A 55464-nucleotide genomic window follows, 5' to 3' on the forward strand; every position below is an offset into this window, starting at 1 on the left:
GACCCAGGCCGAGTGCGTGGGCCTCCAGCTCGACCACACCTCGCCCGCGCTGTCGGCCGTACCCGGCCTGCACCTGGTCGAGATCGTGGACGAGTACGGCCGCGCCGTCGCCGAGGGCGAGGAGGGCGAGCTGGTCGTCACCCGGCTGCACGCCGACGAGACGCCGCTGCTGCGCCTCAAGCTCGGCGACCGGATGATCCGCCGCCCCGCCCTCGACGGCCCCGGGCTGCGCACCGAGCGGTTCGAGTTCGCCGGACGCACCGCCGACGTGCTGCACCTCAACGACAGCCAGTACTCGGCGACGATGGCGTACGCGGCCCTGCGCACGCGGCTGCGCTCCGTGACCGGCATCGACCTGGACCTGATCGCGCACGAGGTCCAGTTCCACAACCACCGTGAGGACCGCACCCTCACCCTGCTGGCCGCGGTGGACGACGTCGAGGGCACGACCGCGACCGTCGAGCGGGCCCTGGGCCAGAGCGGGACGCGGCGGCTGTTCGTCCAGGCGTTGCCCGCCTCCCTGTCGCTCTTCAACGACCGGGAGGCCAACGCGGCCTCCATCGAGCAGATCGGCTACGGATTCCAACTGGAGTTCGTCGCGCCCTCGTCGCCGAGGATCGAGCGGACCACCGTCGGCAAGACGCCCCTGGTCAGAGACCGGGGCTGAGCGCCTGACCGTCCAGGCGCCCGAATGACACCCGACACGGGAGGACAGATGAAAGAGAAGGTCAACATCATTGTGATGGTCGACGCCGTCGGGGCGTTGTCCGACCGGACCCTGCACAACGGCAATCTCTCGCTGATCGACGACAGCACGGCCGGGAGCCGCCACCAGGGGACCCCCGACCTCGTCACGGCGGTGGTTCCCGGGCAGGTCGTCCACTGGACGCCCATCCACGTGGACGTGCAGACCCCGGTCGAGATCCAGTCCATCGAGTTCCTGTCCGGCGCCGCCGTACCGCCCCCCGCGGAGACGGCACCCGAACCGGCCTCTGACTGGACGGCCGACGAGGCCGCCCCCGGCGGGACGGCCGGGGAGCCCGCGGCGTCGTACCCGGTCGCCTCGTACCCGGTGGAGGTGCCCGTCCCCGCCGTGGACGCCACGGCCTCCAACGGATTCAAGAACGGCGACCTGCTGGTGTGGGAGGGCGTCGTGCCCTACGACATGGTGCCCGGCGTTCCCTACCGGTACCGGCTCTCCCTCAAGCTCCACGAAGGACCCAACAGCGTGCTGTACGTCGACTCGCCCGCGCTGCTGCGCGTGTGAATCCTGTTCCGCGAAAGGCGGTCTCATGGCCCAGCAACACGGCATCATCGTGCTCTTCGATGTCGAGAACGCGCTCAGGACGCGCTCGCTCGACGGGAACACGTACTGGTTCGACAACATGAAGTTCCTCGGCTCGACGGGGGTGGGAACCGAGCACCTGGAGACGATCGTGCCCGGCACCTACTTCCTCGACGGGTCGCAGGCCACCGAGCAGGTGCTGAACTGGCTGCCCGCGGCCCTGGGGTCCATCCCCCCGACGGTGCCGCGCAACTACCTGGCCGAGCAGGGGCGCGCCGAGGAGCGGCGCACCCTTGACGAACTGGCCGCCCTCAACACCGAGGGCGGCGTGAACGAGGCCGACGTCAAGCGGCTGCAGGAGCAGGTCGGCACGTACGCCGAGGACCCGGGCGGGCGCGGGTTCACCGCGGCCAAGGTGCTGGACGTCACCGGCAAGGCCACCAGCAGCTCCGACGCCTACAACTACCCCGCCCCGGTGATCACCGACATCACCGGTCAGGCCGTCGCCGAGAAGATCATCTACCCGGCCCAGTACGGCTCGCCCGACATGGTCTACGACGGCTGGTACTGGGCCGCGACCGTGGACACAAGCAGGCCCGGGGTCTACCCGTACACCCTGCACGTCCAGCTACACGAGCTGGTCAAGCGCAACGGCGAGCTGGTCTGGGAGTCCGTCGACCTGACCTGCGAGTCGAGCCTGAAGATCATCACGGATCCGAAGCGCAACGGGTTCACCGGCGCCGGGCTGGGTGTTCTTCCCCTCCCACCCGTCCCCGCCCCCGCCGGCTGATCCGGCCGGAACGTCTTCGAAACGGAGGAGCCGCATGCCCCCGAGAGCCAGACAGCCCCAGCGCCGGCCCGCCCGGCCCGTGACGATCACCGCGGTGGTCGATCCCGTGGCCGCGCTCGCGTCGGAGAACCTGGACGACAACCTCTACCTCTACGACACCAACAGGGCCGCCGGGTCCACCGGTTTCGGCACCCCCGGGCTGCGCAGCCTGGTCCGCAAGGGCGACACCCTGCTGTGGAACGTGCTCCCGCTGGAGTGTGAGACCTACGTGTCCCTCACCGGCATCGAGATCGACCCGCAGATCGCCGAGCCCGTGCGGAAGGTCTACCCCGGAACCGACATCGCGTTCTGGACCGCCGAGGTCAAGCAGGACATCACCGAACCGGTCCCCTACCGGCTCTCGTTCCTGCTCGGCACCGTCAGCACGCCGTTCACCCCCACCGCCAGGCCCACCCTGGCCGGTCCCGCCCCAGAGGGAAGGTAGGCCGATGACCCAGGAATACGCGGCCACGGACTTCGCCGAGCGCGGCCAGCTCAACTCCGTCCAGCTCAACGTGGTGACCCTCGTCGACATGGAGAAGGCCGCCGCGACGAAGTCCCTGGACGGCTGTCTCTACATGATGGACAACAGCGTCGGCGGTGTCGGCCAGGGCGGTGACCACCTGGAGACCATCTGCAAGCAGGGCCAGGTGATCAACTGGATCATCCGTCCGATCGACATGCACCGCCGTGCCGACGGCACCTGGCCCCCGATGCCGAAGATCAACAACCTGGTCTTCCTCGACGTCGAGAAGGGTGACGAGGACGACGTCGCCGAGCGCCGGATCATGACCGAGCTGAAGGTCTACGGCGGTCCCGACCGGATGCGTGACGAGTACACCGCCGTCTACTACTACTGGGCGGGCGCGGTGCTGAGCGACGCCAAGCCGGGCGTCTACCGCTACCGGTTCGTCCTGGAGCTGGAGAAGGAGCACGGCACCGACAAGCTGTACCTGAACTCGGTCCGCTACCCCGCCCTGCGGGTCCTGCCGGTCTGACGATCACCCTCCGTGCCGGTCACGGCCGGCACGGAGGGGTTTACGGGTGCCACGTGGCGTCGTGGTTCGGCGGCGCCACGCGAGGAACTACCACGTACCGTGATAGTTCGCCGGTGAACGCGAGAACACCACGACGTCCGCCCCCGGCCCGGTCAGGCGCTGCCAGCCGAGCCGTTCGTAGAACCTGATCGCGTCGGCCGCCTGCGGAGAGGTCAGCAGCCAGCAGGGGTCGGCACCACCACACAGGAGGTCGAGGACGCTCGCCCCGAGGCCCCGCCCTCGCGCGTGGGGGCTCACCGCCAGTTCGTCCACCTCCAGCGCGCCGACCAGCCGTGTCTCCACGGCCTCACCCAGTTCGGCGCGGACGAGGTCGTAGGCGCGGCCCGTGGGGAACGGGCTCGGGGTGTGCCAGGCCGTACCGAAACCGACGGGGTCGCCGTTGTCGTCGGCCAGCACCGCCGTGAAGCCCGGGCGGCGCGCGTCCGTCGTCAGGCGTTCGGCGAAGGCGTCGGCGGCGTGCTCGTCCTCGTGCCACGGCGGGCCGCCGAACGCGGCCCGGTAGATCTTCACCAGGTCCGGGACGCGGGCCAGGATCTCCTGACCGGTGAGACGTTCGAGGTTCACACGGGCTCCCATCAGCCTGCCCTGACTGGCTGACGGATGGTATCGCGCAGGCGGGCGACGGGCACGAGCGTGAGCAGCCCGGCCACGCCCAAAGCGCCGAAGGCGAGGGTGAAGTCCCCGGTGGCGTCGCGCAGCGCGCCCACCAGCTGCAGGCGCTCTCACGCGCCGGAATCGTCCACTCCACCATGGGCCAGTCCGGTGGCTACCTCCTCACCAGGCCCGCCGGGGAGATCAGCGCCCTGGAGGTGGTGCGGGCCGTCGACGGGGACGAGCCCGCGGCCAGGTCTCCATCGCTGACCTGGCCGCCGGCATCGACGCCGACAGCGACGGCACCGCCATGACGGCCGTGCGCCGCTGGCTGGCCACCACCGGAGACTAGGGCGTGAGCAGGTCGGAGACGGGACGGCGGGGAGTGGGCGGGGACGGGGTGCCGTAGCCGAGGCGGATGATCATCTGCAGGTGTCTGGTCCTTCCCGCCCTGTCCTGTCCCCGCATGTCCCGCAGGTCCAGCGGCTGGTTGAGGAACGAGGCCGACACCCCGTGCAGGGCCGCGGTCAGCAGGACCCGCTGCAACGCCTGCCCGGCCCTCAGCCAGCCGTACGGCCCGTCGGTCCGGGTGCCGAGCAGCGCGAGCCGGGGGCGTTCCTCCCAGCGGGCGGCCCCTCCGCTGGAGACCTCCGAACCCCTGAAGTCGCGGGCGAGGGTCCGGCCTCCGGTGGGGCCGAAGGCCTCGAAGGGGATGCCGTCCTGGCGCGGTGTGGCCGTCGTCCAGCGGTCGAGCTCCGCGCGGTAGTCCGACCCGGCCCGCAGGCGCCGTTCCGACGTGCCGACCCACCACAGCAGCGGGTCGTCCTCCACGGGCTCCAGGATCGACAGGTCCGCGCCCTCCCAGCGTGCCGCCCTGACCAGTTCCTCCAGGATCGGGTGCGGGACGAGGCATCCGGAGAACGGCCTGCGGTTGGTGCGCCGTACGGCGATCGCCTCGTACAGCGCGCGCTCGGCGGGCGAGGGCGGGACGGACGGGACGGGCCGCACGACGGCCAGCGGCGCGACGGGCTCCTCCGAGTGGGGCAGCAGCCAGGTGACCGGGTCGTATCCGGCGACGCGCAGGGCGAGGCGCAGGTTCAGCAGGGCGGCGCCACAGCTGATGTGCAGGGAACGGCCCCGGGGGTCGGCCACCGTCAGACGCCGTTCCAGGTCCGGATACAGCACGACAAGGCCGTCGTCCCCGATGCCGAACCGCCAGGGCTGGGTGTTGTGCACCGACGGCGCGGCGCCCGCGGCGGTGAGGAGCGACCGCGTCCCCGGCCGTTCGTCGAGCACGCCGATCATGAATTTCCCCCTGTTCGAAGCCGGTCAGAACCGGACGAGCATGGACCGCATATGGACGATCTCGGCGGTCCTGGCCTTGGTGATCGAGGCGGCCAGTGCCTTGGCCCGTGGCGAGAGCCCGTCCCGCTGCTCGATCCCGGCCAGGGCGATCTCATCGCTGTGGTGGCGGATCATCAGATTGAGGAACATCCGGTCGAAGTCCGCGTCGGACGCCCTGCTCAGCGCCTCCAGGTCGGCGGGGTCCATCACGTACGGTCCCCGGTCGGCGCCGGGCCCGACGTCGTCGGCCCCTCGGCAGTTCTTGTCTCCGTTTCCCGGGCTCATGCACGGGTCGGGGGCCGGGACCTGGTCTCCCCACTCCTTCAGCCAGGCGGTCAGCCGGGCGATCTCGGCGGTCTGGGTCCGCTCGATCCGTTCGGCCGTCGCCCTGACCTCGGGGTTCCTCGCGCGTTTCCTGGCCATCTCGGCCATGATCAACGTCTGTCTGTGGTGCTGGATCATCCGCTGGGCGAAGATCACGTCCTGGGCGTTGTGTTCCCCGTTCGGAACGTCGGTGACCACGACGGCGGGCGCGCCCGCCGGTGGCCCCGCGGTGAGGGCGAGACCGGGGGCGCAGGCCGTCAGGACGGCTCCCGCGCCCAGGGAGGCGGCCGTGAGGGCCGCCCGAGTTCTTCGTGTACCCATGGCATCCCCCTGCAAGGGTTCGCTCGCGACCAGGGAGGCAATTAGTCTATTTTGTCCGATTTTCCCTTCTGTGCTCCAGCCCACGCCACGCCGAGGTCACCTCCCCGGGAAGGGCGTCACGACCACCGGGCAGGCGGCGTGGTGCAGCAGCGAGTGGCTCACCGAGCCCAGCAGCAGCGCCGTCAGGTCGCCGCGTCCGCGTGATCCGACCACCAGCAGGTCGGCCTCCGTCGAGGCCTCCCGCAGCACCTCCACCGGATGTCCGTACTCCAGCCGCTCGGTGACCTTGACGTCCGGGTGGCGCTCGCCCCAGCCCGCCAGGGCCTCGGCCAGCGCGCGCCGCTCCTGCTGGGCCGTCTCCTCGGCGTCGGCGAGCGCGAACGGCCCGCAGCCGACGATGGGCCGGTTCCAGGCGTGTACGGCGTGCAGCTCGGCGCCCCTGATCTCGGCCTCGGCGAAGGCGAAGGCGACGGCGTCCACCCCTGCCGGGGAGCCGTCGACGCCGACGACCACCCGCCCGCGCGGCTCGGCGGGCCTGCGCCGTACGACGGCGACGGGGCAGGGCGCGTGCCCGGCGACCCCCAGCGCGACCGACCCCAGCAGCATGCCCTCGAACCCGCCCAGGCCGTGACTGCCGACGACCAGCAGCTCCGCGTGGGCCGCGGCCTCGATCAGGGCCTGCCTGGGGTCGCCGCCGGGCAGCAGCTCGGAGACCACCTCGACGTCGCCACCCTCCTCGCGGATCCGGTCGAGCGCGCCGTCCAGCGTCGTCTCGGCGCCCTCGCGCATCCACCGGCCGATCTCGGCGTGCGGGGTGTCCCTGGTCATCTCCAGCGGCCAGGCGGGCATGACGTGCACGACCCTCAGGCCGGTACGGCGAAGCCCGGCCTCCCGTACGGCCCAGCTCACGGCCTCAAGCGAGGACCGGGACCCGTCGACTCCCACCAGGATCATGTTTCGCTTCCTCTCGTGTCCGTTGACGGGACTTCAGGCGCGGACGACCGCGACCGGGCAGTGGGCGTGGTGCAGGACTCCCCTGCTGACCGACCCCAGCAGCGCCGAGGCGACGGCCCCCCTGCCGTGCGAGCCGACGACGACCAGGTCCGCCACGGCGGAGGCGTCCACGAGGGCGTCCACGGGGTGGGCGCTCTGGACATCCTCAAGCACGGTGACCTCGGGGAACTTCTCCTGCCAGGCGCCAACCCTGTCCCTGACGACCCGGAACTGGGCGCGGCGGATCTCGTCCATGTCGTAGACGATCTCCGGCGCGAAGGCGTGCACCGGCAGTTGCCAGGCGTGTACGGCGCGCAGCGTGCCGCCGCGCAGCGCGGCCTGCTCGAAGGCGTAGGCCAGCGCGGGCTCGCAGTGCGGGTCGTCGTCGACGCCGACGACGACCTCGCGGCGCGTCTGCCCGCTTTCGGGGCGCACGACGACCACCGGGCCGTGGGCGTGCACCGCCACCCGGGTGCTCACCGACCCCAGCAGTGCCCCGGTGAAACCGCCGAGTCCCCTGCTGCCGAGCACGACCTCAACCGCGGTCGCGGCCCGCTCGCTCAGGGTTCTGACGGGTTCCCCCTCGATCAGCTCGGTGCCCACCTCGATCGAGGGCTGACGCGACCGCGCCACCCGCTCGGCCTCGTCGAGGACCTTCCTGCCGTTCAGGACGAGGGGCCCCGGCCACTCGGGGGCGGAGAAGCGGGGAATGTCGTAGGGGCCGCGCTCCACGACGTGCACGATCCGCAGCGGCGCGTGCCTGCGGAGGGCGTCGTCTGCGGCCCACTCGACCGCGACGTTCGCCCCCGCCGAGCCGTCGACCGCGACGACGACGTCACGGGTACCCGAGGCTGGGAAGTCTGTCATCTCGCCCTCCTCGCGTGCGGATCCTTCCTCACCTCCAAGTCTCGCGGGCGGGGACGGGGGTCCCCAGAGGCGGCGGACCCGTCCGTTCCGGGACTTTGGACCCGGCCTGGACATGACACGACGAACGTCCCGGCGGGGTCGGGACCCTCAGCCCTGCCGGACCGTGGGGTGCCGGCCGTACCGTGCGGGAAGGGGGAGGCCATGGGAGCGGCGAAGGGTGCGGCGGTGGACCTTGGGCGGATCTCCGCGGTGGTTCTCGACACCGACGGGGTCATCACCGACACGGCCAGGGTGCACGCCGCCGCGTGGAAACAGGTGTTCGACCCCTTCCTGAGCGAGCGCCGGGAGGAACCGTTCGACATCGGCAGGGACTACCCGAGGCACGTGGACGGCAAGTCCCGGGAGGACGGCGTCGCGGACTTCCTGCGCTCACGCGGCATCCCCGCCGATCCGGAGACGGTCGCCGCGCTGGCCGCCCGCAAAGACGCGTGCTTCCTGGCCGAGATCGACGCGCACGGGGTGACGCCCTTCGCCTCGACCGTCGCGTTCGTCGGTGAGCTGCGGCGCCGGGGCGTGCGCGTCGCCGCCGTCTCGGCGAGCCGCAACTGCGCGCGGGTGCTGCGCGCGGCGGGGGTCGGCGGCCTGTTCGACGTCCGGGTCGACGGCGTCGAGGCCGCCAGGCTCGGCCTGCCGGGCAAACCCGACCCCGCGCTGTTCCTGCGCGCCGCCGAACTGCTCGGGGCCGCGCCGGAGCGGACGGCGGTCGTCGAGGACTCCCTCGCGGGCGTCCTGGCGGGCAGGCGGGGCGGGTTCGGCCTCGTCGTCGGCCTCGACCGCAACGACCTGCGGGAGGAACTGCGCGCGGCGGGGGCCGACGTCGTCGTCGGCGACCTGGCGGAACTACGACTCGACGGGAGAGACGGTGGATCCCTGGCTGCTGGTCTATGACGGCTGCGACCTGGCCCAGGAGGGGCTGCGGGAGGCGCTGACGACGCTCGGCAACGGCTGTTTCGCCACCCGGGGCGCCGCCCCCGAGGCACGCGCCGACGGGGTTCACTACCCCGGGACCTACGTGGCCGGGTGCTACGACCGGCTCGTCTCACGGGTCGCGGGCCGTACGGTGGACAACGAGGACCTGGTGAACGCGCCCAACTGGCTGCCGCTGACCTTCCGCGCCCGCACCGGGGACTGGTTCGCCCCCGATACCGCTGAGATCCTCACCGCCCGCCGTACGCTCGACATGCGTCAGGGGACGCTGACCCGCCTGCTGCGGGTGCGCGACCGGCTGGGGCACGTCACCCGGGTCGAGCAGCGGCGGCTGGTCTCGATGGACGAGCCGCACCTTGCGGCGCTGCGCACGACGCTCGTCGCGGAGAACTGGAGCGGGACGCTCCGGGTGCGCTCCGCCCTGGACGGCGACGTCGTCAACGCGGGGGTGGCCCGCTACCGGGGGCTGGCCGGGCGGCACCTGGTGCCGGTCCGCTCCCACGCGACGGGCGGGGTGACCGGGCTGCTGGCCCGCACCGCCTCCTCCCGCGTGGAGATCGCCCTGGCCGCCCGCACCACCCTGGCGGGGCCGCACAGCAGCGAGTTCCGGGCCGGGCGGGGGTGGGCGCGTCACGATCTGGGCGTGGACGTGGCCGAGGGCCGGGAGGTCACGGTCGACAAGATCGTGGCCCTGTACACCTCGCGGGACCGGGCCATCGCCTCGTGCGAGGAGGCCGCCAGGACGGCCGTCACCCGGGCGGACTCCTTCGAGGAGCTGCTGGGGCGGCACACGCGGGCCTGGGCGCGGCTGTGGGAGCGGGCGCACGTGACGGCCGAGGACTCCGACGTCCAGCAGGTCCTCAACCTCTACGTCTTCCACCTGCTGCAGACCGTCTCCCCGCACGTGGCCGGGCTCGACGCCGGGCTGCCCGCCCGTGGCCTGCACGGCGAGGCCTACCGGGGGCACGTGTTCTGGGACGAGGTGTTCGCCTTCCCGTTCCTGGCGCCGCGTTTCCCAGAGATCACCGAGGCGCTGCTGCGCTACCGGTGGCGGCGGCTGCCCGAGGCGCGCTGGGCCGCCCGCCAGGCCGGGTACGCGGGCGCCATGTTCCCCTGGCAGAGCGCCTCCGACGGCCGGGAGGAGACCCAGACCCTGCACCTGAACCCCCGATCCGGGCGCTGGCTGCCCGACAACTCCCACCTGCAGCGCCATGTCGGCCTTGCGGTGGCCTGCAACGTCTGGCGGCACCACGAGGCCACCGGGGACGGCGCGTTCCTGGCCGGTCCCGGGGGTGAGCTGCTGGTGGAGATCGCCCGCTTCTTCGCTTCGCTGGCCGTACGGGAGGGCGACAGGTACGCGATTCGCGGCGTGATGGGGCCGGACGAGTATCACGACGGTTACCCGGGCCGCGCCGAGCCGGGGCTGGACAACAACGCCTACACCAACGTCATGACCGCCTGGCTGATGCGCCGGGTCCTCGAACTGGACCCCGCGGACCTGGGTGAGGAGGAGAGGCGCCGCTTCTCGGACCTGGCGCGCCGGATGCGGGTGGACTTCCACGACGGGGTGATCAGCCAGTTCGAGGGCTACGGCGACCTTCTGGAACTGGACTGGGACGCCTATAGAGCCAAATATGGCGATATACGGCGACTTGATCGCATCCTGGAGGCCGAGGGCGACACCCCGAACCGGTACAAGGCGTCCAAGCAGGCCGACGTGCTGATGCTGTTCCACCTGCTGGGCGCCGACGGGCTCGCCGAGATCCTCACCGGCCTGGGATACGCCTGGGACCGGGCCGCGGCGACCCGCACCGTGGACTACTACCTGGCCCGCACCTGCCACGGCTCCACGCTGAGCGCGATCGTGCACGCCGGGGTCCTGGCAAGGCTGCGGCCCGGCGCCTCCCAGCCGTTCCTGATCGAGGCGCTCAACAGTGACGTGCGCGACCTGCAGGGCGGCACGACGGCCGAGGGCGTCCACCTGGGCGCCATGGCCGGGGTCGCCGTCCTGTTCGAAGGCGCACACCCCCGAAACGCCGTCAGGGCAGCGGACCGGTGTGGCTGAACCTGGCCGCCCTGCGCTGCACCCGGTGCCGATGCCCGCGACGCCGTACGGCACGGCCTCCCGCCTCGGGGAAGGCGTAGAAGGCCTTCTTGGCCAGCTCGACCAGCACCAGGTAGGCGACCGTCATCGCGGCCAGGGCCAGGAAGAAGGCGGGCGGCGGCGCGGTGAAACCCAGCGCGGGCGCCAGCGGTGAGAACGGCAGCGCGACCCCGATCGCGACCACGCCCAGGGCCGAGGCCAGCAGCGGCAGGCTGGGACGGCTGCGCAGGAAGGGGACCCGCCGGGTGCGGATCACGAAGATGATCAGCGTCTGGGTGGCGAGGGACTCCACGAACCAGCCCGAACGGAACAGTTCGGGACCGGCGTGGAAGACGCCGAGCATCACCGCGAAGGTGAGGAAGTCGAACAGGGAGCTGATCGGCCCGAAGAACAGCATGAACCTGCGGATGAACGCGATGTCCCAGTGCGAGGGGGCGCGTAGCTGCTCGGGATCGACCCGGTCGGTGGGGATGCTGAGCTGCCCGGCGTCGTAGAGCAGGTTGTTGAGCAGGATCTGGCCGGGCAGCATCGGCAGGAAGCTCAGCACCGCCGAGGCCGCCGCCGCGCTGAACATGTTGCCGAAGTTGCTGGATGTGCCCATCAGCACGTACTTGATGGTGTTGGCGAAGATGCGCCGCCCCTCGGCGACCCCGTCGGCCAGCACGCCGAGGTCTTTCTCCAGCAGGACGACGTCGGCGGCGTCCTTGGCCACGTCGGTCGCGGTGTCCACCGAGACGCCCACGTCGGCGGCGTGCAGCGCCAGCGCGTCGTTGACCCCGTCGCCGAGGAACCCGACGGCCCTGCCGCGCCCGCGCAGCAGCCGGACGATCCTGGCCTTCTGCTCCGGCGAGACGCGGGCGAAGATCGTCGCCTTCTCCGCGGCCTCGGTGAGCGCCTCGTCGTCGAGGGCGGCGACCTGTTCACCGGTCAGGGTGCCCCCGGAGGTCAGGCCGAGGTCGGCGCAGACCTTCTCGGCGACCACGGGGTTGTCGCCGGTGGCGATCTTCACGGTGATGCCCAGCTCGGCCAGCCGCCGCAGCGACCGCGCGGCGGCCTGTTTGGGCCGGTCGAGGAAGACCAGGAACCCCTCAAGCGTCAGGTCGCGCTCGTCGGCGGGCCCCGGCTCCGTCAGGTTCGCGCCGACCCGTCGGGTGGCGACGGCAACGACCCTGCCGCCCTCGGCGAACCGGGCCCGCAGGGTCTCGGCGGCCCCCTGCGGCGGGGCCGGGCAGCGGTCGAGGACGGCCTCCGGGGCGCCCTTGGTGACCAGCAGCCCGTCCCCGTCGGGGGTGCGGACGACCGCGGTGGTCATCCTGCGCTCGTGGTCGAACGGCAGCAGCCCGAGCCGCGTGTACTCCCCTGCCTGCTCCGCCCGCGGACCGGCGGCCCGCCACAGGGCGGCGTCCATCGGGTTGCCCCCGGCCCCCTCGGGCGTCTCCGTGGCCAGCAGCCCGAGCAGCAGCACCCGGTCACTGTCGTCCCCGGCAGGGCCGAGGGCGGTCAGGAAGTCGATCCTGCCCTCGGTGAGGGTGCCGGTCTTGTCGGTGACCAGGATGTCCATGTCGCCCAGGTCCTCGATGCAGACCAGACGTTTGACCAGCACCTTGAGCCCGGCCAGCCTGCGCGAGCCCGCCGCGAGGCTGGTGCTCACCACCGCGGGCAGCAGTTGCGGGGTGATCCCCACGGCGATGGCCAGGGAGAACAGCAGCGACTCGATCAGCGGGCGGCGCAGCAGCAGGTTCGTCACCAGGATCAGCGAGGTCAGCGCGATCGCGACCTGGAGCAGCAGCACCGAGAAGCGGCGCAGCCCCGCCTGGAAGTCGGTCTCCGGCTGCCGTTCGCCAAGCCCGAGCGCGATGCGGCCGAACTCCGCCCGCCCCCCGGTGGCGACCACGACCCCGCCGCCCCGGCCCGCCCGCACGACCGTGCCCATCAGCGCGCAGCACTCCAGCCCGGCGAGAGCCGTACCGGACGGGACCGGGCCGGTTGACTTGCCCACCGGGAGGGACTCGCCGGTCAGCACGCTCTCGTCGCACTCGAGGTCGTTGACGTCCAGCAGCCTCAGGTCAGCGGGGACGACCCCGCCGAGGGCGAGCCGTACGACGTCGCCGGGGACCAGCGCGGTGACGTCCACCTCGGCGGGCAGGCCGTCACGCAGCACGACGGCGGTGTGGCGGACCTGGGAGTGCAATGCCTGGGCCGCGCGCTCGGCCCGGTACTCGTTGACGAAGCCCAGCCCGACGCTGGCCACCAGGATCACCCCGATGATGACGGCGTCGGCGGCGTCCCCGAGGAAGAACGCGGCAAGCGCGGTCACCGCGAGCAGGATCAGCACGGCGTTGCGCAGTTGCCTGCCCAGCACCCGCAGCGCGCGGGCGTGGTGGGCGCGCACCGCGTTCGGCCCGTGGAGGGCCAGCCGCCGTACGGCCTCGCCGCCGGACAGGCCCTCCCGCGTCACCCCCAGCCGGTCCAGCACCTCGGGGACGGACAGCGCCGCCGCCTCACCGGCTGTCAGGCCCCCCTCCCCCGCCGTCGTCACCGGCGCGACCGGCCGCCCGCCGTCACTCGTCCGCATACCCGCCAGCAGATCATCGGCTCCCCCCACGGGTCCCCGGCCAAAAGCCACCACCAACCAGGACTTTCGACCCCCACCCATCCCGTACGGCGGGCGGCAGGGACGGGTGTCCCACGGGCGAGGGCACTTCGGCTCTATGGCGTGGGGTGGTGATGGCCGAGGCTTCCGGTATGAGGCGAACCGTTCCCGACGAGTGCGACGTTCTGCTGCGCGAGGGCGGTATCGCCCACCTGAGGCCGCTGCGCCCCGGCGACGACCGGGCCCTGCACGCCCTGGTCGACAGGTCGTCGGAGCGCTCGGCCTACCTGCGGTTCTTCACCGGCGGCAGGGCCGGAGCCCACGCCTACGTGGACCACGTCACCCGGCCGGACCATCCGGGCCGCGTCCTGGTGGCCGTGGTCAACGGACGTCTGGCGGGCATCGCCGAGTACATCCCCGGGCAGGACGGCGAGGCCGAGATCGCGATCCTGATCGACGACTCCGAGCAGCACCATGGCCTGGGAACCCTGCTGGTGGAGCACCTGGCGGTCCAGGCGGCCGAGGAGGGCGTGCGGGAGCTGGTCGCCGAGGTGCTGGCGGAGAACCGGCCCATGCTGCGGGTGCTCGACGACCTCGGGCTGGCCACCAGGCGGGCCTTCGACGGCGGGACCGTGGAGATCCGGATGGACCCCCGCCCGACCCCGGCGCTGCTCGAACGGATCGAGTCCCGCGCCAGGCAGGCGACCTCCGCCTGTCTGAGCCGGTTGTTCCGTCCCGGGGCGGTCGCGGTGGTTGGCGCGGGACGCGCCCCCTCGGGGGTCGGCCATCACATCCTGCGCAACCTCGTGGAGGCCGGTTTCCCCGGCCCCGTCTACCCGGTCAACCCCAACGCGGAGACGATCCTCGGGTTGCGGGCCTACCCGAACGTGCGGGACGTGCCGGGGCCGGTCGATCTGGCCGTCGTCGCCGTCCCGGCGCAGGCCGTACCGGACGTGGCGCGTGACTGCGCGCGGCACGGGGTGCGCTGCCTCGTCGTCGTCAGCGCGGGCTTCGCCGAGGCGGGCCGGGCCGAGCAGGAGGCGGAGCTGCTGCGGATCTGCCGCGAGTCCGGCATGCGTCTGGTCGGCCCCAACTGTCTCGGCGTCGCCGACACCGGCTCCCGCCTCAACGCCAGTTTCCTGCCCCACCCGCCCGCCGCCGGCCATCTGGCGCTGATGTCGCAGTCGGGGGCGGTCGCGGTCGCCCTGATCGACCGGGCCAACGAGCTGGGGGTCGGCCTGTCCGGGTTCGCCTCGGTCGGCAACAAGGCCGACGTCAGCGGCAACGACCTGCTGGAGTACTGGGAGGACGACCCGGCCACCGACGTGATCGCCCTGTATCTGGAGTCGTTCGGCAACCCCCGCAGGTTCGGCCGGATCGCGCGGCGGGTGAGCAGGCGCAAGCCGATCATCGCGATCAAGAGCGGCAGGGGCGGCTCCGGGGAGCGGGCGGTCCGCTCCCACACCGCGGCCGCCGCGACCCCGGACGTCGCCGTCGAGGAGTTGCTGAGGGCGTCGGGGGTGATCCGGGTGGACAGCGTGCAGGACATGCTCGACACCGCGCGCCTGCTGGCGGCCCAGCCGCTGCCGGGCGGCGGGCGGGTGGCCGTCGTCGGCAATTCGGGCGGCCCTCAGGCGTTGGCCGCCGACGCCTGTGAGCGGGACGGCCTGCTCGTCCCCGAGCTGTCGCCGGTCACCAGGGGGCGGCTGCGGTCCCGGCTGCCCGCCGCGGCGGCCGTGGCCAACCCGGTCGATCTCACCGCAGGCGGCAGCGCGCGTGACCTGGTGTTCGCCGTCGAGACCGTGCTTGCCGACCCGGGCATCGACGCTGTCCTGGTGGTCTACACGCCGCCGTTCGGTTCCGGTCTGGCCAGGACCCGGCAGGCCGTCGCCGCCGCGACCGCGACGACGACGAAGACCGTGGTGGCCTGTGTCAGCGGCCATGACGGCCTGCTGGACGGGCGGGTGCCGTGCTACGCCTCCCCCGAGCAGGCCGTGCGGGCGCTGGGTCACGCGGTCCGCCACGCCGCCTGGCGGCGCGCGCCCCAGGCTCCGCCCGCCGTACCGCCGATGGCCGAGGTCGCGGCGGCGCGGGCCCTGGTCGAGCAGGAGCTGGCCCGTCGTCCCGGGGGCGGCTGGCTCGACCACGCGAGCGCCACCCGTCTGCTCGGCTGCTACGGCGTGCGCGTCCTGGGCGCCCTCGCCGTTGACGGCCCCGAGGCGGCAGCGGCGGCGGCCGGGGAGATCGGGCCGCCGGTCGCGCTGAAGGCCACCGGCCCCGGCCTGGTGCACAAGAGCGACGTGGGCGGGGTCCGCCTCGGCCTGGCCACGCCGCGGGAGGTCCGCCGCGCCTACCTGGAGATGGCCGGGATGGTCGGCCCGGCGATGACGGGGGCGCTCGTCCAGCCGATGGCGGAACCGGGCGTTGAGATGATCGTCGGTGGGGTCGCGCACGAGTCGTTCGGTCCGCTGCTCATGGTCGGCATGGGCGGGGTGGCCGCCGAACTGATGGCCGACCACTCCTTCCGGGTGCCGCCGCTGGGCGAGGACGACCCCGCAGCGATGCTCGCCGAGCTGCGGTGCGCCCCGCTGCTTTCCGGCTACCGGGGGCGTCCTGCGGTCGACGTCGCCGAACTGCGCGGGCAGATCGCCGGGGTCGGGCAACTGCTCGACGACCTTCCCCAGGTGGCCGAGCTGGACCTGAACCCGGTGATGGCCACCGCCTCGGGTGCGGTCGCGCTCGACGTGCGGGTACGGCTCGCCCCCGCCGCCGGGCCGCCCTCCCCCTTCCGCAGGAGGCTGCGCTGATTCAGGGGCGGACCACGGCGACCGGGCAGCGGGCGTGGTGGAGCACGTCCCTGCTGACCGACCCCAGCACCATCGAGCCGACCGCGCCGAGCCCCCGGGAGCCGACGACCAGCAGGGCCGCCCTGCCGGAGACGTCGGTGAGGGCCGAGACCGGATGGCCGTAGGTCACCTCCTCGACGACCTCGACCCCGGGGTACAGGTCCCGCCACGGGGCCAGCCGTTCGGCGACCACCCGTTGCTGCTCGTGCTGTATCCCGGTGACGTCGTGGACGCTCTCCGGCATGACGGTGTGCAGCGGCACGTGCCAGGCGCACACGGCCCGCAGGACGACGCCGCGCAGCCGGGCCTGCTCGAAGGCGAAGCCCAGCGCGGCCTCCCCGTCCGGGGAGCCGTCGACGCCGACCACGATCTCCTCGCCGGGGCCGTCCTGCCCCGCCTTGACGACCACGACGGCGCCGCGGACGTGCCCGGCCAGGCGCAGGACCGCGGAACCGAGCAGCGCCTCGGCGAAACCGCCCGTCCCCCGGCTGCCGATGACGATCTCCGACGTCGAGGAGGCCCGTTCACGCAGGATCTCCGAGGGCGTCCCCCCGGTCAGTTCGGTGCTCACGTCGATGCCCGGCCTGCGTTCGGTCGCGGCCTTGGCCGCCTCGGCGAGGATCCGGTCACCGGCCTCGGCCATGGCGTCCTGCCAGCCGGGCGGAGGGAAGGCCGATATGCCGTACGGCCAGCGTTCGACGACGTGCACGATCAACAGGGGCACCGTCCTGCGGGCCGCGTCGTCGGCGGCCCATCTCACCGCGGCCGTCGCGGAGGGCGAGCCGTCGGTGGCGGTGACGACAGGTTCGGACATAGGTTCGGGCATGGTCTTCCCCCTCTCCCCCTTCCATCGGACCGTGCCAGGACTACCCTCCCCAGAGGCCATCGTCCCAACCCGTCAGGGACGTTCGTCTTCCCTGGTCCGTGGCCGTTCCCTGACCCTGGCCATGCGGATCCTGCGCCAGGCGGTGGTCCAGTTGACCAGGTCGTCCTCCTCGCCGCCGCAGCCGTGGACGAAGGCCGTGACGACCTTGAGCGAGGGCATGCGGGCGGGCCGGTTGACGTCGAGCGCCTCGCACAGGGTGCTGGCCCCCACGGCCCTGCCCGCGTTGATGGCGATCTCCCGGTAGGAGGGTTCACCGGCCCAGACGTGGAAGTCGCGCATCAGGGCGAGAAGCTCCTCCTTGGTCTCGGCCCTCAGCGGGTCGGGTTTGAGGTCGTAGCCGATCACGTCCTGGCGCAGGTGGTGCGGTTGAGGGGGCGGGGCCGTACCGGACGGCTCAGGGGGTGCCTCCGCGGGGTCGTGCCGCCCGCGAAGCTGGAGTTCCTTCAGCCGTTCCCAGGAGTAGCGCACGTCGAAGCGGAGGAAGGAGACGGTCTCGCAGGCGTCCAGGACGCTTTCGAGCGTCTCCTTGCGGGGGACCAGGCGTCCGCGCACCATGGCCTCCAGGCTGGAGGCGCGGATGTGCGCCTGGTTGGCGACCTGGCTCAGCGGCAGGCCGCTGGCCTGTACCGCCCGTCCGAGCAGGTCCGCCAGCAGGGTCCGTTCCATGGCCAGGCTGTCCTCGGCGGTGATCCGCGGGACGTCCGGGGAGGGGGCGGTCACCGGGTCCTCGCGCGCCGTGCCGGGGCGCCGGTGAGCTGGAGGACGGCGCCGGTCATCGTGGCGACGGCCAGGGTGACCTGTTCCGCGGGCATGCCGAGCAGGTGGGCCACGATCACGAAGATCAGCAGGATGAGGAGGAGGACAAGCCGCCACACGGAGGGGTCAATGGTGCGGGGAATGCGGAAGCAGGGCGGCGCGGACATGCGCGGCACCACCTTTCACGGGCTCTTGTGCCTGACCGGGCGGAGAAACCGCGTGGCCCCAAGGGTTGCAGCCCTTTTCGTACGGCCTCGCGTGCGAATCATGATGCCCTATGGTGTGGCCGTGACCTGCCCGTTCCGCGTTTTGGACAAAATCAACAAAAGCCTCTTTTGTTGATTTTTCCGTCATTTTATGGGTCGGAATGGTCCGTGGTTGTTTGGCTTTCGTCGGAGATGTTCGGCGCCGTCCGGTCCTGTTCGGAGATGTTCGGCCGCCCGGGAGCATCCTTCGGGTGCTAGCACAATCGTGCTTGGCTCCCGCCTGACCGGGCTGAGCCCCGGGGGTTCGCCGTTGCAGCGGCGACCCCCGCCCTTCAGCGTCACAGGTGCGCCGAGGAGGCGCTCATCACGTCGTCGCGGTCGTAGGCGAGGTCGGCCTCGACCTCGACGACGCCCTCGATCCTGCGGCCCGCCTCGACCAGCGCGGCGATCTGTGAGCGCCGGGCCAGGCGTCCCTCGACGCGGATCACCGAGCCCTCGACCGTGATCGTCAGCCCCCCGGTGTTGAGCCCCAGGTCGGCGACGGCGTCGGCCATCTCGGTCAGGATGTCGGCGGCCGGTCTGGTGAAGACCTTCAGCAGGTCGGCCTGGTGCACGGTCCCGGCGATCTTGCCGCTGGCGACGTCGATCACCGGGAGCTGCTTGATCCGGTTGGCGTGCATCAGGCGGGCGGCCTCCCGCACCGAGGTCTGGCGGGTGACGGTCACCGCGGGCCTGCTCATGAGCTGCCCGGCGGTCGTCCCCCCTGGTTTGCCGCCCTGGGCGCCGATCTCCTTCAGCAGCAGGTCGGCCTCGGAGACCACCCCCACGGGGCGGCCCTCGGCGTCGATCACCGCGACGGCCCCCACCTTGAAGCGGCGCATCGTCGCCACCAACTCGGCGAACGTCGCCTCCGGGCGGACCGCGATGGCCACCAGCCCCATGACGTCCTTCACCCGCACCGTCATGATCCCTCTCCCCTCCCTGCCGTGCTGGACTCCCGGGTACGCGACCGCTCCGGCTTCAGGACCGGGACGACCGCGACGGGGCTCGCGCCGTGCCGCAGAACCGCCTTGGTGACCCCGCCGAGCCTGCCGTCCCCGCGTGCCCCGCCGACCACGACCAGGCTCGCCCGCCGGGACAGGTCGATCAGCGCGTCCCGCGCGGCGACGGTGACGAACGTCGTCTCGACCCGCACCGCCGGATACCTGTCGCGCCAGGGCCGCAGCCGAACCCGCAGGTCCTCCTCGACCATCCGGGTGGTGATCTCCATGTCCGTCACCGGGGGCATCGCGGGCCCCCACGCCGCCACCCGGATGTGCCCGGCGTGCGCCGCGACGAGCGTCAGCCCCCGCGCGGCGGCCTCGTCGAAGGCGAAGTCGAGCACGGCGTCGGAGGTGTCGTCGGTGATGCCCAGCACCACGGCGCCACGGTGCAGCGGCACCGGCAGCGGGCCCGGCCCGCGTACGACGACCACCGGGCAGCGCGCGTTGGCCGTGACGTATCCGGCGACCGACCCGACCACGGTCCTGGCCAGCGTGCCCATGCCGCGTGAGCCGACCACGACCAGCCGCGCCCCGGCCGAGAGCTCGACCAGCCGTTCCGCGGCGGCCCCCTCGTACAGGTCGGCGGCGATCTCGGTGATCGAGCTGCAGGACCGGGCGCAGTCGGCGCCGTGGTAGAGCACGTGCTCGGCCGCCTTGCGCAGGTGCGCCCTGGCCTCCTCGTCCGCCTCGCCGTACGGCCAGCGCCAGGCGTGTGTCACCGTCAGCGGTGCTTTTCTCAGCTCGGCCTCGTCCATGGCCCACTCCAGGGCCTGCATGGAGAAGTCGGAGCCGTCGTAGCCGACGACGACGTCACGGTTTCCGACCATCGTGGTCACCTCCCCCTCCATCGTCGGCGCGGCGCCACCGGGGACGGCAGGGCGGAAAGTCCCACCGCGCCGGGACCTTCCGCCCGCTTTCTCCCCGGCCACCCGCCCGGGACGTTCGCCCCTACCCGCCGGGCCGGGACGGCGGAGAGCATCGTGGGAGGGACACGCGCGGGCGTGACACGGACGGATCACGGACGGATCAAGGTGATGACCATGACAGAGCCCGTCATCGTCGGCGTCGACGGTTCCGACGCCTCTCTGGAGGCGACCGCCTGGGCGGCGCGGGAGGCCGCGCTGCGGGGGGCGCCGCTGCGGCTGGTGCACGTGACCCTGCGCTGGGCCTACGACGTGCCGCTCGTCCCGCAGCCCGCCCACTGGGGGCCCGCCGCGCAGGCCGCCTGCCGCCAGTTGCTCGCGCGGGCCACCGAATGTGCCCGCGCCGAGGCCCCTTCGACCGAGGTCACCACCGAGGTCCTCGACGGCGCCGCCGCGGAGGCGATCACCGTCGCCGCGCGGGGCGCGCAGTTGGTCGTGGTCGGCAGTCGGGGACGCGGCGGGTTCGCCGGGCTGCTGCTCGGCTCGGTCAGCCGCGACCTCGCCGCCCGCTGCCCCCGCCCCCTGGTGGTCGTACGGCCCCGCCAGGGCGGCGGCGGGGAGGTCGTCGTGGGCGCGACCGGGGAGGCGGGCCAGGAGGACGTCCTGCGTTTCGCCTTCGAGGAGGCGCTGCTGCGCCGCCTGCCGCTGCGGGCCGTGCACGCCTGGACCCACCCGGTAGCCGGTTTCCCCGGCGACATGCAGCCGCTGGTCTACGACGTCGCGGGCATCGGCCGTGAGGAGGAGCGCCTGCTGGCCGAGGCGCTGGCGGGCTGGCGGGAGGAGTTCCCCGACGTCCCCCTCACCGAGCAGGTCGTGCACGGCCACCCGGCCCGGGTGCTGGCCGACGCCTCGGCCTCGGCGGAGCTGGTCGTCGTCGGCGCCCCGGGGCGGGCGGCGTTCCTCGGCTCGACCGTCCACTCCCTGCTCGGCCACGCCCACGGCCCGGTGGCCGTCGTCCCCCGGGCCTGACCTTCTACGTGGCCTTCAGCTCGTAGGCGATGTCGCGGGCCCAGGTCTCCACCCGTCCGGGGTCGCGGAAGTCACCGGCCGCCGTCCTGGCCATGGTCGCGGCGGGGAAACCCCGGGCGTCGGGGCGCAGGCAGCCGCCGAAGACCACGCTCTCCCTGGCGCCGATCCTGCGCCTTGCCCGTTCGGCGCCCGCGGGCGGCGTCACCTCCCGGTCGATCCGCTGCAGCGGCCCGCTGCTGAACAGCCACACGGGCCGCTCGGCCAGCTGCCGGGCGCAGCGCCTGACCAGCGCGCGTGCGTGACGGTGCCAGCGGCCGAAGTAGACCGCGCCGCCCAGCACCACCGCGTCGTAGGCGCCGACGTCCCTGACCTCCGCCGCGGACCTGATCTCCACCTCGACGCCCTGACCGGTCAGGGCACGGCCGACCCATTCGGCGATCTCCCTGGTCGAGCCGCGCGTCGAGCCGTAGGCCACCAGCACCTTCGTCATCGTGGGCCTCCCTTCCCATCACCAGCTCACCAGCGCGCCCGCACCGGCGCAGGTGCCCTTGGACCCCGGCCGCACCGACCTTGGTCCCCTTGCCCGCACGGTCGCCGGGGGCCGGGACCTTCGTCCCCCACGGCACGGCCGTTGGCCACTGACCCTCCGCCCGCCCCGGCCGCCACGCTGGAGGGGAACGGAAGCCAGCGATCCTGGAGGACCCCATGAAGGCTCTGGTGTACGAGGGCCCCGGCCGCAAGACCTGGACCGAGGTGCCCGACCCCGTGATCACCGACCCCCAGGACGTGATCATCCAGGTGGACACCGTGACGATCTGCGGCACCGACCTGCACATCCTCGGCGGGGACGTGCCCGAGGTGAAGCCCGGACGGATCCTGGGGCACGAGGCGGTCGGCACCGTCACGGAGACGGGCGGAGCCGTCACCGAACTTGCCGTCGGCGACCGCGTCCTGGCCTCGTGCATCTCCGCCTGCGGCCGGTGCCCCTACTGCAGGCGTGGCCGCTACGGCCAGTGCCTGCGGGGTGGCGGCTGGATCCTCGGCCACCTGGTCAACGGCGTGCAGGCCCAGTACGCCCGGCTGCCGTTCGCCGACCTTTCGGCGCACAGACTCCCCCAGGAGATCGGCGACGAGGCGGCCGTCATGCTCGCCGACATCCTGCCCACCTCCTACGAGGTCGGCGTGCTGGCCGGGCAGGTCAAACCGGGAGACACCGTGGTCATCGTGGGGGCGGGGCCGATCGGCCTGGCCGCGGTCCTCACCGCCCGCCTGTACTCCCCCGCCCACGTCGTCGTGATCGACCCCGCCCGCGCCCGCCTGCGGGCCGCCGAACAGTTCGGCGCCGACGTCACCCTCACCCCCGACGAGGACCCGCTGGCGAAGGTGCGCTCCCTGACCGGCGGGCTCGGCGCCGACGTGGTGATCGAGGCCGTCGGCCTGCCGGAGACCTTCGAGCTGTGCACCACCCTGGTGCGCCCCTGCGGCCACGTGGCCAACGTCGGCGTCCACGGCCGCCCCGCGACCCTCCACCTGGAGGAGCTGTGGATCCGCGACGTGACCGTCACCACCGGCCTGGTGGACACCTTCTCCACCCCCGACCTGCTCGCCATGCTGGGCCGCGGGCAGCTCGACGTCGCCCCCATGGTCACCCACCGCTTCGCCCTCGACGACATCGAGCACGCCTACGAGGTGTTCGCCGACCCGGCCCACAGCGGCGCGCTGAAGGTCGTGCTGAGCCGTACCTGACCGGTTCGAGGCTTTCCCGAGATTTGGCCATCTCATACCGGAGACGCGGCCGGAGGGGATGGCCGTCCCACACACCTCACATGTTACTCTCTGTCACGATCTGATTACCTTGCGGTGCAACGGGAGTCCATGTGAAGGTCGCCTGCGTCGGTGGTGGACCCGCCAGCCTGTACTTCTCGATCCTGATGAAGCGGGTCGACCCGTCCCACGACATCACCATCTACGAGCGCAACCCAGCCGGTTCGACCTACGGCTGGGGCGTGACCTACCTGGACGAACTGTTCACCGACCTGCACAACGTGGACCCCGAGTCGGCGCTCGCCATCGGCGAGAACTCCGTCCGCTGGGACACCGAGGTCGCCCACTTCGACGGCCACACGACTGTCGTGTCCCAGACCGGCGACAGCGGCTACGGCATCGGCAGGCAGCGGATGCTCGACATCCTCGGCGAACGCGCCGCCTCCCTCGGGGTGCGCGTCGAGTACGAACACGAGATCGCCACCGAGGAGGAGGTCGCGGACGCCGACCTCGTCGTGGCGGGCGACGGCGTCAACAGCGTGCTGCGCGAACGCCACGCCGGCCACTTCGGCACCAGGGTCGAGGTGGGACGCAACGTCTACATGTGGCTCGGCACGACCAAGGTCTTCGAGACCTTCGTCTTCACCTTCGTGCAGACCCCGCACGGCTGGATCTGGTGCTACGGCTACCGCTTCGGCCCCGGCCACAGCACCTGCGTCGTCGAGTGCTCCCCCGAGACCTGGCGGGGGCTCGGGCTCGACCAGGCCAACGAGGCCGACAGCCTGGCCATGCTGGAGAAACTGTTCGCCGACACCCTCGACGGGCACCCGCTGATCGGCCGCTCCCAGCCGAGCGGCACCGCGCACTGGCTGAACTTCCGCACCCTGACCAACAGGCGGTGGCACCGCGGCAACCTCGTCCTGATCGGCGACGCCGCGCACACCACGCACTACTCCATCGGCGCGGGCACCGCCCTGGCGCTGGGCGACTCCGCCTTCCTGGTCAGGGCGCTGCACGGCGGGATGCCGCTGCGGCCCGCCCTGGACCGCTACGAGCGCGAACGCAAGAGCGTGATCCTGGCGACCCAGCGGGTGGCCCGCCACAGCGCCCGGTGGTACGAGAACCTGCCGCGCTACATCGGCCTGCCGCCCGAGCAGGCGTTCACGCTGCTGTGCCAGCGCCAGTCCGGTCTGCTGCCACACGTCCCGCCCCGGCTGTACTACGGCGTGGGCAGACTGGCCGAACTGGTCGGCCAGACCCTCTCCCGCGTACGGCCCGCACCCGAGCCCGAGCAGGACACCGGGCACGCGCACCGCTGAGCGCCCGTCACCGGAGCCGTCCCGTACGGCACCGCCGTACAGGACGGCTCCGGTGGCGCGTCAGTCGTTCGCACCCGTGCAGGAGCGCGGCTAACATGGTCGGACGCGAGCACTCGCGAACAGCAGGAAAGACCGCAAAGAACGGATAAAGAGGGAAATGGCGGGGGACGACGACATCTCCGGGTGATACCCGGACGTGGCAGACCGCAGGCAGGAGCGCGTTAGGCGTCGCCGTGGTCCACGCCGTCGTCGACTTTTCCCTTCATCCCGCCCCCGGGGCGGCGCCGTACGCCCCACGCGCATCCGAGGTCTTTCGCATGTCCGACGCGTCGTTCATCGTCTTCTCCAACGTCTCCTTCTCCTGGCCCGACGACACTCCGCTGTTCGAGGACCTGTCCTTCACCGTGGGCGGCGGCCGTACCGGACTCGTCGCCCCCAACGGGGCCGGCAAGAGCACCCTGCTCAAACTCGCCGCGGGCGAGTACCGGCCCACCCGCGGCAGCGTGTCCGTCGAGGGCGTCCTCGGCTACCTGCCGCAGAACCTCCCCCTGACCGGCGGCCTGACCGTGGCCGAGGTCCTGGGCATCGCCCCGGTGATCAGTGCGCTGGACGCCATCGAGTCCGGCGACACCGCCGAGGAGCACTTCGCCACGGTCGGCAACGACTGGGACATCGAGGAACGCACCCGCACCCAGCTCGACCGACTCGGCCTGGGCGAGCTGTCCTTCGCCCGGCGCCTGGCCACCCTCAGCGGCGGCCAGATCGTCTCCCTGGGCCTGGCCGCGCAACTGCTGAGGCGCCCCGACGTGCTGCTGCTGGACGAGCCGACCAACAACCTCGACCTGGAGACCCGCCACCGCCTCTACGGGGTGATCGAGAACTGGAACGGCTGCCTGCTGCTGGTCAGCCACGACCGGGCGCTGCTGGACCGCATGGACCGCATCGCCGAACTGGACCGGGGCGAGATCCGCTCCTACGGCGGCGACTTCACCGCCTACGAGGAGGCCGTACGGGCCGCCCAGCAGGTCGCAGAGAAGAACGTCCGCACCGCCGAACAGGAGGTCAGGCGGGAGAAGCGGGAGATGCAGCAGGCCAGGGAACGGGCCGAGCGCCGCGCGGGCAACGCCGCCCGCAACCTGAAGAACGCCGGACTGCCGAAGATCTTCGCCGGGACGATGAAACGCAACGCCCAGGAGTCGGCGGCCCGTTCCCAGGAGACGCACGCCTCCCGGGTCGGCGACGCCAGGGCCCGCCTGGACGAGGCGGGCCGCGCCCTGCGCGAGGAGCAGAAGATCACCCTGGAGCTGCCCGGCACCGACGTCCCGGCGGGCCGTACGGTCTTCCTCGGCGAGCGGATGCAGGTCAGCTACGGCGAGCGTCCGCTGTTCGCCGGGCACGGCCTGGACCTGACGGTACGCGGCCCGGAGCGCATCGCCCTGACCGGCGCCAACGGAGGCGGCAAGTCCACCCTGCTGCGGATCGTCAACGGCGACCTGACCCCGCAGGGCGCCACGGTCAGGAGGGCCGAGGGCCGTATCGCCTACCTGTCCCAGCGGCTCGACCTGCTGGAGGCGGAGTTGACAGTGGCCGAGAACCTGGCCGCGTTCGCGCCCGCCATGCCGCAGGCCGAGCGGATGAACCTGCTGGCCCGTTTCCTGTTCCGCGGCCCCCGCGCCCACCTGCCCGTCGGGGTGCTGTCGGGGGGTGAGCGGCTGCGCGCCACCCTGGCCTGCGTCCTGTACGCCGAACCCGCGCCCCAGCTTCTGCTGCTGGACGAGCCGACCAACAACCTCGACCTGGTCAGCGTCGGCCAGCTTGAGGCGGCGCTCAACGCCTACCGGGGGGCGTTCATCGTGGTCAGCCACGACGAACGGTTCCTGACGGAGGTCGGCGTCGGCCGCTGGCTGCGCCTGTCCGGGGGGCGCCTGACCGAACAGGCGCCCCCCACCCCTCAGGGGTGAACGCTCAGGTGCTCAAGCACGGCGGGGACCTCGCCCGGGTGCAGGACGGCGAGGCGTTCGGTGGCGCGGGTCAGCGCCACGTACAGGTCGTTGAGGCCGTGCGGCGACCCGTCGAGCACCCCCTGGGGGTCGGCCAGCACCACCGAGTCGAACTCCAGCCCCTTGGCTTGGCGGGCCGTCAGCACCACGACGCGCCGCTCCAAATCGGGTTCGGCCCCCCAGGAGGCGTCGGGTACGGCGGCGCGCACGGCCTCGGCCAGGCGTGCCAGGTCCCGGCCCGGGGCGATCACCGCGACGCTTCCCGTCCCGGCCGCCGCCTCCCGCGCCGCCAGCGCGGCCACCGCGCCGGGCAGGCCGTCCTCCTCGACCCGGGCCCGCCACGGCCGGACGCCTCCGGCGCGTACGGCGCGCGCCACCTCCAGTTCGGGGTGGATCGCGGTGAGGACCCGTTCTGAGGCGGACATGACCTCGGCGGAGGTGCGGTAGTTGACGGTGAGCCGCTCAAGCCGCCAGCGCTCCCCGAAGAACGGCTCCAGCGCCTGCGACCACGACAGAGCCCCGGCCACCTGGCCGCTCTGGGCCATGTCGCCGACCACCGTGAAGGAACGGGTGGGGCAGCGCCGCAGGAGCAGACGCCAGGCCATGGGTGAGACCTCCTGGGCCTCGTCCACGATCACGTGACCGAAGGCCCACGTCCGGTCGGCCGCGGCCCGTTCGGCGACGGTGCGCAGGTCGTCGCCCTCCTGACGGTCGGCGAACTGCTCGGCGCCCAGGAAGTCGGCGGCGCTGAGAAGTTCGGCCTCGTCGAGGTTCTCCTCCTCCGCCGCCCGGGAGCCACGCGCGATGTCCAGCACCCCCTGGGCGTACTCGATGCGCCTGGCGTGCTCCCTGGCCCTCCTGGCCTGTTCGGCGCGGCGGTCCTCGCCGAGCAGTTCGGCCGCCTCGTCCAACAGCGGCACGTCCGCCGGGCTCCAGCCGCCGCCGGGCTCGCGCAGCAGCAGCTCCCGCTCGTCGGCGGTCAACCGCGGCGCGGCCTCAGCGAGGCCGCGGGGGTCGGCGAACAGTTCCTCAAGCAGCCGCTGCGGGGTCAGCGCGGGCCACAGCCACTCCAGCAGCGCCCGCACCTGCGGGTCGTACGGCAACGCCTTCAGCCAGGCCCGTTCGGCCGCCTCGAACTCGGCGTGTTCGTGCTCGCGCGGGTCGGACGGCGGCGCGTCCCCGAAGATCCCGGCCAGGTCCCTGGCCACGTCCCGCTCCAGCGCCGCCGTGTCGAGGTGACCGGCGAGGTCGGCCTCGATCTGCTCCTCAAGCCCGGCGACCACGCCCGCCATGCGGCGGGCCAGCTCCTCCACGACGATCCGGTGGAAGCGGGGACGGGCGAGGTTGTGCGGCAGCCCGTCGGCCAGGGCCCGCTCGGCCGCGCCGGTCAGCAGCTCGGGTTCCAGGGTCAGCCGCTCGCCCTCGACGACCACCTCGACGGGCCCGCCGACCTGCGCCTGACGGGCCCGTACGGCGGCGGCGACCACCTCGGCCATCGCCAGCCGCCCCTTGACCTCGGCGACCGCGGCGTCCTCCCGTTCGCGGGCCGTGACGCCGGGGAACAGCTCCCCGACCGTGGCCAGCAGCACGCTGCTCTCCCCCAGGCCCGGCAGGACCTGGCTGATGTAGCTGAGGAACACCGGGTTGGGGCCGACCACCAGCACCCCGCGCTCGTCGAGGCGGGGGTGGCTGTAGAGCAGGTAGGCGGCCCGGTGCAGCGCCACGACGGTCTTGCCGGTGCCGGGGCCGCCCTGCACGACCAGCACCCCGGCGTGCGGGGAGCGGATGATGCGGTCCTGCTCGGACTGCAGGGTGGCCACGACGTCACGCATCCGGCCGGTCCGCTCGGCCCGCAGCGCCGCCAGCAGCGCGGCCTCCCCGCACAGCTCCACATCCGCCGGGGCGGGGGCGGTGCCGTCCAGCAGTTCGTCGTCGACCCGCACCACCCTGCGCTCACGGGTGTGCAGGTGGCGGCGCAGCCGTACACCCTGGGGGGCGGCGGTGGTCGCGGTGTAGAAGGCGCGGGCGGCGGGCGCCCGCCAGTCGATCAGGAGCGGCTCCTCCTCGCCCTCGGCGCCGCGCACCCCGATCCGGCCCAGGTAGCGGCGGCTGCCGTCTGTCGTGTCGAGCCTGCCGAAGCACAGCCCGTTCTCTGCGGCGTCGAAGGCGGCCAGCCTGCGGTTCAGGCGGCCGACCGCCGCGCCGCGCTCGGCCTGCGCCTGCGCCGTCTGCGCCTGTTCGCGTAACACCCCGGCCAGTTCCCGCGCGAGCCGCTCACGGTGGATGTCGACCTGGGAGTGCAGCATGGCCACATAGGCCTGCTCGCGCTCGATCTCCGACTGTTCTGACGGCTGTGACTGCACCGGCACGGAAGAAGACAAGACTGCTCCAAGGCCAGGGAACGGGGTTCGGCACCGGGGATCCTCGGTGTGCGCCCCACAGGTTCGCACGCTTCGGCCACAAATGCGAGCCGCGCTGAACGGCCGATCACCATGGAGGGGAGGGCGTCTCCGGCCCGGACGGCGATATCCGTGGCAGGGTGTTTCCTCCCCCGCACCCACCGCGAGGAAAACCCGATCCACGACACCGCCGGAATGGCGGAACACCATTATATCAGGCCGTTAACGCCCTTTATGGCGTTTTCGCTTCGAGAAAAAAGGGTTCGCCTTTTCGAGAACGCCGGAGACGGGACCGCGGGCTCAGTACGCCTGGGGCGCCAGCAGGCGCCAGCGTTCCTGGGCGGTGGTGATGTTCATGACGACCAGCACGGCCAGCACCGCGCTGACCACGTACGGGGCGGCGAACCAGATGTCGACCCTGGCGGTGGCCACGATCGCCTCCAGGCTGTCGTCCCTGGCCGCGGCCCGCTGGAAGAGCATGGAGCCGAAGGTGGCGACCAACCACAGCAGCCACCAGAACCGCACCAGCGGCGAGCGGGGAGCCCTGTTCAGCGCCTCGGACCCCAGGTCGGGCGGCAGGTTCCGCGGCGAGGAGGTCGCCCAGACGTCATCGACGATCTGCAACGGGTACCAGAGGTTCACGATCGGGATGACCCACGAGAAGACCACCAGGCCGCGGCTTCTGCGGTGCGGGATCGGGGTGATCGCCTCGGCGTTGCACCGCGCCCGGTACAGCCAGACCACGAACATGACGCCCGTGAGGACGTACACGGCCAGCTGCGTCAGCCCGGCGAAACCGTACCAGGTGTCGTTGGCCGTCAGCGTCTCCACGTTCGCCGACTCCGGGTCGTCGATGACCCCGGAGACCAGGGACACCCGCTGGATGGAGACCACCAGCACGAGGAGTTCGAGCAGCGCGCACAGTCCCAGCAGGACCACGACCGTCAGGGCCAGGCCACGGATCGGCCGCACCGGCGCGGGAGGGGGAGGAAAGGGTTGCACGTTCCGTCCTTCGTATGATCATCGAATGGGACGGAACAGTATCGCGGCACCTTTCCCCCACCGCCATTGAAATTATTTATCGGACAATTGATATTCCGTTTCCAGTCTCCGCGAAACGTTTTCCCCGCGTCATCGGGTCGGGACGGTCGGGATGACCGGAACCAGGCGGAACATGCCCGTCATGAGCTCCGGCGGCTCCTGCTGTTCGGGGACGAGCCCCGCCACGGCCCGCAGCACGTCGGTGACGGTCACCATCCCCGCCAGCCTGGCCGCGTCGTTCAGCACCGGGATGGCGCTCACCCCGGCGCCGACCATCGCCGCGGCGGCCTCGGCCAGGCTCGCGCCGAGCGTGGTGCGCGGGCAGCGGCGCCCGGAGACCAGGGTGTGGACGTGGACGTGGGACTGCTCGATCGGGCCTCCCGACCAGTGCGAGGCGAGGTCCTCGCGGGTCAGCACGCCGTACAGGCGCCCTGTGGTGTCGACGACCGGCAGGTGGTGGACGCCGGCGCGGCGCATGATCTCCCAGGCCAGCAGGGGCGACTCGTCGGGCGGGACGGCGACCAGGGTGCGGCTCATCACCCGCGCCACGGTGAGGTCCTTGACGTCGCTCATGCCTCACCCCTCGGGCGCACGACGGCCACGGGGCAGCGGGCGTGGTGCAGCACCCCGTGGCTGACGGAGCCGAGCGCGGCCGAACCGACCCTGCCCAGGCCCCGCGAGCCGACGACGACCAGGTCGGCCGTCTGCGACGCCTCGCACAGCACCGCGACCGGATGCCCGATGACGACCGTCTGCCTGATCTCGACCTGCGGGTAGCGCTCGCGCCACGGCTCCAGCGTCTCGGCGGCCAGGCGCTTCTCGGTGACGAAGGCGTCGTCGATCAGCGAGGTGTAAGCCGCGGCGTACGGCCCCAGGACGGGCGCCTGCACCGTGTGGACGGCGTGCAGGGCGGCCTTGCGCATCACGGCCTCCTCGAAGGCGTACCGGAAGACCGCCTCCGGCGCGGGAGGGCCGTCGAAACCGACGACGATCTCGTCGTGGACGTGCCGCTGGGTCTTCCTGACCACGACCACCGGGGCGGCCACGTGACCGGCCAGGGCGAGCGAGACCGACCCGAGCAGCAGCCCGGTGAACCCGCCCAGCCCCCGGCTGCCCAGCACCAGCTCCTCGGCGTCCTCGGCCTCACGCCGCAGCACGTCGGAGGCCTTGCCCCGCTCACGCACCGTCTCGATCTCCAGGTCGGGGGCGTGCGAGCGGGCCAGGGAGAGCGCCGCATCGAGGATCTCCTGGCAGTACTCGGCCATCGAGTCACGGAAACCCGGCGGTGTCTGCAGCGGGATGTCGTAGATCCAGGGCGCGCACACGTGGACGATCCGCAGCGGACGCCCCCGGCGCACGGCGTCGTCGGCGGCCCACTCGACCGCGGCCTGTGAGGAAGGCGAGCCGTCCACGCCCACCACTACATGTGCTGTCATGTCTCCTCCTCGGTTCTCCCCCTCTATCCGACCGCTTCGCCCCCCTTCGGCGCAGCGGCCGAAAGACCCGACCGTGAGGGACTTCCGGCCCGCCCGCCCCGTACGGCCCAGCTCACCCGAAGCCGATCCGGTCCAGCCAGAAGTCCAGCAGCCACTCGTCGCCGAGGATCTCCACCCCGCCTCCCCTGGCGGGGCGCCTGCGGTAGACGACCAGCAGCAGGGCGGTCAGCGGGCCGTGCAGGGCGACGGCCGCCCGTTCGCGCCCCCTGCGGCAGACGACGGTGTCGCCGGTGAGGTCCACCACCCACTCCGCGCCCGCCTGCACCCCCGCGTCGGTGGCGTGCAACCGGATCGTACGGCCCGGCCCCAGCAGCTCCCGCTGCCTGGGGTTGACGTCGAGCATCTGCGGCAGGGACGCCAGCTCCATCCACTCGTCGAGGGCGTCGACGGCGATCTCCTGCCCCGCGGTGAACTCCCGCCCCGTAGCCAGGGTGGCGTCGGCCCGGTGCACGAGCGTCTCGTGCGCGAAACGCCGGGCCCAGAACCCCGGCGTCTCCGTCTCCACGGGCACCCACGTGCGCGCGTGCGGCCCGGCCTCACGCAGCGTTTCGGCGAGCTGACGCGCCCCCTCGGCGAGCCAGCCGTCGAGCTGGGCCGCGTCCTGCGGGACGTCGGCGGGCAGGTCGCGCAGCGCGGTGTCCGGCGGCGGCGCGCTCGCCCTGGTGCGCACGATCGTCTCGGCCCAGCGGTGGCCGTGACCGACGTGCCGCAGCAACTGGGCGAGGTTCCACTCCGGGCAGGAGGGCACGGGGGCCGCCAGGTCCGCCCCCGCCACGGCCGCCCTGAGCTGGTCGGTCTGCGTGACGATCTCGGCGCAGTGCCGGTCGTGGCCCAGGGGAATCGGCCCGGAGAGGGCGGCGCCGCCTGCCGGGATCGGCTTGTTCATGGGTGTCGCTTTCTGCTCGCCTACGGTCGGCCGGCCGGACCCCCACGGCGAAACCCCCGCCACGTTACGCGTCTGACCGGTGACGCTAAGCTACCGACTCGGCCGCCGCGACAGCCCGCACCCGCACCCCGGCGGCGCGCCGTCAGTAGGCAGTCAGTAGGCAGGAAAAGCAGGGCCACCCGGATAGAACGGCTCCCGCAGGCCACGGAAAGCCGCCGAGGCGCGGGCCAGCGCGCCGGGCCGCAGCTCCTCGACCCGACCGGCGTGGGCGAGCGAGGCCAGCGTCGTCCCGCCCAGGAAGGCCGCCCCCAGCTCGGCCGGACCCAACCGCAGGTCGGGGGCGGCGCCCGTACGCTCACACCCGGCGCCCTCCGAGTCACCCCGCAGCAGGAAACGGCCGCTGTTCCACGGGCAGAAGTCGTCCCGCACCTGTAGGACCACCTCCAACGGCACCGCGTAGCGCCGCCCGGCCAGCGCCCGGGGAAGATCGACCAGCCGCACCCAGAGCCGGTCCACCTCGCGGGAACGCACGGCCCTGGAGTCGGTCAGCAGGTGCGCCAGCGGCTCGTCCACCGCCCCCTCGTACTCGATCCACGGCACCAGGTCGATCCCGGCCAGGAAACGCCACAGCGCCGCGTACGCCCGCCCGGTGACCGCGGCGAACTCCATGACCCGCACGGCGCTCACCTGCTCACCCCGGATCGGCCCGATCCGGTAGAGGGCGTACCCGTCGGCCCGCCCCTCGGGATCCCGGTGTACGGCGTGGCGCAGGGCGCTCGCCCCGTCGCGCTCGTCAGGCCCGTCGGCGAGCCGCGTCTCCCAGCAGTGGCCGGGGCGGTCAGGCCAGCCGACCGCGCCCAGACGGACACGCTCGTAGACCTCCTCGACGAGGGGACGCGCCTCGTCACGGCCGAGCAGCCGGATCCGCCCGCCCCCGAAGTCCGTGCCCGGCAGGAAGTCCATGGCGCGTTTGTCACACCGCAGCAGGGCGCCGCGCGAGGCCGGGCCGTAGCCGTACCGGCCGTAGATCCCCGCCTCGGAGGGACGCAGCACGGCCAGCTCCTCACCACCACCCTCGTACAGGCCGGTGAGCTGCTCACGCATCAGCGAGGTGAGAACACCGCGCCTGCGGTGGGTGGGCGCCACCCCGACCCAGGTGACGCCCGCGACCGGCAGCACCGCCCCGGGAACCGTCAGCGCCCGAGTGTAGACCGCGGCGCCCCCCACGGGAACGTCACCGTCGAAGGCGCCAAGAGTGCGCTCCAGCTCCACGGCGGCCCGTTCACGGGCGAGGTCCTCCGCGGACAGGTCCTCGCCGTAGGTGCCGGTGATGACACCGGCCCAGGCCTCGAACTCCTCGGCGGTGACAGGACGCAACGGGTGAAGGTCGGACACCGGACCTGTCTAATGGATCAACGCGCCGCCGCGCGACCGGTTTTATCCGACGGCTTTATCCGACGGCGGGACCGGCGAGACCGTGCAGCAGCAGATCGGTGAGGGTGTCCACGACCGCGTCGTCGTCAACGGGCTCGGCACGGGTGAGCATGGAGTAACCGAGCATGCCGAGCATGGCGCCCATCGCCGCCGCGACCAGCTCGGGATCACCCGGCAGCCGGTGACCGCGCCCGCGTAGATACTCCAGGTGCCGGCGGAAGATGTCCGTCTCCGAGGTCAGACTCTCCCACGCCTGACCGCCGCCGGGCCCGGCGCTGACCCGGGCCTGGAACAGCGCCACCATCGCGGCCCGATGCTCACGGAAGACACTCCAGGCGATCCGCAGGTGCTCACGCAACTGGTCACGGTCGGTCAGGTCGTGGTCGGGCGGGTGGACGCCACGCGCCACCTCCCGGTCGGCGCTGTCCTCCATCTCGGCCAGCAACGCCGCGAGCAGCTCCTCCCGGTCGGCGAAGTGCTCGTAGAAGGAACCGGTCGAACGTCCCGCCGCCGCCGCGATGTCAGTGATCTTGGTGTTGAGGAAGCCACGCTCGGCGAACAGTCTCCTGGCGGCCTCCAGCAGCGCCGCCCTCGTCTCGGCCGCCCTCACCTTGCGCACACCCGCCACCGTCACGCCCCGCCGTTCGCCCGTCCCATGCCGCCGCCCCAGGGGGCGGAGTTGACAGCGGCCATCCTACCGAACACACTTTCACCAAATTTCGATTCAGTGAATCAAGTTTCAGTGAATGAGTGTTCGGAGAGAAACCATGCGCATCATCGTGATCGGCGCGGGCGTCGCGGGCTCCGCCACCGCCCTGGCCCTGCGCCACACCGGCGCCGAGGTCACCGTCTACGAGACCTACGCCGACCCCGCCGGAGACATCGGCTCCTTCATCAGCCTGGCCGCCAACGGCCTGCGCGGCCTGGACGCGCTCGGCTGCCTGCCCCCCGTCCAGCGCCTCGGCACCGCCCTGCCCCGCCAGCGCATGTGGTCGGCCTCGGGGCGGCTGCTCGGCGACGTCCCCCGGGGCCGCCTCCGCGACGACCCCCTGCACAGCGTCACCCTCATGCGCGGCGCCCTCGTGGAGACCCTCCGCGCCGCCGCCCTCGACGCGGGCGCCACGATCATCACCGGTCAACGCCTCACCACCACCACCGAGACCACCGGAGCCGTCACCGCCGACTTCCACGGCGGCCACCGCGACAGCGCCGACCTGCTCGTGGCCGCCGACGGCATCTGGTCGACCGTGCGCCACACCCTCGACCCGGCCGCGCCACACCCGCGCTACGCCGGCCTGTACTGCGTCTCCGGCGTCTCCGGGCTCTCCGGCGTCGAGCCCGGCGTCTTCAACATGACCTTCGCCCGCAACGGCGCCTTCATCCACCTGGCCGCGAACGACGGCACGGTGTGGTGGTCGGCCCAGATCGCCGACCCAGAGCGGCCCACCCTCGACGGGGTCTCCGGCGCCGAGTGGCTGCGCCGTACCGCCGCGCTGTACGAACGCGAGACGACCCCCTCGGCCGTCATCGCCGCCACCACCGCCACCCACCCCACCGTGCTCACGCACACCCTCGGCCCGGTCCCCACCTGGCACGGCGGCCGGACCGTCCTCGTCGGCGACGCCGCCCACCCCGTCGGCGCGGGCCAGGGCGCCTCCATGGCCGTCGAGGACGCCCTCGCCCTGGCCGCCGCCCTGCGCGACCGGCCCGCCTCCGGCGTCCCCGAGGCCCTCGCCCACTACGACGCCACCAGAAGACCCCGCGTCACCAAACTCCTGGGCGCCGCCAAGGACAACCGCGACGCCAAGAAGGCCGGACCCGTGGCCCGCCGGGCACAGGCCGCCGCGATGCGCCTGTTCCTGCCACTGTTCTACGAGCGGAGCACCGCCTGGCTCCACGGCCACGACCCGGCACCCCTAAGATCGAACCGATCGGTACGATAAGCTGGCGTCCCCACGACCGGCACCCAGAAAGCGAGCACACCCCATGCACGCCAACGGCTTCACCGCCCCCGGTTTCGAAGACGTCGCCAACGCCTTCACCCGCAACTTCACCGAATCCGGCGAAGCCGGCGCCGCATTCGCCGCCTACCACGACGGCCACCTCGTCGCCGACCTGTGGGGCGGCCACACCGACCCAGAAACCCGCACCCCCTGGCAACGCGACACCCTGCAACTCGTCTTCTCCGGCGCCAAAGGACTCATCGCCGCCTGCGTACTCCTGCTCGCCGAACGCGGACACCTCGACCTCGACGCCCCCGCCGCCCACTACTGGCCCGAATTCGCCGCCGCCGGCAAAACCGACATCACCATCACCCAGATCATGACCCACCAGGCCAGACTCCCCGGCGTCCGCGAACACGTCACCCCCGAACAGTTCCTCAACCCCGTCTACATGGCCGGCCTCCTCGCCACCCAGGAACCCCTCACCGACCCCCGCGCCGCCTTCACCTACCACGCCCTCACCTACGGCTGGCTCACCTCAGAACTCATCCGCCGCGTCGACGGCCGCAGCACCGGAACCTTCTTCGCCGAAGAATTCGCCCACCCCCTCGACCTCGACATCTGGATCGGCCTACCCCACGAACACCACCACCGGGTCGCCACCACCCACGTCACCCCCACCTTCGCCTTCACCGACCCCGACGCACCCCCAACCGGCGACCCCCTGCGCGACCTCACCCGCAGCCCCATCACCGCCCCCGACGCCCCCACCCTCTGGAACAGCGCCACCTTCCGCGCCGCCGAACTCCCCGGAGCCGGAGCCCACGCCACCGCCCGCTCCCTCGCCCGCTTCTACGCCCTCCTGGCACGCGGCGGCGAACTCGACGGAATCCGCCTCCTCAAGAAAGACACCGTCGAAAACGGCCGCCGACGCCTCAGACACGGCATCGAACCCCTCTGGAACAGCCCCATGGCCTACGGAACCGGCTTCGAACTCCAAACCGAACTCGCCATCTTCGGCCCCGCCCCCGACGCCTTCGGCCACGCCGGCATGGGCGGCTCCCGCCACGCCGCCTGGCCCACCCACCACGTCGGCTTCTCCTACACCCCCAACCAACTGCGGGTCGAACCCACCCCCGACCAACGCCCCCTACGACTCCTCAACGCCCTGCACACCGCCCTCAACCACTGACAAGCTCGGCTAAGGTGACACCTCACACGCTCACAGGGGAGAGAACAGCACGTTGTCCGGCAACCACCCACACCCCACGGCCACCACCGGCCAGCGCACCCTGCGCGCCGACTGCGCCAACTGCTTCGGCCTGTGCTGCACCGTCCCCGCCTTCTCCGCCTCCGCCGACTTCGCCATCGACAAACCCGCCGGGAAACCCTGCCCCAACCTCCGCCCCGACCACCGCTGCGGCATCCACTCCACCCTCCGCCAACGCGGCTTCCCCGGCTGCACCGTCTACGACTGCTTCGGCGCCGGACAACACCTCTCCCAGGTCACCTTCACCGGACACGACTGGCGCACCTCCCCCGAAACCGCCAAAAAGATGTTCGCCGCCTTCCCCGTCATGCGCGACCTGCACGAACTGCTGTGGTACCTCACCGAGGCCCTCACCCTGCCCCACACCACCCCCATCCGCGACGCCCTCACCCAGGCACGCGACACCATCGAAGCCCTCACCAACGAAACCCCAGAAACCATCGCGAGAACCGACGTCATGACACAACGCATGAACGTCAACCCCCTGCTGCAGAAAGCCAGCGAACTCGCCCGCGCCAACACCCCCGGCCCCCGCAAAGACCACAGAGGCGCCGACCTCATCGGCGCCAAACTCAAAAAAGCCGACCTCAGAGGCGCCAACCTCCGCGGCGCCTACCTCATCGGCACCGACCTCCGCGGCGCGAACCTCACCATGGCCGACCTCACCGGCGCCGACACCCGCGGCAGCGACCTACGCGGCGCCGACCTCTCCCGCAGCATCTTCCTCACCCAGGCCCAACTCGACGCCGCCAAGGGCGACACCACCACCAAGGTGCCCCACACCCTCACCCACCCCACCCACTGGTAGACCCCGCCACCTCCGCGACCACCGCACGCACCTGCCCACGCAACCACGCGTGCGCCGCATCAGCGTCATGACGCCGATGCCACGCCTGCGCCACCGCCATCTCCGGCAGATCCAACGGAATCGGAAACGTCACCAGATCCAACGCATCGACCGTCGACGCCGACAACCGGCCAGGCACCATCCCCACCAGATCAGAACCCCGCACCGCCAACAGCACAGCCGTGAACGTCGGCACCGACCCCACAATCCGCCGCCGCAACCCCCGCTCAGCCAGCAACGCGTCAACGGGCCCCGCCGTACGACCCCGCCGCGAAGCCACAACATGCTCAGCCCCGGCGAACCCCTCAACCGTCACCGGGGAACCAAGCAACGGATGGCCACGCCGTACGACACCCACCCCGTGATCGCTCAGCAACGGCTCAACCCGCGTCTCCGGCGAAGGATCAGAGATCACCGCCACCTCCAGATCAGCCGTCCCCTCACGCAACACCCGCTGATCACCATGACCCTCAGGGATCAGACGCAGCCGAATACCCGGCGCCAGAGCACCCACCCTGGTCAACAACGGACCACACAACGTCGTCGCCACCGGATCCGACAACACCACCACGAAATCACGCCGCAACGTCACCGGATCGAACTCCGCGGGTGCGAACACCCGCCGCGCCCCCTCAACCAGAACACGCACCTCAGCCCGTACGGCGAGCGCACGCGGCGTGGGCACCATCCGCTGCCCCGACCGCACCAGAACCGGATCATCCATCGCCTGACGAATCCGCCCCAGAGTGCGACTCATCGCCGTCGGCATCGCCATCATGGGCACCGCCCTGGCCACCTCCGGCCTGCGCGCGGGCTTCCTCATCGTGGCCCTCTGCGTCGCCGTGGGAGCCGCCCCCGTCATCCACGCGCTCAGCAAGGCGCGCTCTGGTTCCTCGGGGGTTGGTCTTTAGTCCTTCCTGTTTTCGATCTTGGAACCAGTCGGACGCCTTTACAAAGTAGATCAATAAAGGCCGGGTTTCCCGCCGAAGTGCACGCCCGTTTACTCTAGAAGTGAACAGATGTGCACCTTCTGCCCCCTGCCTACGGAGAGACATGGCCGCAGTGCCCCGTCCGCGCTTCCTCGTCGCCGTCCTGGCCTTCTGCGGCGTGGTCGTCGCCGTCATGCAGACCCTCGTCATCCCCCTCCTGCCGCACGTGCCCGCGCTCACCGGGAGCACCCCGACCGCCGCGAGCTGGCTGGTCACCGTCACCCTGCTCAGCGGCGCGGTCTGCACCCCCGTCCTCGGCCGGATCGGCGACATGTACGGCAAGCGCAGGGTCCTGCTGGTCTCCCTCGGCCTGCTGACCATCGGCTCGGTGCTGTGCGCCGCCAGCTCACAGATCGGCGTGCTCATCGCGGGCCGCGCCCTGCAGGGGGCCGCGCTCGCCGTCATGCCGCTCGGCGTCAGCATCATGCGGGACGAACTCGCGCCCAACCGGCTGCTCTCCTCGGTGGCCCTGATGAGCTCCACCCTGGGCATCGGAGCCGCCATCGGACTCCCCCTCGCCGCGCTCGTCGTCGAGAACGCCGACTGGCACACCATGTTCTGGGTCTCCGCGGGCCTCGGCCTGCTCGACATCGCGCTGGTGCTGCGCTTCGTGCCCGAGTCACCACTGCGCACCGGAGGCCGCCCCGACGTCCTGGGGGTACTCGGCCTGTCCGCGGCCCTGGTCTGCCTGCTGCTCGCGATCACCCAGGGCGGAGACTGGGGCTGGACCTCCGCCCCCACCCTCGGACTGCTGGGCGGCGCCGTACTGACCGGGCTGCTGTGGGGGGTCCACGAGCTGCGGGTCCCCTCCCCCATGGTCGACCTGCGGGTCTCGGCGCGGCCCGCGGTGCTGCTGACGAACGTCGCCGCCCTGCTGATCGGCTTCGCCTTCTACGCCAACTCCCTGGTCACCGCGCAACTCGTGCAGGAGCCCACGAGCACCGGGTACGGCCTGGGCGCCTCCATCGTCGTCAGCGGCCTGTGCCTGCTGCCCGGCGGGGTCGCCATGGTGTTCCTGTCCCCCGTCTCGGCCAGGATGTCATCGGCCCACGGCCCCAAGGTCACCCTGGCGGTCGCCGCGGCCTGCATCGCCGCCGGATACGTGGTGCGCTTCTTCACCAGCCACCAGCTGTGGACGATCGTCCTCGGCGCGACCGTGGTCGCCGCGGGCACCGCCATCGCCTACTCCGCCCTGCCCGCGCTCGTGATGCGCGCGGTGCCCGTGAGCGAGACCGGCGCCGCCAACGGCCTCAACACGCTGATGAGATCGGTCGGCCAGGCCGCGTGCAGCGCGGTCGTCGCCGCGGTCCTCGCCAACCTCACCTTCCAGGCCGCCGGCCGTACCGCACCGACCCTGTCGGCCTACCTCACGGTCTTCGTCATCGCCGGAGCCGCCGCGCTCCTCGCGCTCGGCGTCACCCTGTGTCTGCCGGGCGGACGGGCCTCCATCCCGTATACCGTCGGGCACAACCGTACGGCGGGCGCAGCGGAGCACCCGCCGGCGGTGCTCGCCCAGGAGAGCAGCCCATGACCGTGCACACCACCGAGCACACCACCGGCAGACAGGCCGAGCCCCGGGACGCCGGGGCCCGCAGCGGCCGCAACGCGATCCTGCGCGCGGCCCGGCGCGCCTTCACCCTGCGCCCGTACGCCGAGGTGACCTTACGCGGCATCGCCACGGACGCCGGGGTGAGCGCCTCGCTCATCGTCAAGCACTTCGGCAGCAAGGAACAGCTTTTCAACACCGTCGCCGACTTCGGCCCCGACGCCGACGGGCTGTTCGCGGCCCCCCTTGAGGCGCTCGGCAGGCACATGGTGCTGACGCTGGTGCACAGCCGCCGCGAGCTCCAGCGGGACCCGCTGCTGCGCGTCGTGTTCTCCCTGGGCAACACCGACGAGCGCTCCCTGCTGCGGGACCGCTTCCACGAGCAGGTCACCGCGCGGCTGACCACGCTGCTCACCGGCCCGGAGAACGCCCTGCGGGCCGAGCTGGTCGCGGGCCAGTTGCTCGGGCTCGGCGCCACCCTCGCCCTGCACCCCTCCGGCGCCACGTCGGCGGCCGACGCCGAGCGCATCGCCGACCTCTACGCGCCCCCGCTGCAACGCCTGATCACCGGCTGACCCGCCGCTGGTAACTTTAGGGCGTAAGGAGACGGGGAGGGAGCCGCAGGTGGTCGTCTTCGCAGGTCAGGGCGACGCACGCCGTTCCATGGCGTTGCTGTGGCGCACGGCCGCCCCCGCCGAGTCCCGGCCCGGCCCGAAACCCGGGCTCAGCGTCGACCTGATCGTGGACACGGCGATCGCCCTCGCCGACGCCGAGGGCATGACGGCGCTGTCCATGCGCGCGGTCGGCGAGCGGCTCGGCCGCTCCGGGATGTCCCTGTACACCTACGTCCCCAGCAAGGGCGAGCTGGTCGATCTCATGTACGACCGGGTCCTGGGCGAGCTGCCGACCGGCTACGGTCACGAGGCGGGCTGGCGGGCGGCCCTGACGGAGTGGGCCCGCGACACCTGGGAGTTCTATCTGCGCCACCCCTGGGTGCTGCAGGTGTCGCAGGCCAGGCCCGTGCTCGGCCCCAACGAGTACCTCAGCCTTGAGACGCTGGTGCGCGTCCTGCGCGAGACCGGCCTCGACGCCGCCGCGGTGCGCGGTGTCGTCGGCACCCTGTTCCACTTCCTGCGCGGCTCGGCACGGACGGTCGCCGAGGTACGGCAGGCGCCCACGGCGACCGGTGTCTCCGACGAGGAGTGGTGGCTCACCCGCTCGGCCACGCTGCTGGAGATCGCCCCCGGCCTGACCGAGCGGTTCCCCGCCGTGGCCTGGCTCGAAGGCGCGACGGCCTCCCCCTCGCCGGAGGACGGCCTGCCGTACCTCGAACGTGAGGCAAGGAAGAGCTTCGAGACCGGCCTGACCGTCCTCCTCGACGGCATCGAGGCGACCGTCGCCTCCCAGCCCGGTCGGTGATCGCCGCGGCTACGTCCGTTCCGGTCTCGTCTGGTACGGCGGGCAGGGGTGGTGCGTTGTCCGGCCGACGGTGGTGATCGGCGCCGGGTTCTCGGGGAGCCGCCAGTCGCCGCCGCGGTCCTCCTTCGAGAGGCGCGCGGCGAGATCGGGGACGCGCAGGAAGCAGGCCAGTGCGGTGGCGGCCTGGAAGGCGTCGATCGCACGCTGGGTCATCGGCATGCCCAGGCGCAGGAGGCGCGGATTGACCTCGCCCTGGATCTTCTCGGCGAAGGGCCGCAGCACGCTGTCGTAGTTCGCCAGCGCGGTCGGCAGGTCGTCCGGGTGCCGGTTGATCTCTCCGGCCAGGACGTGGGCGCCCACCAGGCCGCCGGAGACGCCCATGCCGCTGTAGGGGGAGGCGCAGTGGGCGGCGTCTCCGGCCAGGACCACGCGGCCCCTGGACCAGGTGCCGGTGCGGACCTGGACGATCTCCTGGGAGTAGAAGAAAGGGCTCGTCCGCATGCCGTCGACGAAGCGCTCTGTCTGCCAGCCCGCGTCGCGGAACCTGCTCGCCCAGAACTCCCGCTGGCGCTCGACGGGTTCCCGGTGGATCGCGGAGGCCTCCTCGGACTCCTCCCGCATCACGAAGTACACCTGCGTCTCGGTCGGGTTGTGGCTGCGGCGCATGATCTGACGGCCGCCCGGGACCATGTAGGTGTCCCGGATGTCGCTGTCGGAGGCGATGCGCGGGACGAACCAGTAGGCCATGTGGATGCCGACCCGCCAGTACGGGTCGTGGCCCTCGGGGAGGATCGCCTGCCGGACGCGTGATCCCTGCCCGTCCGCGCCGATCAGGAGGTCGAACTCGCCGCAGGACCCGTCGGAGAAGCGCGCGACGACCTTCTGCTCGTCCTGGTCGAAGCCGTCCACGCTCAGGCCGAAGACGTACTCGGCGTCGTCCTTCGACGCGTCGTGCAGGATGCGTACCAGGTCACCGCGCATGATCTCGTACTCGGAGGTCAGGCTCTGCCGGCCCCGGCCGGAGGTGTTGGCCATGATCGTCGCCTTGGCCCTGCCGCGCGCGTCAATGAAGGCGACACCCGCCTCGTCCACCAGCTTGCTCCGGACGGCGTCGAGGAGCCCCATCCGTTCGACGGCCTCGATGCCCTGTCCCCGGAGGTCGACCTGCGCCCCGGTGGCCCGCAGCACCGGAAAGCGTTCGACGACGGTCACCCGGTGGCCGCCCCGCGTGAGCCAGAAGGCCAGCGCCTGGCCCGCTATCCCGCCACCCGCGACAAGGACCCGCAGGGGGCGCGCCCCCGATCCGTTCGCCATGCCCATCACCCCAGAATCTATCGGTGAATGATTTTCCTCCAGCGTCATCTATCACTGATAGATTTGTCAACGTGACCAAGGTGAACCGTGAGATCGTCGTCTCCGCAGCGCTCGACCTCCTCGACGAGGTCGGGCTGGACACGGTCAGCACGCGGCGGCTGGCGAAGCGGCTGGGCGTCGAACAGCCCTCCCTCTACTGGTACTTCCGCACCAAGAAGGACCTCCTCGTCGCCATGGCGGAGGCGGCGATGGCACCGCACGCGGCCGCCCCGCTGCCGAAGTCCGGCGACAACTGGCGCGACTGGTTCCTGGACAACACGCGAAGCTTCCGGCGCACCCTGCTGATGCGGCGGGACGGCGCACGCCTGCACGCGGGCAGCACCCCCACCGGGGACCTCGACCGGATCCGCCGCAAGATGGACTTCCTGGTCGCCTCCGGAGTGCCCGAGCGGGACGCGCAGATGGCGATGCTGGCCGCAGGCCGTTTCACGGTCGGCAGCGTCCTTGAGGAACAGGCGGACACCGGTGACGGCTCGGAACTCCCCGCGGACATGCCCGTGATCGACCACGAGTCGGCCTTCGAGGCCGGTCTGGCCCTCATCGTGGACGGCCTGGCGCGCCGCACCACGACAGATCAGTAACGCGGCGGCACGGGCGAGCGGCCGCGCCACCGGACTGGGCGCGGACGACCAGAGTCTTGACGCCGTACGGCCGCGCGCCACGGTGTCCAGCCGCCGCCAGCCGTGGCGGAGGCAGCGCATGCGGGGTTCACGGCTCCAGGAGGGCGAGCCGGGCCGGGTCGGACAGGATGTCGATCGCGACGATCTCGCCGTCGGAGACGGTGAAGCTCATGACGGAGACGATCCGGTCGCCGACGGTGTTGACCAGACCGGCGAGACCGTTGACGAACGCCGGACGGGTGACGGTGCCGGTGGCCATGCGCTGGAAGGTGGCGAACTGCCCGGCCACGGCCTCGGCTCCCCTGATGACCTTCATGCCACCGGTGAGCACCCCGCCGTCGGCGCGCAATACCACATCGGGGTCGAGGACGGACACCAGCGCGGCGAGGAAGGCGTCCACCGCCCGGCGCTGGCCGCTCAGATCGGGGTCGGGGTTCGGGGCCGCGCCGCGAACGCGTCGGCGCGCACGGCTGGCGAGCTTCTTGGCCGCCACAGGGGTGCGGTCCACGATGGTCGCGATCTGCCCGAACGGCAGGCCGAACATGTCGCCGACCACGGTGGTCAGCCAGCCACCGAGATTGTCGATCTCGTCCGAGTCCGAACACGCCAGCCGCAGCCACGCCTCCTGGACCGCGTCCTCGGCCTCACTCAGCGAACCGAGCATTCGGTAGGCGACCGCCTTCAGACGGGGGCGGTGCCCCTCGAACCGACCGGCCAGGAAGTCGTGGGGCGTCACGGTCGCGTTCCTCTCCTCGGTGGACATCATCCCGGTGACGTGCCGAAGCGGTGAGAGGCGACCACTGTCACCTCTCACCGGGTCCGTCCGTCGTACCGGCTACCGACACTCCCCCACGAAGGGTCGCCGATGATGAGCAGGACGGATGTCCACGGAACCGTCGCGGACGGCTTCGAGCGGGTTCGCGAGGAGTTCGCCGCGGTGGTGGCCGATGACCGTCCTGCACACCGGCAACCTCCGCGAGGCCGGGGCCTCGGAGGAGAGCATCACCGCCGTGGCCTCCTAGCGGACGCGCCCTGCTTCACCGACGCCGAACGCGTCGCACTGGAGCTGGTCGAGTCCGTGCTCACCCCGAACCCGTCCGGCGAACGCGTTTCCGACGAGCTGTACGGCCGGGCCTCCGGGCTGTACGACGACAGGGCGCTCGCCACGCTCATCATGGCCATCGGCCAGGTCTGCTTCTTCCTTCCCCTGGCCCTCATCGGCAGGCCGCTGCCGGGGGTACCGCCCACGGAGCGATGGAGGCCGTAGCCGATCCCAGGAAGAGGAGAGAGCACGAACCCCGTCCACCTCGTGCCGGAGGCGGGAGAGGCGATCGGGGCCCTCATGCGGGCCATGCGGCACGACGCGGTTTCCCGGACGTGTCGGCCCCACCGCAGAGCGGCCCAGCACCTGCTACGAGAGGACGACCGGAGTCGATCGCCGGACACCGCCCCGCCGTCCCTCAAGGTCGGCGAGGAGGTCGTCGAGCACCCGGGTGAGGGCTTCGGAGTTGGCGGGGGTGAACCAGGTGGTGCGGACGCGTTCGTTGCTCCCCTTCGGGGTCTCGTGGTCGGCCGCGAGTTGCCGCAGGGTGCGCGTCCCGTCGTCCAGGGCGCGGCCTGTCTCTGGAAGAGGCCGCGGACGTAGCGGTCGGCGTCGGCTTCGGCGATGCCGAGGCCGGTGGCCCAGGAGGTGAGTGTGGCGAGGTACTGGTAGTGGGTCGTCAGGGTCCCCGTCACCGCGGACAGGACGTTGAAGGCGGTCTCGTCCGCGACGGGGAGCGTCCCGCCCAGGTGCTCGAAGAGGGAGTCCGCCACCGGGTGGGACGGGTACGTCACCGTGAGGGAGCGGCGGTGGCGTATCGCGGGCAGGGGGATGGCCCGGACCATCGGGGCATCGGTGGTCAGCGTCCGCCGAAGATCGTCGTCGCCGACGCCGGACATCACGTTGACGACGACCCTGTCGTCGGGCACCGCCAGACCGGCGAGGGCTTCGTGCCGGTCCTGGGGGCGAACGGCGATGATGACGATCTCGGAGCGGTCCACGACCGTCTGGTTGTCGGGACACACCCGTACGGTCCCGTAGCGGTCGGACAGCTCCGCGACGGTGCGGGCTCCGCGTGGGGAGAGGAACACCTCGGGCGCGCCGTCGCCCTGGTCATGCAGACCGTCGACGATGGCGCGGCCGATCTCGCCGACCCCGATGATGCCGATGCGCTTCACTTCGCCTTCTCCTCCGGTGCGTGGTGGTCCTCGCGACCGCGCCGATCACGCGGATGCCGTGGTCGCGGTACCAGGCTTTCCATCGTCCGTGAGGCGTTCCGATCAGGGTTTCGCCTCACGTGGTGGGCGGCCGCTCCACCCCTGGCGCGTGCCGCGCTCCTGAACGCTCGGTGAGCCGTACGGACGTCCCCACCGAGAAGATCCCCGTCGTTCAAGAGGTCGCGCGTCCTGCGGGGCCCGTGAGCCGGGCCGCCAGTTCCCATACCTGTTCAGGACGCGGGTTGGCACCGGTCAGCACCGTCGCCAGCCGGTCGCCGACGACCGCGCCCTCGGCGATCGCCGCCAGACCCACCGCCCCCGCCGGTTCCAGGACGATCCCCAGCGTGCGTACCGCCAGTTCCATGGCCGCGGCGATGGCCTCGTCGGTCACCAGGACGATCTCGTCCACCAGGGCACGGGCCCGCCGTACCGAGATCTCCAGCGGGTCGCGCACCGCGATGCCGTCGGCGAAGGTGCGAGCGCGGTCGAGGCGGACCGCGCGGCCGGCTCGCAGGCTCTCCAGCATCGAGGGGGCGCCCTCCGCGTTGACCCCCACGATCCGGGTGCCGGGCGCGTGCTCCTTCATCCAGCACGCCACACCGTTGATCAGCGCGCCGTCGCCGACCGGAAGCACGACGGCGTCAAAGCCGGGGCCGTCCGCGCCACCCGGCGCGCCGCGGGTCAGCTCGACGCCGATCGTCCCGGCTCCCTCGGCGATCGCCGCCTGATGGCCGTCCCGCAGATAGAAGCGGTCGGGATGGCGTTCGGCGTGGGCGGCCGCGGCCTTCCGCGCCGCCGAGCCGTCCGCCCCCGACGCGATGACGCGGGCGCCGAAGGTCTCCATCCGCTGGCGCTTGCCGGGATTGACCGTCTCGGGGACGAACACCTCGACCGGCATCCCACGGGACCGGCCCGCGTAGGCGACGGCCTGCCCGAAGTTGCCCGAACTCGCGCACACCACCGGTGTGCCGGGGGCGAGCGTGCTCAGCATCAGATCGGCGCCCCGGCCCTTGAAACTGCGCACCGGATTGGCCGTCTCCACCTTCACCGTCACCGCACGGCCACCCAGCGCCTCGCACAACTGTTCGTCGAGGTACTGCGGGGTGTTGAGGAACACCGGATCGATCACCCGCATCGCTTTCTCGATGCGTGTCACGTCCAAGTCCATGCGCGTCGCCTTCCCTCGGGGCCTGCCGACTCGACCGACGATATTCGAACGCCCAATCGAAGCGATTGAAAAATGTCGCGCCGGGACGCAATAATTTTGCGTGCCTGAATCGCCGCCACCACGTCTGGACGAGATCGACGCCCTGCTGCTGGACCTGCTCCAGCACGACGCCGGACGCACCCTGCACGACCTCGGGGAACAGGTCGGGCTGTCGGCGAGCGCCGTCCAGCGACGGATCGCCCGCTACCGCAAGGACGGCCTCATCGCCAGGCAGGTCGCCGTCCTCGCCCCGCACCGCCTCGGCCCCACCGTTCTGGCCACCGTCCTGGTGACCCTGGACCAGGAGTCGTTCGAGCACCACCGGGTCTTCTCAGAACGGATGTGCTCGGACCCACAGGTCCAGCAGTGCTACCGGGTCGCCGGGCCGTGGGACTACGTGGTCATCCTGGCCGCACGAAGCATGCACGACTGCGGCCGCCTCGGCGACCGCCTGTTCAAGGCCGACGACAACGTCAGGCGTTACGAGACCCTGGTCACCTTCGAGGCCGTCAAGACCGGCCTGGCCCTCCCGGTACCCGCTTCACAGCCTTCCCGGCCGTAGGGGCTGACGCCCACGGTGCTCGTTCCTGTCGCCCGGCCGTTTGGGGTGGACCAATCGGGGCAGCCGGTTCACCTCAGGTCAAACAATCTGACATGGAAATGTAACAGGCCGAATATGATTTCCCCATGAGCCAAGGCAGCGCACGCAGGGGTGACGGCGGCCGTGGTGACGCCGTGGACGTCATCCTCGCCCAGTGGCGGCATGAGCGCCCCGACCTGGACCTGTCCGCGATGGGCATCTTCGGCAGGCTCACCCGGCTCTCCCGCCTCATCGCCCCCGCGGTCGAGGAGGCCTCCGCCCGGTACGGCATGCGGCACGGCGAGTTCGACGTGCTCGCCTCGCTGCGACGTTCCGGCCCGCCGTACACCCTGACGCCCTCGGAGCTGTCGGCGGCACTGATGATGTCGCGGGCGGGCATGACCAACCGGCTCGACCGGCTCGAACGGGCGGGGCTGGTCGAGCGCACCCTCGCCCCCGACGACCGCAGGAGCGTGCGGGTCACCCTGACTCGGAAGGGCCGCGAGACCGCGGACGCCGCGCTCACCGAACACGTGGCCAGCCTCACCCTGCTGCTGTCCGGGCTCACCGCCGAGGAACGCAGGGTTCTCGACCGGACCATGCGGGTCCTGCTGCGCAGCGTCGGCAGGTCCGCGGCCCGGGGCCGGGCGGCCAGGAGCCGTCAGACCGGCCCCGCTCCCCACCCGCACCGGTGAGGCCCACCGCTCGGGTCCGTGCGGCGATCGTGAGCTCGCGGGGGGAGTGTCAGGTCGCGCGCCCTCACTGTCGGCGAGGATGCGGTAGACGCCGTACTGAATTGATGGAGTTCGGCCCGGATATATTACGATACGGCCCGTGACGTATCGAAATAGTCGTGAGGGCACGGCGCGCGGCCGTCCCCGTGATGGGGCTCTGGATCAGCGGATCACCGCCGTCGTACTGGAGGTGCTGGCGGAGTCCGGTTACGAGGGGGTGTCCTTCGAGGAGGTCGCCCGACGGTGCCAGACGTCCAAGGCGAGCCTGTATCGCCGGTGGGGGTCCAAGCGGGAGATGGTGATCGCCGCGGTCAAGGCCGGGCCCGCACGGCGCGGGGCCGGTGAGCCGATCGACACCGGCAGCCTGCGCGGGGACGTGTTGAGCCTGTGTCGGCGCCTGGACCAGACCATGCGCGCCGCGGACAGTCAGACCGCGATGCTGCTCCTGCAGGCGGGGCTGGAGGACCCGGACCTGTGCGAGGACATCGAGAACGCCGTCGGCCCGACAGGAGCCCGGTTGCCGCGACAGGTCATCGACGCCGCGATCGCCCGCGGCGAGCTGCCCGACGGCGCGGACCCCTTCGCCTTCGAGGAGGTGGTCGGTGCCGCCCTCCTGCTGCGACGGGTCAACGGCCTCGCCGTCGACGAGGAGTACCTGTCCGCGCTCGTCGACACCGTCGTCATCCCCGCCCTGAGGGCATCGGCCGGGCGGGCCCCCCTGCCCGCCGGGATCTTCTCCGGCCACCCGGCCCGCACCGCCCGTAAGACAGCCGCCCGTGAGACAGCCGCGCCTGACGCGAAGGAGAACGCATGACCACCCGACTGACGATCGACGGCTTCGACTACCGGGCCATCCCCGGCACCGACGGCGTCGACCTCAACGTCGCCGTCGGCGGGAGCGGGCCGGCCGTGGTCCTCCTGCACGGGTTCCCCCAGACGCACTACATGTGGCGCCGTGTCGCGGCGAGGCTCGCCGACGACCACACGGTTGTCGTCCCTGACCTGCGTGGATACGGCGACAGCGGCAAGCCGGACGGGAATGACCCCGCCACGTACTCCAAGCGCACGATGGCTCAGGACATCGTGACGGTCGCCTCCGCCCTTGGCGTGGACCACTTCGGGCTCGTCGGGCACGACCGTGGCGCGCTGGTCGCCGTCCGAGCGGGCCTGGACCACCCCGCCGTCGTGGACTACCTGGGGATCCTCGACGTCCTGCCCACCCTCGACACGTGGGCCGTTCTGCGGGGAGTCGACGCCAAGGTCGCCTGGCACCTGTACCTGATGGCCCAGCCCATCGGGCTTCCCGAGAAGATGATCCGCGCGGTCGCTCCGGAGTTCTTCGGCTCCTTCCTGGACGCGTGGGACCCCGGCGGCACGACTTTCACCCATGAGGAGCGCGCCCACTACATCGACAGCTCGGTCGCCGCGATCGACTCCATCGTGGCCGACTACCGGGCCACCGCGAGCGTCGATCTCGAGATGGATCGAGCCGACCGTGAGCATGGCGCGCGGCTCGCGATGCCGGTTGGCGTCATCTCACAGGACTGGGGCTCCCGGCTTGGATTCGACGCCGCATCGCTGTGGCGGGCCTGGGCGCCGGACCTGACCTACCAGCCGACCGCGTCCGGGCACTTCATGGCCGAAGAGAACCCCGACGAGATCGCCACCTTCATCACCAACCTCGCGACGCGCCCGAGCGCGCGGAACCACCGACCGCACTGAGGAGCCCGCCATCATTGACGGGCCGGTCAACCTATCAGCGGGACGCCAAGCCCACCCGAACGCAGCTCTGGCCCCACGCCGCCGCCTGAAGCCGGGCTCGCCTCCTCGTTGAGGACGGTTGGCCCGTCAGTGAGGTCGCCGCTTGGCTCCAGGTGTCGTGGCCGACCACTACCTGCCCGGCGCCCATGCATGACCGCTCATCCCGGCCGAAAAGGCCCACCGCTCGGGTCCGTGCGATGGGCCGGTGAGGCTCAGCCGGTGCCCTGCCGCCACCGCTCCATGACCTGCCGGAAGGCGTCGCTCACGAGGAGCAGGAATTCGGCGGAGGACTCGAAGCGGGCACCGGCGGGGGTCTCGGCCCCGAGGATCTCGGCGCCGCGCTGCGACGCGGCGACCAGGGCGTCGTTCATCCGCAGGAACGCCAGGATGGACCGGATCCAGGGTTCGTCGTCGACGACGTAGCGTTCGCGCCGCTCTCCGGGTGTCCGTTCCCGTTTGAGCATCCCCTGCTGTTCGAGGAAGGCGACGGCGTGCGAGACGGAGGCCGGGCTGACGCGGAGCCGCTGGACCAGGTCGGCGGCGGTGAGGGCGCCCGAGTCGGTGATGTACAGGCAGGCCAGCACCCTTGCCTCCATCCGGGGCAGTCCCTGCTGGATGAGGAGGGCGATGAAGGATTCCGTGAAGTCCAGCACGTCCTGGGGATCACGTCCGTGGCCGCCTTCGGTGACCGGCGGCGCCGGGGGCTGGGCCTGCTTGCGTCTGCGCGCGCGGTGCCGGGTGGCCTCGTGCGCCCGGTCCGCGCCGTAGCCGTCGGGTCCGCCGTTGCGGGTGACCTCCCGCATGACGGTCGAGGCGGGCCGCCCGAGGCGCCGGCCGATCTCCGCGTATCCGAGCCCCTCGGCCAGCCCGGCCGCGATGTGCCGACGGTCCTCGCCGGTGAGTCTGCCTCCGGGCATCAGCGCTCCTCTCCCCTCTGCCGGTCCCGCCGCTGCACAGTATGCATTCACTCGGATCTCATTGCAACGAGATCTCAACAGTCCATTGCGTTCAGCCTCACAACCATTGCAAAGAAGGCCCGTTTTCCCCGATCGACAGGGAGTTTTTGGTTGACGAAATTCTAAACGCAATGTAGCGTCGCGGTCGTTCAGGAATCACCGAACAAAGTGCGACGCCGTACACGAGGAGGTTCGTCATGGGACGGAGTGGCAGCGGGTTCACCGAGGCGGGGCTGCGCGGGCTGCGGGACGTGCTGACCCGGCACGTCGACTCCGGGAGGATCCCCGGGCTCGTCGCCCTGGTCAGCCGGTACGGCGAGACACACGTCGAGGCGATCGGGACGACACGCCATGACGGGGGCGTGCCGATGCGCCGGGACACGATCTTCCGGATGGCCTCGACGTCCAAGCCGGTCTCGATCGCGGCGGCGATGGTCCTGCTCGACGAGTGCGAGCTGCGGCTGGACGACCTGGTCGAGCCGTGGCTGCCCGAGCTCGCCGACCGGCGGGTGCTGGTACGGCCCGACAGCCCGCTGGACGACACCGTGCCCGCGCGGCGGCCCATCACCGTGCGGGACGTGCTGACCTCCACGTTCGGGCTCGGCATGGACAGGGCGTTGCTGGGCACCCCGATCATGAACGCGGTCTTCGAGCGGGGGCTCACGCCCGACCTGCCGGAGCCGATGCCCGAGCCCGACGAGTGGATGCGCCGCCTCGGCACGCTTCCGCTGATGCACCAGCCGGGAGAGCGCTGGCAGTACCACATCGGCAGCGACCTGCTCGGCGTGCTCGTCGCCAGGGTCACGGGCCGGTCGTTCGAGGAGTTCCTGCGTGAGCGCCTCTTCGAGCCGCTGGGGATGCGGGACACCGGTTTCCACGTGCCCGCCGACAGGATCGACCGACTGCCTCCCCTGTACGCCCCCGACCCGGTGACCGGGGAGTTCCTCGTGTGGGACGAGGCCGAGGGCGGGAGATACAGCAAGCCTCCGGCGTTCCAGGGCGGCGGCGGTGGGCTGGTCTCGACCGTCGACGACTACCACGCCTACTTCCAGATGCTGCTGAACCATGGGACGCACAGGACCGAGCGGATCCTGTCCCGGCCCGCCGTCGAGCTGATGACCACCAACCGCCTCACCCCCACCCAGCAGGACGCCCGCAACGCCATGGCCAGCGCCAACGTCCACGTGTCGTACGGCCAGGGGCAGCACGGCGGCTGGGGCCTGGGGATGGCGGTTCGCACCTACCGGGGCGACTACGCGCCCGTCGGCCAGTTCGGCTGGGACGGCGGAACCGGCACCACCACCTACGCCGACCCGGACAACCAGGTCGTCGGCATCCTGCTCACCCAGGTCGGGATGTCGAGGCCGGACTCCGCGCGGCTGATCCACGACTTCTGGACCACGCTCTACCAGGCGATCGACGACTGACCCGGTCACTCCGGGTACGGCAGGGCAGCGGCGGGATCACGGCGAGCTGGTTGAGCATTCCCCGAGAGCCCGCACGCCTTCGGCCAGGTCGGCGAAGGGCAGGGGGCAGTCGGGGCAGGTGCAGTTCGTCAGGCTGTCGCAGCCCGCGGAGACCACCTCGGTCAGCGCGGCGCGGATGGTGGTCAGGTCGGCGATCCTCGCCTCCACCTCCGTGATCTTGGCCTGGGCACGGGCCCGCAGGTCGGGGGTCGGGTGGCCGCGCCGCCCGGTGTCGAGCAGTTCGGCGACCTCGTCCAGGGTGAAGCCCAGCCGCTGGGCGGCCTTGATCACGGTCAGCAGGGTGACGGTCTCCGGCGGGTAGGCGCGGTGGCCACCGGGGCTGCGCACCGGCTCGGCGATCAACCCACGCCGCTCGTAGTAGCGCAGCGTCTGCGGATTGACCCCGGCCCGCTCCGCCACCTGCCCGCTGCGCAGGTAGGTCTCAGGCGGCACGGGCGGCCTCCGCGCGGGCCTGCAGCGCGTCCAGCACCTCGCTCCGCTTCGGCGGGACCGCGACCTCCAGCGTCAGGCCACCGTCGGCGACGGTGAGGACGAAGGTGAAGAAGGAACAGCAGCCGTTCTCCCGCGCCGCCAGCTCCGCTGCCCGTGCCGCGTGCTCCGGGCTGTGGAGGAGCTCCAGCCGCAGCCGGTCGCGCCCCACACGTCGTACGGCCCGCACCGCCTCGGCGAACAGCGTGTCGAACTCGGCCACCCGAACCGGCCGCTCGGCGGTGGGCAGGGTGCACACCGAAGGGACCCACACCGGGTCAAAGGTGATGTCTTTTGTCATGTCCCGACGGTAAGCCTGTACCCGGGTACCGGATGCAACCTCCTGTCACACCGGTGGCTCGCCGAGTTTGGCGGCCACGGCGTCGAGGATCCAGTCCAGGCCGGTCGAGAAGGACGTCTCGGCGTCCACGTCCGTGCCGTCGTGCACGAGCCTGGCCAGCGCCGGGAAGCGGCCCGTGTCCAGCATCCTCGTGAGATACGGCCCCGAGGCGCGCTGCCATTCGTCCTTGGACAGGCCCGTGGCGCGCTCGGCCCGCAGGTCCGCGACCTCGCGCCTGATCGCGCCGGTGAAGTAGGCGCTGACGGTCTCCACGGCACGCATGACGACGTCGATGTCGGTGCGGCCGTCGAAGGCGGACAGCGTGGCCTCGGACACGGCGAGGGCGTTCGGGCCCAGGGCCGGACGGCCGCCGAGCAGGTCGGCCAGCCACTCGTGGCGGAGGGCGGCCCGTCTGGTGCGGTGGGCGTGGCCGCGCAGCGCCTCCCGCCAGTCGCCGGGCCGCTCCTCGGGGAGGATCTCGGCGTGGACCTCGTCCACCATGAGGTCGAACAGCTCCTCCTTGGTGGAGATGTATCCGTACAGCCGCATCGGGCCGACGTCCAGCCGGGCGGCGACCTTGCGCAGCGACACCGCCTCAAGGCCGCCCTCGTCGGCCAGCGCGACGGCGGCAGCGACGATCCGCTCCCGGTCGAGCGGGGCGGGGCGCGTCGGCGGCTCCGGCCGGTCCCACACAGTCATGGCCACATCGTACTGTCGCGATACGCCGTATAGATAGAATACAGTGTATCGACATGAGACATCGTATCGCCGTAGTCGGAGCGGGTCCCGCCGGTCTGACCTTCGCCCGCGTCCTGCACCGCCACGGTCACCCCGTCACCGTCCTCGAACGCGACCCCGCCCCCGACGCCCGTCCCCCCGGCGGCACGCTGGACCTGCACGAAGGGCTCGGCCAGCTCGCACTGGACAAGGCGGGGCTGCTGGCGGAGTTCACGTCGCTGTCCCGCCCCGAGGGACAGGCCATGCGCATCCTGGACACGGACGGGACCGTCCTGCGCGACTGGCGGCCGGGGCCGGACGACCACGCCAATCCAGAGATCGACCGGGGACAGCTCCGCGACCTGCTGCTCGGCCCCCTCGACGTCCGGTGGGGACGGGGCGTGACGGAGGTGGTGCCGGAGACCGGGGACGGCACGCTGGTCCGGTTCGCGGACGGGCGAGAGGAGACGTTCGACCTCGTGGTCGGCGCGGACGGCGCCTGGTCCCGGGTCCGCCCGGCGCTCTCGTCCGCGACGCCGCACTACACGGGCATCACCGCGGTCGAGACCTCCCTGGACGACGTCGACACCCGCCACCCCGGCCTCGCCCGACTGGTCGGCGACGGTTCCGTCGCCGTGTACGGCGTGAACCGCAACTTCGTCGCCCAGCGCAACAGCGGCGGCCACGTCAAGGTGTACGCCCAGTTCCGCGCGCCGCTGGACTGGCACGCGGACCTGGACCTGACCGACGCCGAGGCCGTGCGATCAAGCCTGCTGGCCCTGTTCGACGGCTGGAGCGCCCCCGTCCTCGACCTGCTGCGCCACGGCACCGCCTTCGTCCACCGCCCCCTCCACGTCCTGCCCGCGTCCCACACCTGGGCCCACGTCCCCGGGGTGACGCTGCTTGGCGACGCCGCCCACCTGATGCCCCCGCTGGGGGTGGGCGCGAACCTCGCGATGCTGGAAGGCGCCGAACTCGCCGAGATCGTCGCCGCCGAGCCCGAGGACCTGGACGAGGCCGTCCGCGCCTTCGAGGAGCGGATGTGGGCCCGGGCGAGCAGGTGGACGGAGTTCACGACGGCCGGGCTGGAACGCCTCGTGAGCCCGGACCCCGCCCAGGCCGTCGCCTTCTTCGACGGAGTCCAGCCCTCCTGAACCCCCGCGGGGAGAGACCGTAGCCCAGGACCGGTCCCGGGCCGTGAAGTTCACGCATGCCGTACGGCGCGCGGACGCGGCATGTCACGCACCAGAACCAGGGTGGTGTCAAAGACGTAAAGGAATCTTGTTAAGAGCCCCGGCGCCGCCGATATTTCGGGTGTCTCTCCAGACCCCCAGGAGGCTCCGCGTGCCACAGGCAGTGCCACAGTTACGAGCAGTCCTCATCGCCCTGGCGGTGGTCGCGGCGGGCGTCACCCCGGCCCACGCGACCCCCACCCCCGCCGACGCCGCCCCCGCCATCACCGTCGAGCGGGGACGCAGCCAGCCGGTCTTCTCCTACGCCGACGCCGTCCGCGAGCACGTCTACGTCGAGTCGGGCGCCGACAGCGACGCCGACGGCCGTCCCGACCGGATCCGGGTCGACATCATCAGGCCCAGGGAGTCGGGCCCGAGGCTCAGGGTTCCGGTGATCATCGACGAGAGCCCGTACTACGACAACGCGGGCCGCGGCAACGAGGGCGAACGG

General features: G+C 71.9%; 58 protein-coding genes and 1 pseudogene (2 of these 59 running past the window's edge). 30 read left to right on the forward strand and 29 right to left on the reverse strand.

Annotation, left to right across the window (positions count from 1 at the left end; genetic code table 11):
- The 5 genes in view from FHS44_RS33965 to FHS44_RS33985 are tightly spaced (at most 48 nt apart) and all read left to right on the forward strand, a layout consistent with a single transcriptional unit that may run on beyond the window.
- On the forward strand, positions 1–667 hold the 3' end of the coding sequence (locus FHS44_RS33965; RefSeq protein WP_184722607.1) for a phenylacetate--CoA ligase family protein. 875 nt of this gene lie to the left of the window's left edge; only the last 667 of its 1542 coding nucleotides appear in the window; its start codon lies off the left edge, out of view; its stop codon occupies positions 665–667.
- 48 nt (positions 668–715) lie between these two features.
- A complete protein-coding gene (locus tag FHS44_RS33970) occupies positions 716–1267 on the forward strand; it encodes a DUF8788 domain-containing protein (protein ID WP_184722610.1) in 552 nt (183 codons plus the stop codon).
- A 25-nt stretch (positions 1268–1292) separates the two neighbouring features.
- Positions 1293–2075, forward strand: a complete 783-nt coding sequence (locus tag FHS44_RS33975; RefSeq protein ID WP_184722613.1) for a hypothetical protein — start codon at positions 1293–1295, stop codon at positions 2073–2075.
- A gap of 34 nt (positions 2076–2109) precedes the next feature.
- Positions 2110–2559: a DUF8788 domain-containing protein gene (locus FHS44_RS33980; RefSeq protein ID WP_184722616.1), complete on the forward strand. Its 450-nt coding sequence runs from the start codon at positions 2110–2112 to the stop codon at positions 2557–2559.
- Between the two features lie 4 nt (positions 2560–2563).
- A complete protein-coding gene (locus tag FHS44_RS33985) occupies positions 2564–3112 on the forward strand; it encodes a DUF8788 domain-containing protein (protein ID WP_184722620.1) in 549 nt (182 codons plus the stop codon).
- 87 nt (positions 3113–3199) lie between these two features.
- Here FHS44_RS33985 and FHS44_RS33990 read toward each other — a convergent pair whose 3' ends face one another.
- A complete protein-coding gene (locus tag FHS44_RS33990) occupies positions 3200–3736 on the reverse strand; it encodes a GNAT family N-acetyltransferase (protein ID WP_221461640.1) in 537 nt (178 codons plus the stop codon).
- An 11-nt stretch (positions 3737–3747) separates the two neighbouring features.
- Positions 3748–3879 carry a hypothetical protein gene (locus tag FHS44_RS42065; protein ID WP_281401667.1) on the reverse strand — a complete coding sequence of 44 codons (132 nt, stop codon included), beginning with the start codon at positions 3877–3879 and terminating at the stop codon, positions 3748–3750.
- Positions 3880–3882: 3 nt separating this feature from the next.
- On the opposite strand from FHS44_RS42065, the gene FHS44_RS40430 reads away from it, so the two are divergent.
- Entirely contained in the window at positions 3883–4077 is a 195-nt protein-coding gene (locus FHS44_RS40430; RefSeq protein WP_281401671.1) for an RrF2 family transcriptional regulator, read from the forward strand.
- Positions 4078–4111: 34 nt separating this feature from the next.
- Here the strand turns inward: FHS44_RS40430 and FHS44_RS34000 are convergent, their stop codons facing one another.
- From FHS44_RS34000 to FHS44_RS34015, 4 genes are all read right to left on the reverse strand, one after another.
- Positions 4112–5068, reverse strand: a complete 957-nt coding sequence (locus tag FHS44_RS34000) for an Acg family FMN-binding oxidoreductase (RefSeq protein ID WP_184722626.1) — start codon at positions 5066–5068, stop codon at positions 4112–4114.
- A 24-nt stretch (positions 5069–5092) separates the two neighbouring features.
- The gene (locus FHS44_RS34005; protein WP_184722629.1) at positions 5093–5752 is read right to left on the reverse strand and encodes a DUF305 domain-containing protein; all 660 of its coding nucleotides are present in this window, start codon (positions 5750–5752) and stop codon (positions 5093–5095) included.
- 96 nt (positions 5753–5848) lie between these two features.
- Positions 5849–6706, reverse strand: coding sequence for a universal stress protein (locus FHS44_RS34010; protein WP_184722632.1), 858 nt, complete (start codon positions 6704–6706; stop codon positions 5849–5851).
- A gap of 33 nt (positions 6707–6739) precedes the next feature.
- Positions 6740–7612 (reverse strand): universal stress protein, encoded by an 873-nt coding sequence (locus tag FHS44_RS34015; RefSeq protein ID WP_184722634.1) that lies wholly within the window; start codon positions 7610–7612, stop codon positions 6740–6742.
- 201 nt (positions 7613–7813) lie between these two features.
- Here FHS44_RS34015 and FHS44_RS34020 point away from each other — a divergent pair, with 201 nt between their 5' ends.
- Positions 7814–8560 (forward strand): HAD family hydrolase, encoded by a 747-nt coding sequence (locus tag FHS44_RS34020; protein WP_184722636.1) that lies wholly within the window; start codon positions 7814–7816, stop codon positions 8558–8560.
- Positions 8535–10664, forward strand: a complete 2130-nt coding sequence (locus FHS44_RS34025) for a glycoside hydrolase family 65 protein (protein WP_184722639.1) — start codon at positions 8535–8537, stop codon at positions 10662–10664. Before FHS44_RS34020 ends, FHS44_RS34025 begins: the two co-directional genes overlap by 26 nt.
- On the opposite strand, the gene mgtA is transcribed toward FHS44_RS34025, so the two are convergent.
- The gene (gene mgtA, locus FHS44_RS34030) at positions 10639–13278 is read right to left on the reverse strand and encodes a magnesium-translocating P-type ATPase (RefSeq protein ID WP_184722641.1); all 2640 of its coding nucleotides are present in this window, start codon (positions 13276–13278) and stop codon (positions 10639–10641) included. The genes FHS44_RS34025 and mgtA overlap by 26 nt on opposite strands.
- A gap of 170 nt (positions 13279–13448) precedes the next feature.
- Here mgtA and FHS44_RS34035 point away from each other — a divergent pair, with 170 nt between their 5' ends.
- The gene (locus tag FHS44_RS34035; RefSeq protein ID WP_184722645.1) at positions 13449–16103 is read left to right on the forward strand and encodes a bifunctional acetate--CoA ligase family protein/GNAT family N-acetyltransferase; all 2655 of its coding nucleotides are present in this window, start codon (positions 13449–13451) and stop codon (positions 16101–16103) included.
- A gap of 1 nt (position 16104) precedes the next feature.
- Here FHS44_RS34035 and FHS44_RS34040 read toward each other — a convergent pair whose 3' ends face one another.
- From FHS44_RS34040 to FHS44_RS34060, 5 genes are all read right to left on the reverse strand, one after another.
- On the reverse strand, positions 16105–16956 hold the full coding sequence (locus tag FHS44_RS34040) for a universal stress protein (RefSeq protein WP_184722648.1): 852 nt from the start codon (positions 16954–16956) through the stop codon (positions 16105–16107).
- A gap of 84 nt (positions 16957–17040) precedes the next feature.
- A complete protein-coding gene (locus tag FHS44_RS34045) occupies positions 17041–17748 on the reverse strand; it encodes a helix-turn-helix domain-containing protein (RefSeq protein ID WP_184722651.1) in 708 nt (235 codons plus the stop codon).
- Positions 17745–17951 carry a hypothetical protein gene (locus FHS44_RS34050; protein ID WP_184722654.1) on the reverse strand — a complete coding sequence of 69 codons (207 nt, stop codon included), beginning with the start codon at positions 17949–17951 and terminating at the stop codon, positions 17745–17747. The genes FHS44_RS34045 and FHS44_RS34050 overlap by 4 nt, the downstream gene beginning before the upstream one ends.
- A 377-nt stretch (positions 17952–18328) precedes the next feature.
- On the reverse strand, positions 18329–18955 hold the full coding sequence (locus FHS44_RS34055) for a CBS domain-containing protein (RefSeq protein ID WP_184722670.1): 627 nt from the start codon (positions 18953–18955) through the stop codon (positions 18329–18331).
- A complete protein-coding gene (locus tag FHS44_RS34060; RefSeq protein WP_184723266.1) occupies positions 18952–19860 on the reverse strand; it encodes a universal stress protein in 909 nt (302 codons plus the stop codon). Before FHS44_RS34060 ends, FHS44_RS34055 begins: the two co-directional genes overlap by 4 nt.
- A 213-nt stretch (positions 19861–20073) precedes the next feature.
- On the opposite strand from FHS44_RS34060, the gene FHS44_RS34065 reads away from it, so the two are divergent.
- Positions 20074–20925, forward strand: a complete 852-nt coding sequence (locus FHS44_RS34065) for a universal stress protein (protein WP_184722673.1) — start codon at positions 20074–20076, stop codon at positions 20923–20925.
- A 4-nt stretch (positions 20926–20929) separates the two neighbouring features.
- Here the strand turns inward: FHS44_RS34065 and FHS44_RS34070 are convergent, their stop codons facing one another.
- Positions 20930–21415 carry a flavodoxin domain-containing protein gene (locus FHS44_RS34070; protein ID WP_184722676.1) on the reverse strand — a complete coding sequence of 162 codons (486 nt, stop codon included), beginning with the start codon at positions 21413–21415 and terminating at the stop codon, positions 20930–20932.
- Positions 21416–21630: 215 nt separating this feature from the next.
- Here FHS44_RS34070 and FHS44_RS34075 point away from each other — a divergent pair, with 215 nt between their 5' ends.
- The 3 genes from FHS44_RS34075 to FHS44_RS34085 all read left to right on the forward strand — a co-directional run bounded on the left by FHS44_RS34075 (position 21631) and on the right by FHS44_RS34085 (position 25969).
- Positions 21631–22671, forward strand: coding sequence for a zinc-dependent alcohol dehydrogenase family protein (locus FHS44_RS34075; protein WP_184722679.1), 1041 nt, complete (start codon positions 21631–21633; stop codon positions 22669–22671).
- 131 nt (positions 22672–22802) lie between these two features.
- On the forward strand, positions 22803–24008 hold the full coding sequence (locus FHS44_RS34080) for an FAD-dependent monooxygenase (RefSeq protein ID WP_184722683.1): 1206 nt from the start codon (positions 22803–22805) through the stop codon (positions 24006–24008).
- A gap of 317 nt (positions 24009–24325) precedes the next feature.
- The gene (locus FHS44_RS34085) at positions 24326–25969 is read left to right on the forward strand and encodes an ABC-F family ATP-binding cassette domain-containing protein (RefSeq protein ID WP_184722686.1); all 1644 of its coding nucleotides are present in this window, start codon (positions 24326–24328) and stop codon (positions 25967–25969) included.
- Here FHS44_RS34085 and FHS44_RS34090 read toward each other — a convergent pair.
- The 7 genes from FHS44_RS34090 to FHS44_RS34120 all read right to left on the reverse strand — a co-directional run bounded on the left by FHS44_RS34090 (position 25960) and on the right by FHS44_RS34120 (position 33883).
- Positions 25960–28377 (reverse strand): HelD family protein, encoded by a 2418-nt coding sequence (locus FHS44_RS34090; RefSeq protein WP_312863920.1) that lies wholly within the window; start codon positions 28375–28377, stop codon positions 25960–25962. The genes FHS44_RS34085 and FHS44_RS34090 overlap by 10 nt on opposite strands.
- Before the next feature lie 330 nt (positions 28378–28707).
- The gene (locus FHS44_RS34095; RefSeq protein WP_184722691.1) at positions 28708–29409 is read right to left on the reverse strand and encodes a DUF4328 domain-containing protein; all 702 of its coding nucleotides are present in this window, start codon (positions 29407–29409) and stop codon (positions 28708–28710) included.
- A gap of 129 nt (positions 29410–29538) precedes the next feature.
- Entirely contained in the window at positions 29539–30021 is a 483-nt protein-coding gene (locus FHS44_RS34100; RefSeq protein ID WP_184722704.1) for a CBS domain-containing protein, read from the reverse strand.
- Positions 30018–30884 carry a universal stress protein gene (locus FHS44_RS34105; RefSeq protein WP_184722707.1) on the reverse strand — a complete coding sequence of 289 codons (867 nt, stop codon included), beginning with the start codon at positions 30882–30884 and terminating at the stop codon, positions 30018–30020. Before FHS44_RS34105 ends, FHS44_RS34100 begins: the two co-directional genes overlap by 4 nt.
- A 112-nt stretch (positions 30885–30996) precedes the next feature.
- A complete protein-coding gene (locus FHS44_RS34110) occupies positions 30997–31830 on the reverse strand; it encodes a maleylpyruvate isomerase family mycothiol-dependent enzyme (RefSeq protein WP_184722710.1) in 834 nt (277 codons plus the stop codon).
- A 153-nt stretch (positions 31831–31983) separates the two neighbouring features.
- On the reverse strand, positions 31984–33225 hold the full coding sequence (locus FHS44_RS34115; RefSeq protein ID WP_184722713.1) for a GNAT family N-acetyltransferase: 1242 nt from the start codon (positions 33223–33225) through the stop codon (positions 31984–31986).
- A gap of 55 nt (positions 33226–33280) precedes the next feature.
- Positions 33281–33883: a TetR/AcrR family transcriptional regulator gene (locus tag FHS44_RS34120; protein WP_312863921.1), complete on the reverse strand. Its 603-nt coding sequence runs from the start codon at positions 33881–33883 to the stop codon at positions 33281–33283.
- A gap of 148 nt (positions 33884–34031) precedes the next feature.
- On the opposite strand from FHS44_RS34120, the gene FHS44_RS34125 reads away from it, so the two are divergent.
- From FHS44_RS34125 to FHS44_RS34135, 3 genes are read left to right on the forward strand one after another with little or no spacing between them, the layout of a single operon-like run.
- Positions 34032–35207 (forward strand): FAD-dependent oxidoreductase, encoded by a 1176-nt coding sequence (locus tag FHS44_RS34125; protein ID WP_184722719.1) that lies wholly within the window; start codon positions 34032–34034, stop codon positions 35205–35207.
- A gap of 43 nt (positions 35208–35250) precedes the next feature.
- A complete protein-coding gene (locus FHS44_RS34130; RefSeq protein ID WP_184722722.1) occupies positions 35251–36399 on the forward strand; it encodes a serine hydrolase domain-containing protein in 1149 nt (382 codons plus the stop codon).
- Between the two features lie 52 nt (positions 36400–36451).
- Entirely contained in the window at positions 36452–37285 is an 834-nt protein-coding gene (locus tag FHS44_RS34135) for a pentapeptide repeat-containing protein (protein WP_184722725.1), read from the forward strand.
- Here FHS44_RS34135 and FHS44_RS34140 read toward each other — a convergent pair.
- Positions 37263–38081 carry a LysR substrate-binding domain-containing protein gene (locus FHS44_RS34140; protein WP_184722728.1) on the reverse strand — a complete coding sequence of 273 codons (819 nt, stop codon included), beginning with the start codon at positions 38079–38081 and terminating at the stop codon, positions 37263–37265. The two genes, FHS44_RS34135 and FHS44_RS34140, sit on opposite strands and share 23 nt — an antisense overlap.
- On the opposite strand from FHS44_RS34140, the gene FHS44_RS34145 reads away from it, so the two are divergent.
- The 4 genes from FHS44_RS34145 to FHS44_RS34160 all read left to right on the forward strand — a co-directional run bounded on the left by FHS44_RS34145 (position 38071) and on the right by FHS44_RS34160 (position 41278).
- Positions 38071–38235, forward strand: a complete 165-nt coding sequence (locus FHS44_RS34145; RefSeq protein ID WP_184722730.1) for a hypothetical protein — start codon at positions 38071–38073, stop codon at positions 38233–38235. The genes FHS44_RS34140 and FHS44_RS34145 overlap by 11 nt on opposite strands.
- A 142-nt stretch (positions 38236–38377) precedes the next feature.
- Positions 38378–39844, forward strand: coding sequence for an MFS transporter (locus tag FHS44_RS34150; RefSeq protein WP_184722733.1), 1467 nt, complete (start codon positions 38378–38380; stop codon positions 39842–39844).
- On the forward strand, positions 39841–40434 hold the full coding sequence (locus FHS44_RS34155; protein ID WP_184722736.1) for a TetR/AcrR family transcriptional regulator: 594 nt from the start codon (positions 39841–39843) through the stop codon (positions 40432–40434). The genes FHS44_RS34150 and FHS44_RS34155 overlap by 4 nt, the downstream gene beginning before the upstream one ends.
- 49 nt (positions 40435–40483) lie before the next feature.
- Positions 40484–41278 carry a TetR/AcrR family transcriptional regulator gene (locus tag FHS44_RS34160; RefSeq protein ID WP_184722738.1) on the forward strand — a complete coding sequence of 265 codons (795 nt, stop codon included), beginning with the start codon at positions 40484–40486 and terminating at the stop codon, positions 41276–41278.
- 9 nt (positions 41279–41287) lie between these two features.
- On the opposite strand, the gene FHS44_RS34165 is transcribed toward FHS44_RS34160, so the two are convergent.
- Complete coding sequence (locus tag FHS44_RS34165; protein ID WP_184722741.1) at positions 41288–42592, reverse strand: FAD-dependent monooxygenase; 1305 nt, start codon at positions 42590–42592, stop codon at positions 41288–41290.
- A gap of 71 nt (positions 42593–42663) precedes the next feature.
- On the opposite strand from FHS44_RS34165, the gene FHS44_RS34170 reads away from it, so the two are divergent.
- Positions 42664–43233, forward strand: a complete 570-nt coding sequence (locus FHS44_RS34170) for a TetR/AcrR family transcriptional regulator C-terminal domain-containing protein (protein ID WP_184722744.1) — start codon at positions 42664–42666, stop codon at positions 43231–43233.
- Positions 43234–43360: 127 nt separating this feature from the next.
- On the opposite strand, the gene FHS44_RS34175 is transcribed toward FHS44_RS34170, so the two are convergent.
- Positions 43361–44008: a sigma factor gene (locus tag FHS44_RS34175; RefSeq protein WP_312863922.1), complete on the reverse strand. Its 648-nt coding sequence runs from the start codon at positions 44006–44008 to the stop codon at positions 43361–43363.
- Between the two features lie 145 nt (positions 44009–44153).
- On the opposite strand from FHS44_RS34175, the gene FHS44_RS41365 reads away from it, so the two are divergent.
- Positions 44154–44294, forward strand: a complete 141-nt coding sequence (locus FHS44_RS41365; protein WP_246436537.1) for a hypothetical protein — start codon at positions 44154–44156, stop codon at positions 44292–44294.
- On the opposite strand, the gene FHS44_RS41370 is transcribed toward FHS44_RS41365, so the two are convergent.
- Positions 44275–45492 (reverse strand): NAD(P)-binding domain-containing protein, encoded by a 1218-nt coding sequence (locus tag FHS44_RS41370; protein WP_312863923.1) that lies wholly within the window; start codon positions 45490–45492, stop codon positions 44275–44277. The genes FHS44_RS41365 and FHS44_RS41370 overlap by 20 nt on opposite strands.
- A gap of 211 nt (positions 45493–45703) precedes the next feature.
- The gene (locus FHS44_RS34190) at positions 45704–46687 is read right to left on the reverse strand and encodes a threonine ammonia-lyase (protein ID WP_312863924.1); all 984 of its coding nucleotides are present in this window, start codon (positions 46685–46687) and stop codon (positions 45704–45706) included.
- A gap of 112 nt (positions 46688–46799) precedes the next feature.
- On the opposite strand from FHS44_RS34190, the gene FHS44_RS34195 reads away from it, so the two are divergent.
- The 5 genes and pseudogenes from FHS44_RS34195 to FHS44_RS42780 all read left to right on the forward strand — a co-directional run.
- A complete protein-coding gene (locus FHS44_RS34195; protein ID WP_184722750.1) occupies positions 46800–47300 on the forward strand; it encodes an Lrp/AsnC family transcriptional regulator in 501 nt (166 codons plus the stop codon).
- Positions 47301–47425: 125 nt separating this feature from the next.
- Positions 47426–48013: a MarR family winged helix-turn-helix transcriptional regulator gene (locus FHS44_RS34200; protein WP_184722752.1), complete on the forward strand. Its 588-nt coding sequence runs from the start codon at positions 47426–47428 to the stop codon at positions 48011–48013.
- A 139-nt stretch (positions 48014–48152) separates the two neighbouring features.
- A complete protein-coding gene (locus FHS44_RS34205; RefSeq protein ID WP_184722755.1) occupies positions 48153–48866 on the forward strand; it encodes a TetR/AcrR family transcriptional regulator in 714 nt (237 codons plus the stop codon).
- Entirely contained in the window at positions 48863–49774 is a 912-nt protein-coding gene (locus FHS44_RS34210) for an alpha/beta fold hydrolase (protein ID WP_184722757.1), read from the forward strand. Before FHS44_RS34205 ends, FHS44_RS34210 begins: the two co-directional genes overlap by 4 nt.
- 13 nt (positions 49775–49787) lie before the next feature.
- A pseudogene (locus tag FHS44_RS42780) lies at positions 49788–49986 on the forward strand (hypothetical protein); the annotation flags it as partial.
- Positions 49987–50025: 39 nt separating this feature from the next.
- On the opposite strand, the gene FHS44_RS34215 reads toward FHS44_RS42780, so the two are convergent.
- Complete coding sequence (locus tag FHS44_RS34215; protein ID WP_184722760.1) at positions 50026–50730, reverse strand: GbsR/MarR family transcriptional regulator; 705 nt, start codon at positions 50728–50730, stop codon at positions 50026–50028.
- Between the two features lie 236 nt (positions 50731–50966).
- Between FHS44_RS34215 and FHS44_RS34220 the strand changes: the two genes are divergently transcribed.
- Positions 50967–52196: a serine hydrolase domain-containing protein gene (locus tag FHS44_RS34220; protein WP_184722763.1), complete on the forward strand. Its 1230-nt coding sequence runs from the start codon at positions 50967–50969 to the stop codon at positions 52194–52196.
- Between the two features lie 36 nt (positions 52197–52232).
- Here the strand turns inward: FHS44_RS34220 and FHS44_RS34225 are convergent, their stop codons facing one another.
- From FHS44_RS34225 to FHS44_RS34235, 3 genes are read right to left on the reverse strand one after another with little or no spacing between them, the layout of a single operon-like run.
- Positions 52233–52688, reverse strand: coding sequence for a MerR family transcriptional regulator (locus FHS44_RS34225; protein ID WP_312863925.1), 456 nt, complete (start codon positions 52686–52688; stop codon positions 52233–52235).
- Positions 52678–53025, reverse strand: a complete 348-nt coding sequence (locus FHS44_RS34230; protein ID WP_184722766.1) for a hypothetical protein — start codon at positions 53023–53025, stop codon at positions 52678–52680. Before FHS44_RS34230 ends, FHS44_RS34225 begins: the two co-directional genes overlap by 11 nt.
- Before the next feature lie 45 nt (positions 53026–53070).
- Positions 53071–53763: a TetR/AcrR family transcriptional regulator gene (locus tag FHS44_RS34235; RefSeq protein ID WP_184722769.1), complete on the reverse strand. Its 693-nt coding sequence runs from the start codon at positions 53761–53763 to the stop codon at positions 53071–53073.
- Between the two features lie 53 nt (positions 53764–53816).
- Here FHS44_RS34235 and FHS44_RS34240 point away from each other — a divergent pair, with 53 nt between their 5' ends.
- Entirely contained in the window at positions 53817–54935 is a 1119-nt protein-coding gene (locus tag FHS44_RS34240) for an FAD-dependent oxidoreductase (protein ID WP_184722771.1), read from the forward strand.
- A 190-nt stretch (positions 54936–55125) separates the two neighbouring features.
- On the forward strand, positions 55126–55464 hold the 5' portion of the coding sequence (locus FHS44_RS34245; protein ID WP_312863926.1) for a Xaa-Pro dipeptidyl-peptidase. Its footprint extends 1608 nt past the window's final position; the window shows 339 of its 1947 coding nt (coding positions 1–339); it begins with the start codon at positions 55126–55128; its stop codon lies beyond the right edge, outside the window.

The organism is Streptosporangium saharense, assembly GCF_014203715.1.
GTDB classification, from domain to species: domain Bacteria; phylum Actinomycetota; class Actinomycetes; order Streptosporangiales; family Streptosporangiaceae; genus Streptosporangium; species Streptosporangium saharense.

Coding starts and splice junctions, on each gene's coding strand:
- FHS44_RS34060 (WP_184723266.1), bottom strand. CDS start 19,860: ATGGTCGGAAACCGTGACGTCGTCGTCGGCTACGACGGCTCCGACTTC.
- FHS44_RS33985 (WP_184722620.1), top strand. CDS start 2,564: ATGACCCAGGAATACGCGGCCACGGACTTCGCCGAGCGCGGCCAGCTC.
- FHS44_RS34085 (WP_184722686.1), top strand. CDS start 24,326: ATGTCCGACGCGTCGTTCATCGTCTTCTCCAACGTCTCCTTCTCCTGG.
- FHS44_RS33970 (WP_184722610.1), top strand. CDS start 716: ATGAAAGAGAAGGTCAACATCATTGTGATGGTCGACGCCGTCGGGGCG.
- FHS44_RS33975 (WP_184722613.1), top strand. CDS start 1,293: ATGGCCCAGCAACACGGCATCATCGTGCTCTTCGATGTCGAGAACGCG.
- FHS44_RS34055 (WP_184722670.1), bottom strand. CDS start 18,955: ATGACGGTGCGGGTGAAGGACGTCATGGGGCTGGTGGCCATCGCGGTC.
- FHS44_RS34150 (WP_184722733.1), top strand. CDS start 38,378: ATGGCCGCAGTGCCCCGTCCGCGCTTCCTCGTCGCCGTCCTGGCCTTC.
- FHS44_RS34240 (WP_184722771.1), top strand. CDS start 53,817: ATGAGACATCGTATCGCCGTAGTCGGAGCGGGTCCCGCCGGTCTGACC.
- FHS44_RS34210 (WP_184722757.1), top strand. CDS start 48,863: ATGACCACCCGACTGACGATCGACGGCTTCGACTACCGGGCCATCCCC.
- FHS44_RS34040 (WP_184722648.1), bottom strand. CDS start 16,956: ATGTCCGAACCTGTCGTCACCGCCACCGACGGCTCGCCCTCCGCGACG.
- FHS44_RS34140 (WP_184722728.1), bottom strand. CDS start 38,081: ATGAGTCGCACTCTGGGGCGGATTCGTCAGGCGATGGATGATCCGGTT.
- mgtA (WP_184722641.1), bottom strand. CDS start 13,278: ATGCGGACGAGTGACGGCGGGCGGCCGGTCGCGCCGGTGACGACGGCG.
- FHS44_RS41365 (WP_246436537.1), top strand. CDS start 44,154: ATGTCCACGGAACCGTCGCGGACGGCTTCGAGCGGGTTCGCGAGGAGT.
- FHS44_RS33980 (WP_184722616.1), top strand. CDS start 2,110: ATGCCCCCGAGAGCCAGACAGCCCCAGCGCCGGCCCGCCCGGCCCGTG.
- FHS44_RS34035 (WP_184722645.1), top strand. CDS start 13,449: ATGAGGCGAACCGTTCCCGACGAGTGCGACGTTCTGCTGCGCGAGGGC.
- FHS44_RS34155 (WP_184722736.1), top strand. CDS start 39,841: ATGACCGTGCACACCACCGAGCACACCACCGGCAGACAGGCCGAGCCC.
- FHS44_RS34075 (WP_184722679.1), top strand. CDS start 21,631: ATGAAGGCTCTGGTGTACGAGGGCCCCGGCCGCAAGACCTGGACCGAG.
- FHS44_RS34100 (WP_184722704.1), bottom strand. CDS start 30,021: ATGAGCGACGTCAAGGACCTCACCGTGGCGCGGGTGATGAGCCGCACC.
- FHS44_RS34125 (WP_184722719.1), top strand. CDS start 34,032: ATGCGCATCATCGTGATCGGCGCGGGCGTCGCGGGCTCCGCCACCGCC.
- FHS44_RS34230 (WP_184722766.1), bottom strand. CDS start 53,025: ATGACAAAAGACATCACCTTTGACCCGGTGTGGGTCCCTTCGGTGTGC.
- FHS44_RS34065 (WP_184722673.1), top strand. CDS start 20,074: ATGACAGAGCCCGTCATCGTCGGCGTCGACGGTTCCGACGCCTCTCTG.
- FHS44_RS34215 (WP_184722760.1), bottom strand. CDS start 50,730: ATGCCCGGAGGCAGACTCACCGGCGAGGACCGTCGGCACATCGCGGCC.
- FHS44_RS34165 (WP_184722741.1), bottom strand. CDS start 42,592: ATGGCGAACGGATCGGGGGCGCGCCCCCTGCGGGTCCTTGTCGCGGGT.
- FHS44_RS34010 (WP_184722632.1), bottom strand. CDS start 6,706: ATGATCCTGGTGGGAGTCGACGGGTCCCGGTCCTCGCTTGAGGCCGTG.
- FHS44_RS34130 (WP_184722722.1), top strand. CDS start 35,251: ATGCACGCCAACGGCTTCACCGCCCCCGGTTTCGAAGACGTCGCCAAC.
- FHS44_RS34005 (WP_184722629.1), bottom strand. CDS start 5,752: ATGGGTACACGAAGAACTCGGGCGGCCCTCACGGCCGCCTCCCTGGGC.
- FHS44_RS34015 (WP_184722634.1), bottom strand. CDS start 7,612: ATGACAGACTTCCCAGCCTCGGGTACCCGTGACGTCGTCGTCGCGGTC.
- FHS44_RS34105 (WP_184722707.1), bottom strand. CDS start 30,884: ATGACAGCACATGTAGTGGTGGGCGTGGACGGCTCGCCTTCCTCACAG.
- FHS44_RS34235 (WP_184722769.1), bottom strand. CDS start 53,763: ATGACTGTGTGGGACCGGCCGGAGCCGCCGACGCGCCCCGCCCCGCTC.
- FHS44_RS34220 (WP_184722763.1), top strand. CDS start 50,967: ATGGGACGGAGTGGCAGCGGGTTCACCGAGGCGGGGCTGCGCGGGCTG.
- FHS44_RS34110 (WP_184722710.1), bottom strand. CDS start 31,830: ATGAACAAGCCGATCCCGGCAGGCGGCGCCGCCCTCTCCGGGCCGATT.
- FHS44_RS34070 (WP_184722676.1), bottom strand. CDS start 21,415: ATGACGAAGGTGCTGGTGGCCTACGGCTCGACGCGCGGCTCGACCAGG.
- FHS44_RS34050 (WP_184722654.1), bottom strand. CDS start 17,951: ATGTCCGCGCCGCCCTGCTTCCGCATTCCCCGCACCATTGACCCCTCC.
- FHS44_RS34000 (WP_184722626.1), bottom strand. CDS start 5,068: ATGATCGGCGTGCTCGACGAACGGCCGGGGACGCGGTCGCTCCTCACC.
- FHS44_RS34200 (WP_184722752.1), top strand. CDS start 47,426: ATGAGCCAAGGCAGCGCACGCAGGGGTGACGGCGGCCGTGGTGACGCC.
- FHS44_RS34020 (WP_184722636.1), top strand. CDS start 7,814: ATGGGAGCGGCGAAGGGTGCGGCGGTGGACCTTGGGCGGATCTCCGCG.